This is a genomic window from Acinetobacter sp. H1(2024), from assembly GCF_046557555.1.
In the GTDB taxonomy this organism is placed as follows: domain Bacteria; phylum Pseudomonadota; class Gammaproteobacteria; order Pseudomonadales; family Moraxellaceae; genus Acinetobacter; species Acinetobacter seifertii.
Genome location: NZ_JBKGFO010000001.1, coordinates 403,700 through 461,370 on the forward strand (window position 1 = coordinate 403,700; position 57,671 = coordinate 461,370).

The window sequence follows — 57,671 nt, forward strand, 5'->3', positions numbered from 1 at the left end:
ACCACCACAACCTAAATCTAAAACAACCGCATTTGGGTATTTCTCAATTTCTTTAATAAATTTATCAAATTCAACCCCTTCAGAATGAGCGGTGCTATTCAAATAACTTAAAGATTTATTGTGGTACTGCTTTAAATTAATCTCATGTTGATTCAACATGGCTTATTCCTCTTTTTCGATAAACTAAACATAGAAGAAAAAGCTGATAAAAAATAATGATTAGTTTTTAAATAATTAATAACCTAAAGTTATCAATAAATCGTAAAATTCCCTATAAAAACAAAGAAACCACCTGCTGGTAGTTTCTTGAAGTAAAGAACAAGTTCATATTGAAAAATTTACTTAGATATAAATTTTATATTGAATTTTCTAGCTTGTTTTCGAACCTCAGGATTATTAGGTAAATTAAATGGACTTGAACGCCATATAGCTTTTTCAATACTTGATTTAAACTTTGGATCTTCTTTATCAAGAAAAATAATTTGCTCAATTTGACCTGTGTCAGTTAAAAAAACTTTAACACTAGCACTCATACCAGATGAAGATGACGGGACATCCCAAGTTCGAAAGATTTTTTTCTGATATTGTTGCTTATATTTTTCAGCTTCTAATATCGTTTTATCATCATTACTTTTTGGTGATGATAATGACTTAGTATTAATTGCGCACCCGCATAATAAAAATATAGAAGTAAAAATAATGATACTTTTCATTTATAAAACCAATTTTTTCAATGATTAAAATTTAACATTTTATCTTTTTAAAAACCACAAAACTGGTGGTTTTATACTTAGCAGCTTTTACTAAATAGTAATGCTAGTAAATTTAATATTTCAGCTAATTGACCAGTTTCTTTAGTTTAACTATTCAATTTCAAATTTTGTTCACTTATTAAAATGCTACCTCATAACGTGAATTGATATTTGAATGTTCAGGCATGTTAGCAATATCTTGCTCAGTAAAAATTCCATGCTCAGGTACTTTCGTTCCATTAAATGCGGTATTCACCGGAGTAACTGGTGACTTGCTAACATAATTTTCATCACCTTTATGGGTGAGTGATGCACAACCATTCAGCGTCAGTACCACAGCAAAAGCGAATAACAATTTTTCCATACAGCCTACCCATTGTTGTAAAAAACAAAACAATCTATCAAATTAAACAAAAATTGTCATATATTTAAAACGATCATACTTTGATCGAATTTTAACAAATCTTAATAAAATGCAAACCAATTTGCATAAAATGTTAAATTGTGTAAAATACCTAAATAATTTAACGATATGCTTTAACTTATGGCTTTTCTACTTTTTTTATTTTTATTATTTACATTCGTGCTTCTTTTAAATGCTCACTATAAATAAGTGGAGTATTTAGCTGTAAGCTATTATTTTGACGCATATTTTATTAGTTTAAAAACAAGAATATTTTCTTCTCATTCAGCCAACTTTTCAGTTTAAATTTATACAAAAAATAAAAAGCCCGCTTTGTAAGCAGGCTCTACCCTTTTGATTTTTTGCGCTGATCATTCAGGACTTTTGCTGTTTGTGACAGCGATCGGATATTACACTTATACTTAAATATTAAAAAGAATAATATTATTTAAATTGATGTTTTTACTCATCAAGTTCTATCGGATCACCATCTTCAGGGCGAATATGTCTTGTTCCGTCATCGGCAGGATCAACGCTAGATCCATCCTTAGTGATCGAGTTATACATTTCATCCTCTTTTTTATCGTCTATAAATTCTTCATCTTCAAAATCAAGAGGCTCTTCATCATCTTCAAAGTTTAAAGGCTTTTCTTCATCTATCATGTGATTCATCCTTTTTAAGTTATGTCATTTCATGCTCAATTAAATACAGGATATATTCAACAGTGAACACACATCATTTATGTAACGAACACTTAAGAAATATTAAAAGATATAAAATTAAAAAGATGTTATTCGAAGTACTTTAAAAATTCTTTAATAACAGGCAAACATTCAAAACTTTCATGAGCGTTCGCTAACCTCCCCATTCATATTTTGACTTTATACAGAAAGCTTTCTTCGACCAAAGTCCCGCATTCGCTCCTGTACCCGTTTGTTTTAGCTATAAACTGCAATGACAATAATAAATAGTTTTCATTTAAAGAAATATAGAAATTTTCTTGATTACATAAACAAGAACCGATGTTACTCATATAGCGTATTTAATTCATCACTATGAAATTTTAATAATCGTTTTAAATATTTATTATGTATATATTTTTATTATTTAATCTAAAATAAAATATAACCAATTGATTTAATTTAAATTTTAAAAAAGATATTGATATGTAAAGCTTTTTTGTATTATAAGATAAAATATGATTTTTAATAACACTTGAGTAATTAATAGTCATTGAAATATTGGGAATAAACCTTATATTGAGTACAGGTTCATACCTTAACTGAGGAAAAGCTCATGAATAAATTATTGGTTGCAGTATTCACTGGAATGGTATCTCTTGCCGGCTTCAGTGCTCAAGCTGCAACACCTGAGCAAGAATGTCAAAAATTGCAAGATGATTACAATTTGATTTATGCATCAAAAGGCTTTTGCTTTAAAGACCAAGATGCTAAAGAAAAATATGGTAATGAAAACTGTCATACGACTAAGCCAAAATTCTCTGATAAAGAGCAGCAACGTCTAGACGCAATTAAAGAACGTCAAAAAGAATTGAAGTGTAAATAGTACTTAAAGGAATAATTCATGGCATATGATGATCAAAATATCTTCGCAAAAATTTTACGTGGTGAACTTCCAGCGATAAAACTCTATGAAGATGATCAAGTTCTAGCTTTTATGGATATTATGCCCCAAGCCGATGGTCATGCATTAGTTATTCCAAAAACTCCTGCAGTAACTTTACTTGATTTACCCCCTGAGGCAGCAGCTTACACCATCCAGATTGTGCAAAAGATTGCGAAAGCAATGGAAACAGCACTAAACCTAGATGGTATTGTTCTCATGCAATTATCTGGGGCCGCTGCTGGACAAACTGTCCCTCACGTTCACTTTCACCTAATTCCAACAAATGTTCACCAGCTTGGTAAACATGCTGCGCAATTAGGAGATCAAGATAAAATCAAGGCCTTAGCCGAAAAAATTAAAGCAGCTCTTTGATGTAAAGAGTTAAAAGCGGAGCTTAGGCTCCGCTTTTTTTATTTAAAAAGTGTAATAAAATCAAAATAAAATAAAGTATTTCTAATTCTTATTTGTCATAAAACTGTCATTTCTTCTTCACTCCACTGTCACAAAGTTTACAGATACTTCTTAGCAAGTTGGTGAGCTTCTGTAACTTTTTGTACATAAGCCAACTACAAAATAAAAGTTAGCTAGGCATACGCCATTTAAAAATACCTTTTGGAGAAATCTCAATGAAGAAATTGCTTCTCGCTGCCGCAGTTGCAACTCTAAGCGTAAACGCGGTGCAAGCAGCGCCAACTTTGTACGGTAAACTCAATGTTACCATTGACCAAGTTGACAACAAAAATTTCGATGGTAAAAGTGACGTTACCGAAGTTAACTCTAACGCGTCTCGTATTGGGGTAAAAGGCGAAGAGAAATTGACTGATAACTTGTCAGCAGTTTATTTAGCCGAATGGCAAATTAATGCTGATGGTGATGGTACAGATCTTGGTCAACGTAACCGTTATATCGGTATCAAATCAAATAATGTTGGTACATTGAAAGTTGGTAAATTTGACTCTTACTTCAAAAATGCCGCTGGTAACTACCAAGACATCTATAACGACCACACTATTTTAGATATTACCAACACAATGTATGGTGAAGAACGTCTAAATAACGTTATTGGTTTTGAATCTGATCCTAAACTTCTTGCTGGTGTAACATTCAACGTAATGTTCCAACAAGGTGAAACGCCTGCTGATCCAACTCCAGGCGCATCTGGTAACGATGACAAACGTAATGGTTTTGGTGACTCAGTTTCAGGCTCTCTCGGCTACGAAAATAAAGATATTGGTTTAGCATTGGCTGCTGCTGCTAACTACAGCGTACAAGGTAAATACAATGCTTATGGCCTTAGCAATATTTTCTCTGATGCTTACCGTGTAACTGGCTCTTACGATTTTAGCAAGCTTGGTGCAACTGGTCTTGTGTTGGGTGGTTTATGGCAACATGCTGAACCAACTGATGAGTTGACTAAATATAAAGGCTTACAAGAAGATGCATGGGTTGGTGCTATAACTTACAAAATTGGTGAAACACCTTTTGTTGTAAAAGGACAATACCAATCATCTAAAGCTTCTGTAGATGGTCAACAAGATCGTAAAATTGATCAATACGGCGTAGGCTTAGACTACAAAATTAATAAACAAGCACGTTTCTACGGTATTGTTGCTCAACAAAAACGTGACTGGCTTGCTCAAGATGACAAACGTACTGTTGTAGGTGCTGGTATGGAATATAACTTCTAAGTTATTAACCATCTTGCATAAAATAAAAGGGCTTATGCCCTTTTATTTTTTAGTACATACTAAAAAAGCCGATATAAAAATGATCGGCTTTTTTAAAGTATATCTCTTATTTTAAGAAACCACTTACCAGATTCATCACATTTTGAATGTCTTGATTTGCTTCTTGATGATCTGTACTGTCACCCTGAGGTGTTAAAGAGTCAATAACCTGAGGTAACACAGACGCGATCGCACCATAAACTTGTTCTTTTGGCGCTTGAGCCTGCTGGGCAACTTGCTCAATATCTGCTGGGTTAAATAGGCTTTGTAATTGCTGGGTAGGAACCTCACTATTACTTTGATTTGGGTCAACCCAACTTTGAACTTGGCTACCTAAGCCAGCGCCTTTTAACTTTTCTAAAGCAGCTTGTAATCCACCTTGTTGTTGAACCCAACCTAAAATTAAAGGTACAACCGCAATTAATAAACTTTGTACGCCACCTCCTGCTTGAGGTGCATTGTTGTTGCCTGTCACTTGTCCCAATACCGAACCTAATACACCACCTAGACCGCCTTGAGCACCAGAAGAAGTATTACCGCCCATTTGTCCCAATACAGAACCTAAAATTCCACCCAAACCACCTTGACCTGATGCTTGCTGGTTCCCACCTAAAGCTTGTTGAGCCAAAACTTCTACAATACTGCTTAAATTTGTCATGTTTATCTCTTATGCATGATTTATACATGAGCATACGCGGATTCTTATGAACACAGCAAAAGCCAAATTGTTAAATTTTGAAAGAGATTTGCTTGCCTTTTACCAGCGAAATTTATTCCAGTTCTCTGGGTTCGCCCAAAATTTTGAATTAAACCAGTCTGGCACATGTTTATAGGTCAAAATGTTAAATTGCCATAAAGCAAAATCACTATCATGTGATGTTTTATCGATGAGTTGCGTGAAGCCTAAAGAACGTAATAGCTGTTCATCACTGCGTTTGCTTACCACAACAATCCGTTTTGCCAACAAATCTCTTAGCTTCACTAATAATTGTGACTTTTGAACATCGCCAATGTTTTGCATTTCATCTGTATCAAACAATACAAAACCCAAGTCATAACGCTGAGTAAAAGGCAGACTTAAAAGCTCATTTACGGTAAAATAGTGCCATTGAATTGCGTTATTCTGGTCAATTTTCTGGCCAATACAAAGTGCAGTATGAATGGGCTGTTCGTTTGATAAATCGTCTAGCATAGAAGTGATGACATTTTGTTCAGCCATAACTGCAACCCTTAATTGAAAGATGTGAGTTTAAACTTTATGGAACTACAAGGCATTTGCCATAAAATGCATGCAGGCCTAAAAGATGCTAGTGTAACTGATCAACAGACAACCAAGGCAAATGTTGAATACAAATTTGTATTAGACCGTTCAGAAATTGATCTTCCTTTTAATTTAGGACAAGAACTAGAAATCGAATGGACAGGTAATATCTATTGCACTTCATGTGGCACTAAAACACCGAAGTCTTATTCTCAAGGTCACTGCTTTAAATGTTTTAAAACAAAAGCTGAATGTGACCTATGCATTATGAAACCAGAAACATGCCACTACCATTTAGGTACGTGTCGTGAAGATGACTTTGCCCATAATGTTTGTTTCCAACCCCATATTGTCTATTTGGCAAATTCGAGTGCTTTAAAAGTAGGTATTACTCGTGTTAGTCATATGCCAGGTCGTTGGTTAGATCAAGGAGCAACTCAGGCTTTACCAATTATGAAAGTTGGATCACGCCGTTTATCTGGTCAGCTTGAAACGATGTTTGGTTCTTTAATTGCTGACAAAACTGATTGGCGTAAACTCCTTAAGGGTGAAGCTGAACCTCTTAAACTGACAGAACAGCGTGATCAATTAATCGAAGAGTTTGCACCAACAATTCAAACGATTCGTGAGGAATTTAGCCAAAATCTTGAATTTAACGAAACTGTTGAATTATTAGAAGATGAGTTACCACGCGAATTTGTCTACCCAGTAGAACAATATCCTGAAAAAATTAAATCTCTAAACCTAGATAAAACACCAAAAATTCGTGGTGTATTACAGGGTATTAAAGGCCAATATTTAATCTTTGATATTGGTGTGATCAACATTCGTAAATATACGGGTTACGAGCTTATTATACGTGCCTAGATAAGTTTTAAAGCCCCTGAAATGGGGCTTTTTAATTAAGATAATCTGTTTCTGAATAGCCAAGCTGCTAAAGGTAAAGTAACTACTCCCAGTATAATCATTGGGATAAAGTTGTATTTGACTTGTGCAAAGCCTGCACCTTCCAAATAAACTCGTTGTACCAAGTTAATTCCAAATCTTAATGGATTTGCGTACGTTGCTATTTGTAATACTTTCGGCATATTTTCTACTGGTGTAAGTAAGCCTGAAAGTAACATTAAAGGCATAATGAGTAAAAACGTAAATAGCATGGCTTGTTGCATATTTAAAGATAACGCTGAAATAGATAAACCCACACCAACTACAGCTATGTTAAAACTCAATAAACCAAAATAAAGTAGCCCAATAGAGCCATACATGGGAATTTTAAACCAGAACAAAATAATCAAGAGAATAATAGTTGATTGCATCAACCCTACAAAAATTGGCGGTAAGGCTTTACCAATCATAATTTGTAATGGTGTATATGGTGTCACTAGTAACTGATCGAAAGTACCTTGCTCACGTTCACGAGCAACTGATAAAGCAGATAAAAGTAATGTCTGCATCATACTTAAAGCTGCAATTAATGATGGCATTAAGCTCCAACGAGACTCTTGATTTGGGTTGTACCATGTTCTTGTTTCAAGACTAATCGGCAAAGCTGAGTTAAATTTTTGTTGATTAAACTCCCCAATTATTTTATTTAGATATGAACCGGCTACAACTGCGGTTGATGAATTCCTACCATCAACAATGACCTGTATAGGTGAACTTTGGTTATCATTTAATTTGTTCTCAAAGTCTGAAGGAATCGTAATCACGACCAGTGCCTGACGGCTATCAATTATTTGTTTGATTTGTTCGGTATATTCAAGTGTTGCAACACGTTTAAAAATACCAGAGCCATCGAGCTTTGAGATCAGTTCATGCGAAACTTGCCCATTACTCTGATCTAAAATTGCATAGTCCACACGGTTAACATCATAAGTTGCAGCATAACCGAATAAAAGTGCCTGCATGAGGGCTGGTACAAATAGAATGACTCTATTTGCAGGGTCACTAAAAATGGTTAAGAATTCTTTTTTAACTAAAAAACTTAAGTGTTTTAGCCAAGCGATTAGTTGCTGCCACATAACTTTATCTCAACCGTTTTTTTAGTGAAAAGTTCACGGCACATATCAAAACGACGATATATCCCAGTAAAAAGCCACATTCTTTAAGCCATAACTTCCAATCATCACCTCCCATAAATAAAGTTTTAATTAAAATCATAAAATGTGTAGCTGGAAGCAATTGGCTAATAATTTGCACGACTAAAGGTAAGTTACGGGTATCAAAAACAAATCCTGACAGCATAAGTGCGGGCATAAAACTTGCCAATAAAGCAATTTGACTTGCCTGAAACTGACTTTGAGCAAAACCGGATATAGTTAAACCAAGTAATAAAGAAACAACTAAATAGAGAAATGAAGCCGATAAAATTGAGAATAATGAACCGCGCATGGGCACTTCAAAAATAAAATAGGCAGCAATAATACAGATCACGATATCAATCATGCCCACAACAACATAAGGAATAAGCTTTGCTAATACAATTTCAAATGGTCTTACAGGTGTGACAAATAAGGCTTCTAGTGTTCCTCGCTCCCTTTCACGGGCGATAAGTAAACCAGTTAAAAATGCACCGATTAAAGTCAAAATAAGTACCATTAAGCCAGGGACTAAAAACCAAGTACTGTTAGCAGACTCGTTAAACCATATTCGTTGTTCAATATTAACGGCACTTGACGTTGCTAATATTTGCCCACGGTCAACTTGTATAGACGGCGCGGTAGCTAAAGCACCTGCAACATAACCTTCTAAGGCTGTTGCTATGGTGGTGGATGTACCATTTAATAGTAGTTGAACCTTTGCATTACCTTGCTGTGCCTGAGTGGCGAAATCTGAAGGAAAATGCAAAATGGCATCAATTTCGCCATCTCGAATGGCCTGCTCTGCTTCAGGCAAATTATGAAACTCTTGACTTGTTAAATATCGTGAGCCATTCAAACCCGCTAAAGCCTGATGGATTTGTGGTGAAGACTGATCAACTACAACTCCGACCCGGGCCTGATTTAAGTCAAAGGAAAGTCCATAACCAAACAGTAAAATTAAAATAACAGGCAAAACGAGTCCAATTCCAAGGCTGCTTTTATCTCGAATGAGCTGCTTAGTTTCTTTACGAACTAATGCGATCAAGCGATTCCAAAACCCTAAGCTCATTGCAGACCTCCTAAACAGCGTGCCTTAATGCACGTGCTTGTTCCACAATCGCTATAAAAGCCTCATTCATATCAGCAATATGCTTATCTTGACTGGCTAAATTGCGTACTTGTTGTGGTGAACCTAAGGCCAATAACTTTCCAGCATCCTGTATTGCAATGCGGTCACAATATTCTGCTTCTTCCATAAAATGGGTGGTAATAATGATAGTAATCCCTTGATTTGCCAGCTCACCAATGCTGTACCAAAATGAACGGCGTGCAAGTGGATCAATACCACTCGTAGGTTCATCTAAAAATAAAATTTCTGGTTCATGTAATAGTGCAGCAGCCATAGATAGGCGCTGTTTATAACCACCTGGTAAATCACCGCTTTTAATATTTGGATTTAAATCATATTGCTGTAAGGCTTTATCAATTTGTTGATTTAGTTTTTTGCCAGCTAATCCATAGGCCCCACCAAAAAACTTTAAGTTTTCCAAAACTGTTAAATTACTATAAAGCGCAAATTTTTGAGAGACATACCCTACTTTGGCTCTGGCCTCAGCACGAGCTGTACGTAAGTTTTTACCAGCAACTTCTAGATACCCACTGCTTGCTGGTAACAATCCACATAACATCCGAAATGTTGTGGTTTTACCCGCGCCATTCGGCCCAAGTAATCCAAATATTTCGCCTCGCTTTACATCAAATGATGTATTGGCAACGGCAGTAAAATCACCAAAGGTTCTAACTAAATCTTTAACAACAATGACGGGTTGTTCTGATTTCAAATGATTGCTTTGTTCTAATTGAGAATTCTGCTCAGGAACAGATATTAGTTTTCGTTGCTTTTGAGTCTGCTGCAACAACATCATAAACGCATCCTCAAGTTCTGGTGATCGCCTATGAGCGACTAGCCCCTGAGGTAAAATATCTGTTGATAATTCTTTTTGGCGACCGATAAAATTTACTTGTTCACCCTTTGGAACAGCGTCAATAATGTCAACAGAATTTCCAAGCAATTGAGCTTGTAAAGTCCGTGCCTTAATTTGCTCTGAAAGTTTTACTTGCCATGTTTGTCCATGCGCTATTTCTTTTAATTGCTCAGGTGAACCTTGCTTTAAAATTTTGCCCTCATACATGATATACACGTAGTCACATTTTTCTGCTTCATCCATATAAGCAGTACTTATGATAACGCTTAAGCTTTCCTCTTGAACAAGCTGTTCAATAATGATCCATAAATCTCTTCTTGATAAAGGGTCTACTCCAACACTAGGCTCATCAAGTAACAATAACTCTGGTGAACGAACTAGAGTACATGCCAGACCTAGTTTTTGCTTCATACCACCAGAAAGTTGCCCAGCTAGACGCTCAGTGAATTGAGTAAGATCCGTTATTTCCAATAAACGTTTAAATCTTTGACTACGTACTTCCCTTGGAACGCCGTGTAAGTCAGCATATAAATCTAAATTTTCTTGTACACTTAAGTCTTCATAGAGCCCAAAGCGTTGTGGCATATAACTAATACGGTCTTGTACAGCTTGCGAGTGTTTATCGATATCAAATCCAAGCACATGCAAAAAACCAGAAGTTGCTTTATATAGTCCAGCTATTAATCTTAATAAAGTTGTTTTTCCTGCACCATCTGGGCCAACTAAAGCAGTAAGCTCACCTTTTTTGATTTGTATATTCAAATCATTAATTGCCTTAATTTCTGCTGATTTTTTATTCTCAGCTTTAAAAGCTATAGATAAATTATGAGCTTGAACCACTACATTATTATCAGTCATGAGCTTTCTCACCTGAAACAAGTGGTACTTTTACAGTCACTGGTTGACCCATTTTCAATTGATCATTCGGGTCATTTACATAAACCCGAACTTCATAAACTAGAGTTGTTCTTATCTCATCAGTCTGTACAGTTTTAGGAGTGAACTCAGCCACAGAAGATATATAGCCAATTTTTCCATTGATAGGTTGATTTGGGTAAGAATCACGAATGACCTGTGCCGTACCACCCATATGAATGGAACTTAAATCTTTTTCATTTGCATATACACGAACCCATTTAGGGTCAGTCAAAGCCAATGTATAAACTGCTTTTTGCGCAGTGGTCATATCTCCAACTTCTTGTAGTCGAGCCCGTACTACAGCATTTACAGGAGACTTTAGTTCAGCTTGACTAAGGTTATAGTTAATTAGATCTAAATTAGCTTTGGTTGCGTCATATTGTGCTTTGGTTGCTTCACGATCTTCTTGTCTAGCACCTTTAATAATCAATTCTAAATTAGCTTGTCTTTCACGGACTGCTGCCTCAGCACTATTTTTATTACTTTTGGCATAGTCGAGCTCTTGTTGGCTTATTGCCCGACCATCGGTACTGTTCACCAATATTTGTAATCTTTGCAAGTTTTTGCTGGCTTTATCTAAATCAGCTTGTGCAGAAGCGAGTTGTGCTTTTGCTTGACTAATTTCTTCTGGCCGAGCTCCAACTTTTTGTTTGACGATTGCTTCTTGTTGAGCTTTGAGTTGTGCTTGGGCTTGCTTTGCCTGAATTTCTAAAGAATTGGTATTCAGGGTCGCCAGTACTTGACCTGCTTTAACTTTATCGCCTTCTTGAACTAACAGTTTCTCTATACGGCCAGACTGTTCAAATGCAAGTGAAACTTGGCGAATATCCACGTTTCCATATAGAGTCAAATCATTATCTTTTTGATTCTTATTATTATATTTCCATACCCAGAAGCTGATGATAACCAGAGCTAAAATAACTAGGACTATGGCAATCACTTTTTTATTCATCTTATTATCCTTCTTATTAAATTCAAATTTTCTTAGTTTAAATTCAATTTAAATTTAAATTACTCCAATCTTTGAATAAAAGATATACTTTTATGGTGAATGAAAATTAGGTTTAAACATGTCCAGATCTAGACGAAGTGATGGTGACTTAACCAAGTCTAAAATTATTGAGGCAGCAGGACCACTAATTGCCCAATATGGTTTTGCAAAAACAGCGAACAAAACAATTGCTAGCGCTGCCAATGTCGATTTAGCTGCAATTAATTATCACTTTGATGGTCGAGATGGACTATATCAAGCAGTTTTGGTAGAAGCGCATGCCCACTATCTAGATGAACAATACTTACTGGAACTTGTCGAGAGCACTTACTCTCCTGAAGAAAAATTAAGTTTACTACTTGAAACTTTATTGCATAAGTTAACTGAAAAAGATGTTTGGCATGGCAAAGTCTTTATTCGTGAGTTGTTCTCACCTTCTGAGCATTTATTAAGTTTTATTGAACTTGCAGGTATGAGAAAATTTTTTCTTATTCGTAAGCTCATTAGTCAAGTTGCAGGTTTAAATGAAAATGATCCAGCTGTTTTGCCTTGTATTTTAAGCGTGATGACACCTTGCATGATGCTCATTATCGCTGGACCAAATGCTCAAGCACCTGAGCCGCTTAAAAATATTGCTCAGATGCCATTGCATGATTTAGTTGAACATTTTAAAAAATTTTCATTGGCAGGATTAAAAGCAATTAGCCAATCAAATCTTAAAAATTAGCTATTTAAACATTGCAAAATGGCCTGTACCGGATCTTCTGTATTTCCAGAAATAAGCTGTTTATGCATAGTTAAATGTTGCATCACTTGAATTTGAGCTGTTTCAACATTCATCAGTTTTTCTATTTCAGCAGCTAAATTTTCTGGTGTTGCATCTGCCTGAATCAGCTCTTCAATGACTTTCTTACCCGCAATAATATTCGGTAAAGAATAATAAGGAATTTTCACCAAAAGCTTAGCAATTATATAGGTCAACCAATGCAACTTATAGAAAGTGACCATCGGTCTATGCATTAACATTGCTTCTAAAGTCGCCGTTCCAGAAGCTAACGCAATAATATCACTTGCATTCATGACCATACGGCCAATTTTAGATTCACTATCAGTATTTTCTAAAATATGAATAGAAGCCTTTAAATGAGGTGCTAGTTGTTGAACACCCTGCTCAATCTGTTGCTTACGGGCATCATTAATTGCCGGAATTAAAAACTGGATGTCTGGATATTTGGTATGCAAAATATTAGCAGCACCCATCAACATAGGAAGAAGCCGCTCTACTTCACCTTTACGGCTACCTGGTAACAAAGCAATATGCTTTTGATTTTCATTAAGGCCTAATTGCTGTTTGGCAATTTGAATTGGATTTTCAAGTGGTAATTGTCTAGCTAATGGATGACCCACAAATGCCGCTGGAACTTCATATTGTTCATAAAAAACTTTTTCAAACGGAAATAAGCAAAGTACTAAATCGATACTTTGTTTAATGCCGTGAACACGTCCTTGGCGCCACGCCCAAACAGATGGACTGACATAGTGAACTGTTTTTATTGGAAGATTCTTTTCTTTAATACTTTTTGAAAGTCTGAGGTTAAAATCAGGTGCATCAATACCAATAAAAATATCAACCGGATGCTGAGTCCATTGATTAATTAAACCATCTCGTACGGCGAACAATTTTTTTAAGTCTTTTAATACCTCAACAATCCCCATCACAGATAGAGTTTCCATCGGGTAATAACTGTTAAAACCTTCAGCAATCATTTGGGGTCCACCGATTCCCTCAAACTCAGCATCAATTCCTTGCTCACGGAAATTACGCATAAGTTTGACACCTAGCGTATCTCCAGAAACTTCCCCAACTACAATGCCTATTTTAAGTTTTCGATTTGCCAAGTCGGTTTACCCAAGAATTTGAAATAATGCATTCTAGCATAGAGGTTTATTAATCTTGAACTTGCTAGATACACGCTGGCGAAAGTCTACCTCCGCACGCCATAATCTAGAATTACACTCATTCACTATATTTTAATCAAAATTAACAATGCAATTTGAATTGTAGCTTACATTTACAAACAATAAAATAAATGAGAATTATTTACATTATCTTTACTATTATGACCTTCCCACCTCGACCATTTAAACTTTCTGTAATCGCTTGCGCGATTTGTTATGCAAATCTCACTTATGCTCAAGATACAGATGTACAATCTTTGCAGACGATTCAAGTTAAAGCATCCAATGCTGAGCAGTCTTCTGAACAAACAAAAGCATATAATGTTAAAAACTCTAGTAGTGCAACCAAGCTTAATATAGAAGCAAAAGAAACGCCTCAAACTATCAATGTCGTTACTCGTCAACAAATTGAGGACTTTGGCCTTACCAGCACCCGAGATGTTCTAAACAACACACCCGGAGTCACAGTTACCAATCAGGAAACCGAGCGAACTACTTATATGGCTCGTGGTTTCGAGATTTCAAATATATTGACTGACGGCGTAGGTTTTCCCCTCTCAGGTTATAACTACAACAACACCAATCCTGATACTTATTTTTATGATCGTGTAGAAGTCGTTAAAGGTGCTGACTCTTTAACGAATGCATTTGGTGACCCAAGTGCAACCATCAACAATATTCGAAAACGCCCAACTCAAGAATTTCAAGCAAGTGGCGGTGTAAGTTACGGGTCTTGGGACACTCAGCGTTATGAGGCTGACGTCTCTGGCTCAATTCTACCGAGTGGAAAAGTCCGTGGTCGCATTATGGGCTATGAACAAACTGGCGATTCTTACCTTGACCGATATTCTTCAGAAAAAAATGGTTTCGCTGGTATTGTTGAAGCTGATTTAACAGATACCACGTTACTTACCGTAGGTTATAGCCAAGAAAAAAATAAACCGAATGCAAACAATTGGGGTGCTCTACCCTTACTCGATGCCAATGGTAAACAAATTTCTTATGATCGCTCATATAACCCAAACCCTGACTGGGCACATTGGGATAATGAAACGCAAAATGCTTTTGTTGAATTAAAACAGAAAATTAATGATCAATGGGCAGCTAAGCTGACTTATAACTATCTTGATAGTAAACACAATAGTCGCCTTCTTTATTATTATGGTTATCCAAAAGCTGATGGTTCAGGAGTGTCTTTGACACCATGGGGTGGTCAAGAGCATCAAGAACAACATGCTGTAGATTTTAATCTTGAAGGAACTTATAAACTTTTTAATCGAGAGCATGAAGCAACTTTAGGCTATAACTATGTACGTAGTCGTCAGCATGATAATCAATCTACGGGAACAATTAACGACACCAATGTTATCAATTCGACCACTACAAATTGGGCAAGCTGGACACCTCAATCTATAACGTGGTCAGATTTCACTGAAGCAGCGAACTATACGCAAAATATAGATTCAATTTATGCAGCTACACGTTTACATCTCAATGAAGATTTAAAACTTTTGCTTGGCGCAAACTATGTGCGAGCCGAGAGTAAAGGCGAAAGCTATGGTTCACCCATGGAGTATAGTGAAAGTAAAGTTTCTCCCTATGCAGGCCTAACCTATAACTTTACGCCTGAATATACAGGTTATATGAGCTATACGTCTATTTTCCGCCCGCAAACTGGTATCGACCAAAATACCAATCAAGCTTTAAAACCTGTTGAGGGTAAAAGTTATGAAATGGGGGTAAAAAGCTCATGGTTAGACGACCGTTTAACAGGTACTTTTTCGGTATTTAAAACCGAGCAAAATAATTATCCGCTACGCAACTCAGACGGAAATCCATTTAACCGAAAAGTACCAACCAGTGATTTAGAATCACAAGGTGTTGAAGTTGGCTTATCAGGTCAAATCACTGATAACGTCAATCTTGCTTTTGGCTATGCTCAATTTAGTATTAAAGATATTAAAAATGGTGGTGAAGCGAGAACGTATAATCCGAACCAAACCCTTAACTTGCTGACGACCTATACACCATCTGTTTTGCCTAAGCTGAAAGTTGGTGCAGGGCTACAATGGCAAGACGCCGTGAAACTATATGACTCGACAGCAAACAGCACCATTAAACAAGATTCCTATGCCTTAGTGAATTTAATGGCGAGCTATGAGGTGAATAACCACATTACGCTTCAAGCCAACGGTAATAATATTTTCGATAAGAAATATTTGTATAGTTTCCCTAATGGTCAAGGTTTTTATGGACCCTCAGCTAACTATACAGTTGCTGTAAAATTTAAATATTAATCGCATAGCCAACTCCTATTTAGGAGTTGGCATTCATCTTATTTTTGTTTATGTGCCAGTAAGAATGTCCAAAACTTTAAATCTCCCTATGTCATATCGCATAAAAGTTTTCTATCGATTCTTAGTCGTTTTCGGTATGGGTTATGCCTGTATGGCTTATTTAAGTGTTGGTCTTACTGGCATTTTTCATTTGACCCTAGACAAACCTGAAGCCATTTATTTGGCAGCATTTATCTCTATTTTGTTTTATGTACTTTTCGTGATTATAGGTTTCTGCATTCAATCACTTTTGAAACTGACTGGGCTATCAATCGCGTTATGTCTTCTTTTCTTTTTTGTGACACGGATGGTGAGTTATGCATAAAGGTATACGCCAATCTATGGCATGGCTACATTCATGGACTGGATTAATTTTTGGATGGCTCGTATTTGCTATTTTTTTAATGGGAAGTTTGTCATATTACCGCCATGAAATTAATTTATGGATGCAACCAGCACTTGCACAGTACGAAATAAAACAAGATGTAGCAGTTAAAACAGCATATCAATATTTACAAAAACACGCTCCAGATGCCAAGTCTTGGTATTTAACTGTTGCTACCGCAGAAAGCCCCGTTAACAACATGTATTGGGAAAAACCTGACGGTGGTTATGGCAATGCCACACTCGATGCAAACACAGGTCAAGAACTAAAACTTTCGGCAACCGAAGGTGGTGACTTCTTTTATCGTTTTCACTATCAACTTTTTGGCGTTCCGATATTCATTGGACGGCTAGTTGTATCTTTAGCAGCTTTTATTATGTTGATCGCCTTAGTCTCGGGCATCATTACCCATAAAAAAATCTTTACCGATTTTTTTACCTTACGTACCTTTAAGTCTCAGCGTTCATGGCTAGATTTTCATAATGTGTCATCTGTACTTGCATTACCCTTCTTTTTGACTATTACTTTTACAGGCTTAGCTATTTTCTTTTATTTATATCTACCTTGGGGAATGCAAAAACTCTATCCAGAGAATCCATATCAATATTTTACCGAAATTCGCACAAAGGCTGTATCTGAAAACCAATCGATTCAACCTGCTCAAAACTTAGCCATTGAGAAGTTATTAAGTCAAGTTCAGCAACATTGGGGAAATCAAACTTTAGCAACTATGAGTGTTAAAAACCCAAATACGAATCAGGCTCAAATTACGTTTATTCAGCAAGAAGACCGCTCCATTACTCGTAATCAAGCGCAAATCATCCTAGATTCTACAACTGGCAAAGTCTTAAGTGATACACGTAATCATAGTGCAGTTGCCACACTTTATGCGGGAGTATATGGTTTACACATGGCAACTTTTGCTCAACCTTTACTTCGCTTAGGATTGTTTTTCTCTGGCATTTTAGGCTGTGTGATGATTGCGTCTGGCTTGTTACTTTGGAGCCTTAAACGCCAACTTCAAAATAAAAATAGCAAGTTTCATGTCGGGCACTATTTAGTTGACCGTTTAAATGTTGCCACATTTGTAGGCTGGCCTTGTGCAACCATTGCTTATTTATATGCGAATCGATTGTTTACCGTCACCATAACTACAATCAATTATGAAATTTATAGCTTCTTTTTAGTCTGGCTCATGAGCCTAATTATTGCATTAACTACTAAAAAGCAGTATTTGTGGCGAACTCAATTGAGTATTTTTATTCTGCTTTGTATTGCACTTCCAATCTTAAATCTAAGTTATTTAATCAAATATGATTATATTCAAAGCTTAGGTGATTATTGGATGTTTGCCCGTATAGACATATTTTTATGGATATTTGCAGCTTTAGCACTTTTTATATTCTGTAAAATTAGACCTATTCAGCATAAAGCTACACAAAAAATTCAAAAGAAACTGAGTAAGTTAAATATTGAGGTGAATTCATGATGATTATTGTTTTTACCCTGACTGTGCTAGGTATGTATTTACTATTCATATCGAGCGAGAAATATCGATCACCGAAATCAACTGGTTATTTCAAAACCTTAGCTCAGAAATCTCACTCATTGTTAAGAATATCCGCTTGTCTGTTGTTTGTTTTGAGCGGATTTATTCTTATCAAAAAAAATGGCTTATCTATTGGTTTTGTGAGCTGGTGGATATTTGCATCACCTTTAACTTTTGCTCTGATACTTTTAATTAATCCACTCAAGCCATCAAAGTAATCTCTTTATTAAAAATAATGATTAAAAATAAAACAAACTAAGTAATATTTGCATTGCTTAGCTTTTTTTTGCATAAGTAAATCATTATTCATGACAAAAGTTTATCTCTAAAAGGAATAAGATATCTGCGTTTCGTGATAAGTGGCGATAAAGATGTCTGGTGCTTTTGAATTTATCTTAGCGGGTATGTTAGTTGGTTTCTGTGTAGGGATTACAGGAGTTGGTGGTGGGTCATTAATGACACCAATTTTAATTGGCCTTTTTAGAATCGAACCTCATATCGCAATTGGTACCGATTTACTTTATGCCGCAATTTCAAAGTTCTGTGGATCAATGGTTCACGCAAAGAAATTGAATATCGTGTGGCCTATCGTTTTATGGCTCGCAGTCGGTAGTATTCCTGCTTCTTTCATTACCACTTGGGTACTTGAGCACTATTTAAGTCAATCTACCCACTATAAAGCCGTATTAACCATGGTGTTAGGCTTTATGCTGACTTTGACGGGTGTTTCTATTATTTTCCGCTCTCGTATTGAGAAGTTTTTTAGTAAATTCCGCAACAAAGAAACTGCTCATAGTGAAAATGAACAATTAGCTATTCAAAATAAGCGTACCTACATTGTGATTATGGGCATCATTTTAGGTGTATTCGTAACACTATCATCTGTTGGTGCTGGTGCCTTTGGAATTATGGCACTCGTGATTATGTTCCCGAACTTGCCAATGATTCGAATTATTGGATCAGATGTTGTACATGCCGTATTACTTACGCTAGTTGCTGGTCTTGGACATATGAGTGCAGGTAATGTCGACTTTATGTTGCTTACATGGTTATTGGTAGGTTCAATTCCTGCAATTATTGTAGGAACATTAATTAGCTCTCGCATGCCTGAACGTTTAATCCGTAAAATTTTAGGTATCACTCTATTTGCCCTTGGTGTTAACTTTATGGTTCATCCAGTCAAAGCAAAACCGAAAGCACCTGTGGTACAACAACAAGCTCAAGTTGCTGAAAAAACAGGCAACTCGACTGAAAGATAGTAAAATCAATAGGATTTTTCCAAACTGAAATACCATGGGATGTAGTATTTTCATAATTATTTCATGGTATATTCAGTACACAAAACAACCTTTAGTATGATCGAACCAGTGACAGCAATGACTACACATTTAAATTCCGTTTCAAAGCCAGATATCGACGACGTTAATATTAAAAGCATCCAAACTCTTGTAACACCAGCTGAACTTAAGTCAGAACTTCCTTTATCTGATGTTGCTTCACAAACTGTTCTAAAAGGCCGTGAAACTATTCGCGATATTTTGGACGGTTCTGATAAGCGTTTGTTTGTCGTTATTGGTCCTTGCTCTATTCATGATCCTAAAGCTGCTCACGAATATGCCGATCGCTTAAAAGCACTAAGCGAAAAGGTTAAAGATACCCTCTATTTGGTTATGCGTGTTTATTTTGAAAAACCACGTACGACAATTGGTTGGAAAGGTCTAATCAATGATCCAGATATGAATGACTCATTTAACATCGAAAAAGGTTTACGTATTGGTCGTAAGCTTTTGCTTGAGTTAAATGAAAAAGGTTTACCTTGTGCAACTGAAGCACTTGATCCTAACTCGCCACAATACTACCAAGACTTAATTTCATGGTCTGCTATTGGTGCGCGTACAACTGAAAGCCAAACTCACCGTGAAATGTCTTCTGGTCTATCATCTCCAGTAGGTTTTAAAAATGGTACAGATGGTGGTTTAACTGTTGCAACCAATGCCATGCAGTCTGTTAAATATGGTCATAGCTTCTTAGGCTTGAACGAAGACGGTCAGGTTTCAATTATTAATACAAATGGTAACCCTTATGCGCACGTTGTATTACGTGGTGGTAATGGTAAGCCAAACTACGATGCTGGCTCTGTTGCAGAAGCAGAAACTGCTTTAGCGAAAGCAAAAGTTAGCAATAAGATCATGATTGATGCAAGTCATGCCAACTCAAATAAAGATCCGTACTTACAACCACTTGTTCTTAAAAACATTACTGAACAAATTTTAGATGGTAATAAGTCAATCGTAGGTATTATGGTTGAAAGCCATTTAAAAGGTGGTCGTCAAGATATTCCTGAAAACCTTTGTGACCTTGAATATGGTAAATCGGTAACTGATGGCTGTATCGATTGGGAAACTACGGAAAAGACATTGCTTGAAATGCATGAAGCTTTAAAAGATGTTTTACCAAACCGTTAATCCATCTTTTTAAGATTGAAAATTAAGCCCTCATTTTTGAGGGCTTTTTTATTTTGCTTGGACAAAAGTTAATATCAAAATAAGTAAAAATAACTCACCACAAAAGTAAAAAGCAGTACAGTTTCACTAATCTCAATTGCTGCGCCGACAGTATCGCCTGTAATACCACCTATTCGTTTTATAAATAAATGTCTTAAATAAACAAGACTGCTTAAAAAGCCAATAATCGCGATAAGCCCTTGCAATTCCCAATACAATGGCAATAGCAGAACAAAGCCAGTTATTATCCATGAAGCAATTTTAGGTAAATGATCTGTCAAAGAACGACCTAAACCTTTTTCACGAACATATGATGTAGTTAAAAACAAAATAGACGGTACAACGCGTCCAACTATAGGTACGAGTATTAAAAATAGTGTTTGATGTTGTTCAATCAACACATAGATCAGTACAAATTTGAGTAAACAAATGATAACTAAACTCAGTACTCCAATTGGACCGCAACTTGGGTCCTTCATGATTTGTAAAGTACGTTGTTTATCACCAAAACCACCTACCCACGCATCGGCAGTATCAGCTAACCCATCTAGATGCAATCCACCAGTCAACCAAATCCATAAAGTGAGTATGATTGAGGCAAGTAGAACAATTGGGAGTTTAGCCAAAAGACAGGTGAAAATAAAAAGTATGCCACCGATAATCAGCCCAACCAGTGGATAAAACAAAATAGCTCGACCATTTTGTTGCGCCGTTGGCATTGTTTTTAGCTCAATAGGCAGAACAGTTAAAAATTGCAATGCAATCCAAAAAGGTGTCATATCCAAGTCTCTAACTGATCTATATTTAAAAACAAATTGAATTATGAAGAAATAAAAATGGGAATAGCAATCCCTATTCCCATTAAAGACTTCAAAAACTGAAAATCTATTGCATTTGATAGCATTGTTTCAGTTTGATGTAGTCGTAATAAAAACTAGTTGGTGTATAACGTGCATAGTTACATGCAGATTTGAACAAAGTTTCTTTTTCGTTATAAAGCATTTTTACCAAAGTCGAGCCTTGGCTATTTTGGTAAACGTCCCACTGTACATTGGCTGCCATAGGTGAAACCACTTCACCACGCCATGTGCTTGTTGAATAGTTATAAGTCTGGCGTAGTGGTAAAGACTGCATCATATTATGCAAATCTAAGCTAGTTGCCAAAGGAATAATAATTTCAGCATGGGCAAAGCGTAAAACTGCCTTATATGGTTGGGCTTTATTTACAACCGCATCAACTTGTTGAAATAAATCTTGTTTAAGCCCTTGCGCAATTTCACTTGTAACTTGGTTTGACTCTGCGAAACTTGGGCCTTTTTCATAAAAATCATTGGCATCATTAAATTCAGCATAAAATTTTGCAGCATCTAAAGGCATATATTTATCAAAATCAACACCTTTCAACTCATCTTTCATACCACCAGAAATTGAATAAAGCTCATAAATATAAGCTGCTGCATCTACTGCACTAGCAATCGTATTTTTGCCTTTACCTTTTTCTGTAATTTGCTCACCTTTCGGCGAAGTTACTGTAAAAGATCCATTATTGCTAAAGCTATAACCTGTTGTACCGAGTTTTTTAATAAAGTCTGCTTTAAAAATCGGAGTGATTACAATCTGGGCAATTTTTTCTGCCTGACTATTTTTTGATAACTCGCTCAACTTTTGGGCTAAATCTTTATTATTTGCTTCGAAATCTTGATAAGCCTGACTCGCATCATAAATTTTTTGTTGGCTAGCACTCAATGGCTGAGTCAAATCTTCAGTCGCATTTAGGCTATGAAAATAAAGTTTAAAACGATCAACGCCACCATCGACAAGACTAGGAACGCTTGAACTCGATAAATTGGTATAAGTCACAGGAACAATTTTATCTTTAAGCTGGGGTTGTTGTTTAATGAGCTCAGCAGTGAAGAATTTTGCACTATCTACCGCACGATCCACTCCAGAACTTTGTACCAATATAGATGCTTGCGAGTTTAAAAGAGTTGGTAAGCGTTGTAATAAACGATCGGCAATGCCGCGGTGTTCTAAAATACCAGTCATGGTTTCATTCCCATAACCATACTGGCGGATCCCTTCCACGCCATAACCTAATAAGATATTAGCCTTCATCATGGCTTCTAAATCAGCACCTAATTGCTCACCTAATGGTGTTAAGGCATTTTCTGCTTTTGCCTGTTTCCATAAATTATAAAGTGCCAAATCATATTTCAGACTTGATAAACCTCTCGAACCGTGACGTGCCACTAACTCAGTAAAAACTGGCTGGAACCCAGTCGGCACTTGTTCATAGCTTTTTAAGTTTTGTTGAGGTTGGTAAGGTGTTTTTGTTTGATAATATTTCGATGAGTTTGTAGGTGTAGTCTGAACTTCTTGCTCATCATTATTATTACAGGCTACAAGCAATATGGTTGTGGCAAGCAACGTCATTTTAAATAAAATATTCATAAGTCAAATAGGCTATTAATAAGGAATAGTAATAGCTTAATTTTTAGCAATGACAGTAAGATTACATGATTTTAAATATCTTTATAAAAATAATAACTTACAAGTGTATAAAAATATAAAACTACTCTCTCAACATGAAAGTTAATTGACCATCTGTTTGAGAAAACTCTAAAGAATATAACTTCCCAAGTTCTGCCGGCATTTTGAGTAAGTCATCTAAAGGTTGTCGCCCAGCCAAACAAGCCAATAGCTTAATCACACCACCATGTGTAACAACCAATGCATGTTGCCAATTTTGGTTTTGCATATCTACGAGTAAATCTTGAAAACCACTTAAAACCCTCTCTTGAAACTGCATTAATGTTTCTGCGCGAGGTGGACAATATTGACTTGGTTTTTGCCAAAAGTTTGCCAGTAATTCAGGTGAAGTTTCATAAATTTGCTGAGTTGATACACCTTCCCACTCACCAAAATACATTTCCTTTAAGTCATGATTTAGAAGTAAAGGCAGCTGAGTTGTCTTTGCAAGTTGCTCAGCAAAACAAGCACATCGTTTTAAGGATGAACTTACAATGACATCCCATGTCTGGTCTGTAACTTGCTCAATGGTTGACTGCATTTGCTGCCAACCTTTTGCGGTTAACTCATCATCCAAATGCCCACGTAGAGTATGGCTATACTGACTTTCGCCATGTCTGAGTAAATCGATTCTAAATTTACCCAATTTTATCCCCGCTTACAGCAGCTTGGGCAAAGGTAGCCATTTGATTATGTAATACACATGCCATTTTAACTAATGCCAATGCAGCACCAGCACCACTACCTTCACCTAAACGCAAGTTCATCTTTAAAATCGGGTCAGCATTGAGTTCCTGTAAAATACGTTGGTGGCCGTATTCAGCCGATTGATGACCGAACAACATCCAGTCACGTACTTTAGGGTTCATCCGCACAGCGCATAAAGCGGCTACAGAACTAATAAAACCATCCACAATAATAGGTAAACCTACTTGTGCGCATCGAATATAAGCACCGGTAATTGCGGCAATTTCCAAACCACCGACGGCGCATAATGTTTTGAAGACATCACCAACGACATGTTTATGATGAAGTTCTATAGCTTTCTCAATGACTTCAATTTTATGTCTTAACTGATCGGCACCTATTCCTGTACCCACCCCAGTCAATTGCTCGGCAGTATCATTTAATAAAAGACAAGCTAAGGCAGAAGCAGAACAGGTATTCCCGATCCCCATTTCACCTGCAATATAAATATCTGCGCCGTCGGCTTTTGCAGTATCTACACTATTTTTTCCTAACTCTAGCGCAGCACGGCATTCATCAGCATTCATTGCGGCTTGTTTAGCAAAATTTGCAGTCCCAGCACGAATACAGTGACGTTCAACACCTGAGTATTCATATGCTTCGCCCACTGTGCCACAGTCAATCACTTGTAAATGAGCTTCATGATATTTAGCAAGTACACTAATTGCTGCGCCACCCGTCGTGAAGTTTTGCAACATTTGACGGGTAACAGCTTGAGGATATGCAGAGATATTTTCTTCAACCACGCCATGATCGCCTGCAAAAATTGTGATCCATGGATGGTTAACATGAGGATGTGCATTTGATTGTAAACTAGCAAGTGTAATTGCAATCTGCTCTAAATCACCTAAAGCACCTGTAGGTTTAGTGAGCTGGAGTTGATGTTGTTCAGCTTGTTGCTTTGCGTCCAGATTAGGTTGCTTTACAGATTCTAACCACCAGTTCATTTTACTTCTCACCTTTTAAAATCATTGGAAAACCAGCCACACAAAACACAACTTTATCTGCAATTTGCCCTAACGCTTGATGTAATCTTCCTGATTCATCGACAAAACGGCGACTAATCTCGCCGAGTGGCACAACACCAAGCCCTGTTTCATTACTTACTAAAATAATTTCCGACTCAAGTGTAGGTAAAACTTTTAATAGTTGCTCACACTCAAATTGTTGAACACTTTGATCTTCTAAAAGTAACAAATTGGTTAACCAAAGAGTTAAACAATCTACCAAAATAATTTGATTAGGTTGATCAATTTTTTTCAGAGCATTTGCTAAAAATAATGGTTCTTCAATTAAGGACCAATGTGCAGGACGCTGATTTTGATGATGTGCAATTCGACTTTGCATTTCTGGATCAAGCGCTTGCGCTGTCGCCACATAAGTCACAGGTAATTGTGTAGATATTGCCGTTTGTTCAGCGAGTCGACTTTTGCCAGAGCGGGCACCCCCCAAAATCAGTTGCAACATGAATCACCTAAAAACAAATGCTGATACGAAAACAGCTTACCTTGTAAAGTTTGAGCTTCATAAAAACCAAACGTTAAATGCTCAACTTTCAGTTCAAATTCAGCGTTTTTGTATTGTACAGGGAATTGAGAAATTTTTTGTAAAATCAAATCACTACTATAGATGTTTTTATATAAGCCTAACGTGATATGAGGATAGTAATCTAAAGCAGCAATTTCATTAGAAACTATGCCTAATTTTTGACGTATGTGAGATAAAACATTATCGGTATCTTGGATTTCTACAAATAAAGCACTACTAAAACTATCAACTGAACCAATTTTTAATCGAAATGGTGAAATATTTTCTTTTTTTAAAATTTCTCTTTGTTTTGAGAAATTATGGAAACTAAAGTCATCACTATAAACACGAGGTTCATGGGTTAAAAATCCACATATAAATAATGTGACATGATATTGACGGTTATTCGATTCTAATAAAAATTCTGAAAAATGTGTACGTAAGACATATAGATAATCAACTAATTTCTGATCATTAATCTCTAGATACCATAAAGCATAATTTTGACGTCCTAGGTGCCATTCCGGATAATCCCGTATAGTCGTTGGCACCATGAACGTCGTAGGTTTTAGCAGCACAGTTTTAATTCAAAGTCACTTAAGTTTTGTATTAAAACATGTTTGCCTTTCAATTGTAGAGTGTTAAATAATCAAATGCCTTCAAACATATTGGGTAGCTGTCGTTCTGGCTTTGTTAGTTTTCATATCCACAAGCTGTTGGTCTTGTTCAGAAAACAAATATTGAATGTGTTGGACCAAATCAACTTCAAGCTGTCTTTTCTGAGTCATATTCAGATCTAATTTTAGAATTTGTTGCTGTAGATGCTGAATAGCAGCATTATCATCAATTTCTAAAAATTGAATCGCATACGCATAACCTAGAGCAGTACCTTTTAATAAATTTTTATAAGGTAAATCATGACCTATGTTCATTTCAATTGATGCCATGACACGTTCATTATGGTTGAGTTTGCGTAATGGATCTCGAGCTACTCGTTGACACGGATCTTTAAATGCGTATTCACAAGAGTCTAGAAAACTTTGAGCCATTCGGTTCAGATCTTTTGCATAGTTAGGCAATACAATTGCAAGCCCCTGTTTTACTTCTGTAATTAAGTTTTCCGCAAATGCTTTTACTGAATGATCCCCCATAGCAATCCCAATAGATTCATAACCCATTAAAGATGCATACCAAGCAAGCATCGCATGCACGCCGTTCCATAGGCGGTTTTTAATCAGTTGAATATCTGTAATTTGTTCAACCAATACAACCTGACGTAGCTTTTCGAGTAAAGGACTGCCTTTTTCAACATAAATTGGCATATCCGTTTCACTGTGGAATAAGATTAAATCCATACTTTGTAAGATATGACCAGGTTGGAAATTACGACGCATATTTTCAACATAAACCGAGGCATTGTTTTGCTGATCTGTAGTCAGTTTATTGCAGTCTTCAATTTCAATTTGATCTTCTTGTTCAACATCTTCTAAATGCTGTTCAAGGAAATTATGCTTAATACGAAGTTGACGATATAAATTCTGATTAGAAAGTTTTGAAACCATTCGGTTTACTACAGTGTCACAAAAGTAATGCTCTTTTAAAATATGCTCAGTCACATCCTCATCATTCGTTAACTCTAATAGAGCTTCACGAAGATACTTCATCACTAAATATTTAGCACCCACTTTATTTAAAATAATTAAAAAAGTTAGCGGTTCTATACATGTTTCAAGTGGCGAGTTAAAACGGGCGTATAGTCCTTTGGCTATCATTTTTGATTCAGCTTCAATGGCTTGCTCTGGCAAACAAAGTGCAATCAAACTTGAATGAGTATACATCTCTAACATTTGTTGCTCATTGTCCGAGTCAACAATCGTCATATTCTCAATACGTTCATCATAAGAAAATTGTCCATAGCGAATACTATAGGTTCCAAACGCATTTACGGCCTCGCGAAAAAGACTGTTACGAGTTGAAGCAATTATTTTTCTTGGTTTTGTATATCCATCCCAATGTGACAATATTTGAGCTATATACCCCCCACCAATAGCACCGAAGCCATGTATACCAACCGTAAGTTGATTCAGGCTCTGTGGAAAAGGTTCTTGTATTTCCGGCATATCCATAATAGGAATAAACTGGTCAAGATCGCTTAAAAAGTCATACATCTGATCGTAATAAAAATCTGCTTTTTCGAGCATTTCATCATTTGGCTCTTTAATATCCTTTAATAAAATCGTTAGACCCTCAGATGTGTAAGCTGAGGTTAAACCATTTTCAGAATCTTCAAACATTAAACATTGCTTAGTGTTTAAATTAAGTTGGCTTGCTGCTTTTAAAAATATTTCGGGATGAGGTTTTCCCTGTTCCACTTCATCACCACAAGTAATCACATCAAAGAACTTATAAACGTTGGCATTTATTAAATATTCTTCGGCAATTGCTCTACGACTTGAAGTGGCTACGGCCATTCTTAAACCAGATTTTCTTAAACGTTCAAGAACTTGAACTAATCCCTTTTTAATAGGCACGCCATGTTTACGAATATGCTCAAGCTCCATCTCATCAGCTCTTTTTCTTATTTCTTTATACGGAACATCTACCCCATATAAACGTTGTGCTAGTTTTTCTGCTGTTGTCGCACTTAAACCCAAACATTGCATTAAATATTCGTGTGAAAACTCCTGCCCAATCAGCTCTTGAGATGCTTGTTGCAATGTTTGAAACCGTAAGCGCTCAGTGTCAAACATTGTCCCATCCATATCAAAGATAGCTCCATGAACAGGTTTTCCATGAAAAATAAGCACGTTTTTACCTCTTTTTTTGATCATGTTTTATTCAGGTTATACAAAAAATTGATTAAAAAGGCAGGATGATAATAAATGAAACATTACTGGTTATTTTTTAATCAAAAATATAAGTAATCTGTTACTGAGAGAACTTAAAAACTCTAAAAGGTTGAATAATGAAAATAATTCTGAAACCGAGTTCTAATGCAAAGATAGCAAGCTATCCTTACTTGCTATCTTTACTTGTTCTTTTTATTGCGCTGATCATGTTTATTTTTCTTAGGTCCATTTACTGCTAAACAAACCTGCATTGTTTTTATTATGTCTTGCAGGTCTACCAATACCAGAAATTTATCTAACTCTTGTTATTTTCTGGTAGAACCAAACTCCATACAATAATGATAATCATTTTCATTTAATAAGTCAATTTGATATTGCCCTTATTTTAATCAATCAAGAATATCTACAAATTGCGCCGTCAATATTTGCGCCAGATCATTCGGATTTAGACCAATATCTAATCCTCTTTTTCCCCCACTTACATAAATTTTGCCAAGCTCTTGTGCAGAAGCATCTATCACAGTTTTTAAACGTTTCTTTTGTCCTAATGGACTAATTCCACCCACTAAGTACCCTGTTAAACGTTCTGCATCTTTTGGATTTGCCATTTGTAGTTTTTTACAGCCAACCGCCGTAGCCACCTTTTTTAAATTGAGTTGATGATTAACAGGTATAATTGCGACAAAATAATTTTTTTCATCAGTTACCAGTAGCGTTTTAAAAACTTCATTTACATCAAGATTTAATTTTTCGGCAGCTTCTAAACCGAAACTTTTAGCATTTGCATCATGCTCATATTCATGAATTGAAAATTCGATTTTATTACTTTTTAACAGTTTACATGCAGGTGTCATAGGATTTTAGATTTTAATGAAATGGTATTGATTATATTTATTTTAGTGAAAAGTTTAAAATTTACTTAGGCTATTTACATCATTTACATGAAAAATCAAACAGACACTGAACAAAAAACAATCTGAACTTGATATTGAGTGGATGACTCCAATATATTTAATTGAGATTTAAAGTCTGAACTGGCAAATTTATGAGTTACAAACACAATAATCTGATGGCAATGCGTCACCGTTTTTGGGATGAATCTTCAGATCATGTATTAAATGAAAAGCAATTTTTACAGCAGACCTTAATCGAACAAGGCATTTTTAATAATGCCACTTTTGAGGATGTTAAGTATTTTTTCTATACACTACCGAGCATCATTATTGTAAAGGCCCATGCACTTGGTTTTATGCATGATTCTGTCAAGCAAATGGTTATTCAACATATTCAAGCTAATCGTGTCCACTTAATGCAAAAAGCTGAATTAAAAATTCAGTTTAAAATGTAAGTTAATGATTAATATTTAATGACTTTTTAATCTAGTACCTTTTTCTGAAGAGATTGTATTTTAATTTTTATTATGTTGCTTAGGCTATTTTAGAAAATTAAGATATAAAATGATACTTTCAACTCACCATTCAGTCTGAGGGAACTATTTTAATACGTTCAAAACATGTAATATTCGTTACAATTTTAGATCACCAGCGTTTGGCTGCATGATGCGCATAGGATTCTATTTTCATGTCAAATCAGAACGATAAGCTTAAGAGTTTAAAAACTTCTTCCATGGATCGACGCTTATCAATCGCGAAAGCTTCTTTACTGGCAGGAACACGTTGGGCTACTGCAAGTGCCTCTACCCTCTTTTCTAGTGAAGAAGAAAAAGAGAAGAAGCGTAAAAAAGCAATGAGCGAACAAGCTAATTATCTTGTTTCTGAAATTGGCAAACTTAAAGGTTCTATTGTTAAGATTGGCCAAATGATGGCTCTTTATGGTGAACATTTTTTACCAGAAGAAATTACTCAGGCGTTAAATACCTTAAACAACCAAACGGTTGCTTTAGACTGGCCTGCGATTAAGCCACATTTACAAGAACAACTTGGTTCTAAGTTAAACGATTTAACCATTGATCATGAACCTATTGGTACAGCGTCTCTTGCACAAGTTCATCGCGCAATCCGTAAATCAGATGGCTTAGAGTTAGTTTTAAAAATTCAATACCCTGGCGTGGCAAGTGCAATTGACTCAGACATGAGTTTATTTAAAAACATGCTTAAGCTTACACGTATGGTTCCTCAGACACGTGAGTTTGATCAGTGGTTTGATGAAGTACGTGAAATGATGCATCGTGAAGTCAATTATGATGTAGAAGCAGCAACCACTCGCCGCTTTGGTGAGCGCTTAAAAGATGATGAACGCTATATTGTCCCTACAATTGTAGATGACTACTGCACAGATCAAGTCCTGTGTATGACATTCGAACGCGGCGTACCTATTAATAGTCCTGTTATGCTTTCTCTTCCACAAGAACGTCGTAATCAACTTGGTGAAGCATCATTAGAGATTGCTGTTCGTGAGATTTTTGAATGGGGCGAAATGCAAACTGACCCTAATTTTGGTAACTACCTAGTTCGTTTAGGTAATGGCCAAGATGTTCAGGACAAAATCGTACTATTAGACTTCGGCGCGATTCGTCAGTTCGATGAACACTTACTCTCAGTTGCACGTAATCTCATACAAGCGGGTTATCAGCATGATAAACATGCAATGGTCCAAGCAATGACTGGATATGAGTTTTTCGATGCAATGCCTGAAAGTATTAAACCCGGCATGGCAGATGTCTTTTTACTTGCGACCGAAGCATTCAGCACCCCTGCAAATAATCCAGATATGCCAACCGGCCTGATGGATGAACATGAACGTTATGACTGGAAAAAAAGCCAGTTACATAGCCGTGTTATGCAACAAGCAAGTAAATCAATGGCATCCCGATATTTCTCAGTCCCTCCAAAAGAGTTTATGTTTATTAGCCGTAAGTTTATTGGCGCATATACATTTATGACTGTTATTGATGCCAAGACAAATGTACGTCGTATGATTCGTAACTTTGCATAATTTGATCAAGACTAGAATGGCTCAATGTCATTCTAGTCAATGCAAACAAAATTATTATTTTTAAGAACTAATTTTTATTTATAAAATCAAAAGCATAAAATCAAGTCTATTTTATTTTTACCATTTATCTACTCTTTTTTTGAATGTCAGTAACGACATAGTTTTTTCTTATACTGCGTGTCAGCATAAAACAATAACTATGTGTTAGGACACCATAATCATGACAAATATGATCAATAAAGCCCAAGGGTTGGGTTTATCGCTGATCACAAAATTGGCTGGAAGCGATGTACTTGATCAACTCAAACTACGTAAATTTCTTGAAAAGTCTCTTTATCAAGGTTCAAAAGCTGGCTTCAGAGCATTAAGCCAAACTCAAAAAGCATTTAAGCCTAAACAAATTCCACAACAACGCCTACCTCAGCAAAAGAAAAACCTATTTGATTTAAGCCTAACTGAAGAACAACAAATGACTTCTGAAGCAATGTCTCAATTTGCTAAAGAAGTTTTACTAGGATTAGCTCATGATGCTGATCAGGCAGCTCAATTTCCAGAAAGCCTTTGGCAATATGTTGAAGATTTAGGGCTAAATTATTACGCCCTACCAGAAGCACTAGGTGGCGTTGCTGCTGAACAAAATATTGTAAGTAACTTACTGATTGCTGAAAAACTAGCTGAAGGTGATTTTAGTCTTACAGCGGGATTACTCAGTACCTTTAGCGTTATTAATGCAATCACACGTTGGGGATCTGCCGAGGTTCAGTCAATGTATCTGCCATGTTTTGCTGAAGACTCAGACATTACAGCAACCTTTGCAGTACAAGAAGCAACTCCAGCATTTAACCCTTATGTTTTAAAAACAAAAGCTTTTCTTGAAAATGATCAATTTTACATTGATGGTGAAAAAACCTTAGTCATTTTAGGTGATTTGGCTGATGTGTTATTGGTGAGTGCTGACTTTAATGGCAAGCCAGATGTATTTATAGTGCAAGTGGGTGACACTATTTCCATTAAGAACACTCCGGCAATGGGCCTCAAAGCAACAGAAACAGCTACTTTAAAGTTCAGCCACACACCTGCTCTACGACTAGGTGCAACAGATTTTGATTACACCGCCTTTTTAGATTTAGGCAATCTTATGTGGTGTGCAATGGCTGTAGGAACCTGTGAAGCTATTAAAGCCTATTGTATTAAATATGCCAATGGGCGAACTGCTTTTGGAGAACCAATTTCACATCGTCAAAGTGTCGCATTCATGATTGCAGACATGGCAATTGAGATTGATGCTATGCGTATGCTGATTTTAAATGCAGCAAGTCTTGCCGAAGCAGGTAAATCGTTCCATCGTGAAGCATATTTAGCTCGTCTTCTTTGCGCAGAAAAATCCATGAAAATAGGAACAGATGGCGTACAAATTTTGGGTGGTCATGGCTTCACAAAAGAACACCCAGTTGAACGCTGGTATCGTGATTTACGTGCGACCGCAATTTTACATTCTGGCTTACATGCTTAAGATCAATCAGAGGACATTTCCATGAATTTACAAAATCCAAAAAAATTCAAAATGATGATTGATCAAGCACATGATGTTGCGATCAATGTATTACGCCCTATTTCCCGTAAATATGATAAAGCAGAACATGCTTATCCCAAAGAGCTTGATATGCTTGCCTCACTCATCGACGGTATGAACGAAGGTGGCGAAGGAATTAATGCAGGTGCTGCTGGTGCAAGCAAACGAGGTGAAACAGATAATGAAGGTGTCCGTAACGGCACCAACATGTCGACGGCACTAGGTATCATTGAAATGTGTTATGGCGATACTGGGCTATTACTCAGTATGCCACGCCAAGGTTTAGGAAATTCTGCCATCGCAGCAGTTGCAAATGATGAGCAACTAGAACGTTTTAAAGGTACTTGGGCTGCAATGGCGATTACTGAACCCGGCTGTGGTTCAGACTCTGCTGCTATCCGTACTATAGCAACTAAAGATGGTAATGACTACATTTTAAATGGTGAAAAGATTTTCGTAACCTCAGGTGAACGTGCAGACTCTGTGGTTGTCTGGGCTACCCTCGACCGAAAACTTGGACGTGCAGCCATCAAATCATTTGTAGTGCCTAAAGGCACGCCTGGAATGAAGGTGGAGCGCCTTGAACACAAATTGGGAATTAAAGCTTCTGATACAGCAGTTATTAGTTTTACTGACTGCCGCGTACCAGCAGAAAATCTTTTAGGTAATGCTGAAGTCGATGTGGCTAAAGGTTTCGCAGGTGTAATGGAAACTTTTGATAATACACGCCCGTTAGTCGCTGCTATGGCCATTGGCTGTGCTAAAGCTTCATTAGAACGTATTAAAGAAATTTTTAAAGATCAGTTGGATCCAAGTTACTCAACGCCATATTTGCAAACATCTAATCTTGCGGCACAAATTTACCGTATGGAGGCCGAATGGGAAGCAGCACGGTTACTCATGTTGAAAGCAACATGGATGGCTGACAACAAGAAACCAAACTCAAAAGAAGCTTCCATCGCCAAGGCAAAAGCAGGCCGTGTAGGTAATGAAATTACTTTGAAGTGTGTCGAGTTAGCAGCAAGTGTTGGCTATAACGAAGATGAATTACTTGAGAAATGGGCACGTGATTCAAAAATTCTTGATATTTTTGAAGGAACTCAACAAATTCAGCAGCTTATTATTGCTCGACGTGAGCTTGGTAAATCGTCAAGCGAATTAAAATAAGAGCGTTGCAAGGAAGTTAAAACTTCCTTACTGCTTAGTACTACTCTATCTACAAAATAAAAACCCTCTAATCATATGATTAGAGGGTTAGGTATTTCAGGTATATATTTTTTATTTATTTAACTGGCGTAACTTCTAATGACTTATCAACTACACCGAATTTTTTAAAGATTTTTGCACGACGTTTTGGTGAAATATTTGCTTTATTTAAATCACCTTTGTAGTGATCAAATACACGCTTGTCCATCATTTTAAACCACAGTGAAGGAATTAATGCTGGTAGCAACATACTTGCATAACCACTTGGTAACTCAGGTGCTTCATCAAAATGACGCAGTGCTTGGAATGGACGAGTTGGATAAGCATGGTGATCTGAGTGACGCTGTAACTGATATAAGAACAAGTTTGTCACTACGTTGTTATTATTCCAGCTATGCTCTGGCATTGTACGCTCATATTGGCCGTTTTCTTTTTTCTGGCGTAGCAAACCATAATGCTCAATATAGTTAATAATTTCAAAAAGACTAATACCGTAAAATGCTTGCGTCGCTAAATACGGAATCGTACCTTTACCAAAAAGTCCAATCATCGAACTATGAAAAGCAGCAGTCATACCCCAGCCTTGCAGTAATTCATTATCGAGTGACCAAAACTCTTTACCTTTACGTTTTAATCGGTTTTTCTCAATTTCAATTGCTGACTTGAAAGAACCAATAACTGTACGCGGCCAGAATTCATAGAATGTTTCCCCCATACGTGAAGAAGCAGGGTCTTCAGGCGTTGCCGCACGCTTATGATGGCCATATGGATGCTCAATACGGAAATGGTTGTAACCTGTAGGCACCAAAGCAAGATGAGATAAAATATGGTCAATACGATCATGCTTATGGCTTAGTTCATGAGCAGTATTAATCGCAATACCATTAATTGCACCCATAGAAATACCAAGTAAAATTTTATCTATAAAAGAAGTAGTTTTACGGCTTGTTAAATAACATGCATAAACGTTTGCTGCATATTGTAATGGGATAAAGCTTTTCACCAAACGCGAATAATACGGATCTTTTTCTAGAAGCTTAATTTCTTCGTCAGTTGGATTACGTGCATCTTTACCAATAATCGTATCAATTGCAGGAATCACAACATGTAATAAAAGTGGGCCACCCAAAGCAAATACTTTCTTTAATGGGCGTGGACCAAAATGGTAACCAGCTAAAATACCTAAACCAATTACAGGTAGAGCCGGACTAATCATCCATAAATAGCGCTTACGATCTATTTCACGCATAGACGCTGGCACTGGCATAAGTTCTTGCTGAACATTTACTGGTGCATTCATAGTCATATTTCCTTTTTCTATATATCTATATAGTTAAAGAAATACCATTTGCTTAACAGTTGTAACCGTCCAAAAAACCTATTTCAAAGTCTTTGGCATTTTCTTCCACTTTTTTGTCCTAAAAACACATGTTGATCTATTCTTACAGCTCACTATAATTTTATTAAAATAATGATTGATCACGTAAACATGGATGCACTAAGTAAATTTTTTGATGATATCCACTTAAATAAGTCAGAATATATCTATATCAAAGCACAAAATGAATGGGCTTTTAAAACACAAGATCAATCTGCTTTACTTGCTTATATTGTTTTAACCGGTTCTGTATATATTCAAATAAATCCTTCAGAAAAAATAACAGCCAAGGCTGGAGATATTATTTTAATTCCCTCTGGAAAAGCTCACCATGCTACAGACTCAAAAGCGACTGCAAGTAAACTTGTAGATCCTATCGATATTACTCCGTTATTTAACGGACATCGACAAGACCCGATTGAGCTCGGTTCAGCAGGATCTGAAAATACATTACTGCTCTGTTTACGCTGTCAAGTTGATACGCATATGGCAGGACCACTTATTAATGCATTACCACCTATCATGCATATTCAACGAGAGAACCAAACCACTCCTCCTGAATGGTTACAAATAGGACTTTATTTTTTAGCAGTCGAAACACAAAAAATTCAACCTGGGCATGACAAGATTATCGATCATTTAGTGAGTATTCTTTTAATTGAATGTATTCGTGATCATATTCAACAAATGTCAGATCAGCAAAACTGGTTAGGTGCCTTGACTCACCCTGAGTTGAGTAATGCTCTATCAGCAATTCATAGTCAACCTGAAGCAAGCTGGACTGTCGAATCATTAGCTGAACAATGCTGCATGTCACGTTCTAAGTTTGCCAATCTTTTTAATAGTATTATTGGGGAACCTCCCCTTACTTATTTACAGCATTATCGCTTTCGTTTAGCAAGCCAATATCTGCGTACAAGTAATTTATCAATTCAACAAATTTCAAATAAAGTGGGCTATTCGTCAGAAACAGCATTTAGTCAGGCATTTAAAAGAGTATTTGATTTGTCGCCTAAACAATATAGACAAAATTATATTGGCAGTAGTCTTGATCAGTAATAAAAAAAAGCGCCGAAGCGCTTTTTTTATTACATAAGTTTTATTTGATTTTAGCGTGTGACTTTAAGTATTCACTGTAATCTTCGAGTATTTGCTGACCGCGAGATTGACGATAAAGCTGTTGTAATTGCTTTAACTGGTCGGCTGGCATAGCGTTTACGGCAGCTGAATTTACATTAGATACAGCAACAACGACTAACTCATTTGGTAAGTTCGCTGTTGTAACAGACCACATACCAGGTTTTGGCGTAGGAACACTAAATGCTGCACGCTCAATTGCACGTTTCAAACCTTGTGAGCGAGTAAATACACCTGCAGATTCAAAAGGTACCTTATTTTTTGCAACAACCTGTTCAGCTGGCTGAGTTTTGAATTCAGTCAACATTGTAGCAATTTTTGCTTGAGCCGCTTTACGTGCTTTTTCATCGATTACTTTAGCTTTCGCTTCATTCATCGCTTGAGCAATTGGTTTAACACCAGCTGCATGATAGTCACGTACTTTAATCCAAACTGTATCGCCATTCGCTAATTGAATATTTGATGAAGCATTACGATCACCATTTTTCACATCATCGTTAAACAATTTAATTTTTACATTTGGATCACTTAACTGCGGGTTTTGAGTAGTTAAAGTTACACCATTTAAAGATTCAATTTTTGTACCTTTAACTTGTTGTACAACAGCATCTAAAGAATCATTACCAACAATTGTTTCATTCAAACTATTAACGGTATCTGAATAAACAGTAGCAACTTTATTCTTTTCAACTTCTGCAGTTAAGCGTGCCTTCTCAGCATCAAATGAAGGAATTTGAGTCGCTGGGGTTTCTGCTTCAATAATATGGTAACCATATTGTGTTTTTACTGGCTGTGAAACTTGACCATTTTTCAAACTTAAAACAGTTTTATCAAATGCATCAGAGAAAATACCAGGTGCATATGCCTCAACTAAGCCGCCTTTCGCTTTCGAAGTTGGATCTTCTGAAAACTGGGCTGCTGCTTGAGCAAATGAAAGACCACCTTGGATTTTTGCGTATACATCTTTAGCAAGCTTTTGGGCTGCTGCATCATCACGACCATCAGTCGTAATAAGAATATGTTTAACAACACGTTTAGCATCTTTTTGCTGAGTTTCTACAAACTTCGCATAGGCTTGCTTAAGCTCAGCATCTGTTGCTGGTGCAGGCTTCGCCATTAAAGATGGAGATAAAACAACATAATCCACATCAACTGAAGCAGGCTGTTTAAACTCATTCTGATGTTTGTTGTAATAGTCAGTAGCTTCTTGATTCGATGCAGTTAAGCCAGTTTTATAACTATCTAACTTGATACTAGCCAAATGTAATGTACGTTGTTCTGTTTGCAAATTCGCAATTTGCATTAAATCAACTTTACTTACTAAAGAATAATCTGAAAAAGTTGAAGTCAACATTTTTAAAGCGTGATCTTGACGCAAGCTCGCAATTAAAGCTTGGCTTGTCATACCAATCGAACGCAAATAATTTTCATATAATTTTTGTGAAAACTGGCCATTTTCTTGCAAACTTGGCTGTTGAGCCAACATTTGCTCGATTTGAGCATCACTTAAAGAGATACCGAGTTTTTCAGCTTGCTGAATGAGTAAATTACGAGATACCAATATATCAAGTGCTTTCGCTTGAATTACCGGTAAATTAAGTAAACTTTCATCACCCTTTACAGCAGCTAAATATTGTTCTTTATACCTTTGCGTTAAAGTTTCAAGGTCTTTTTTTGATATGTCCTGTCCATTGACAGTTTTTGCGACATCTGCCTTGTTTCCCCTATTAAAATATCCATTAATACCTACAAGCGCTAAAGGGGTCAAAAACAAAATTAAAAGGACTTTGCCTAGCCAACCCTTAATGACTGTACGAAAAGATTCCATAAGTATTCCAATATTTTATTTCGAGGAGAATTTTAACTGAAAAACCACAATGAATGAATGAGCAATATTGGTCAATTCAGATTTTTAATAAAAAACGCGCCTATATTGGCGCGTTTAATCATCTTAAAAGATTAAGCAACTGAATCTTTAAGACCTTTACCAGCTTTAAAGCTAGGTACTTTTGTTGCTTTAATTTGAAGCTCTTCACCAGTTTTAGGGTTACGGCCAGTACGTGCAGCACGTTCTTTAACACTGAAAGTACCGAAACCAACTAAAGTTACTGTGTCACCTTTTTTTAGTGCTTCAGTAATTGACGCAATTGTCGCATCGAGTGCCTTGCCTGCATCAGTCTTAGATACTCCCCCTTTTTCAGCAATTGCATCGATTAATTCTGATTTATTCATGAATAAAACATCCTCTTAATATCGTTTGTTTAAGGTCCAAGGCTATAGTTTAAAAGGCCATGACGCCTTTATAGCAATGCTTTGGGGGAAAACGCAATACTAGAGCAGAGCTTTTAGCAAAAATAAATGCTAAAAAACTGTTATATATTTGCTAAATCCCTACATTTTTTTACTTTTCATTCAATTTTGCCTTCAATTTTTGATTTTCTTCAATTAAAGCATCAACCTTTATATGCAGTTGAACCAGGAGTTGTTCTATGTGCTGTAAGTCCTTAGGAGTAACTAAGCCAATTCTATTTAAAGAATGATTCACACTGGTATCTAAGATTTTTTCAACTTTATCTTTGGTGTCAGAAACAGACTCTTTGGCTTTTTCGGTTACTTTACCAACAGTTGTATCTGCTAAATCACCTGTTTTGGACTCAAGCTCTTCACCTACTTTGACTAGCGAGTCAAATAGTTTATTGCCTTCTTCTTCAGCACGAGAAAAAGCACCTAGACCTGCTAACCAGATCTGTTTAGTATACTTTCTAAAATCTAATGCAGACTTCCTAGAACTTTTTGATTTTAATTTATTTTTTTCTCCTTGCTCTTCTACTTGTGTTTCTATATTTGCATTATCCATTGATCTAAGCTCCTGATCGGATGAGACAGACGAAGTCTTATTTAACCACAAAATATTCTTATAATATCAAAGTCAAGACTTGATACATTTATGAAACTGTTCTACAAAACAATCATGTCATGTAAATATATTTAACAGGACATTATGCTAAGTTTGAGATAGGATGTCTCATTCCCTCAATTAATCTCTAATATTTAAGGATAAACTTTTATGAGTGAAACGCAACAAAGACAAAAACATCCACGTCTGTTGCTGAATATTGTTCTAATTATTTTAGAAACTTTTTTCTCATTTATTCTCACCCACGATGGTGTTCTTCGCTTGCAAGCGAAAAAGTTTATCGCTAATAAAATCACAATCCGCATTAATAGCTATTTGCCATTTTTCGACTTCTATGTGCAATTTACTGAAAAAGGCTTGCTATTCGATATTCACTCATATGACCGTCGTATTGACTTAGAAATAAATAGTACACTTATTGATCTTATCAAGATTTTCGCTTTCTCAAATCAACGCAGTTTAAACAACATGCGAATTGATGGAGATTCAGAAACTAAAAAAGAACTCATCGATTTAATTTCACATCTCACATTACCTAAACTTCTAGCAGACTGGAAACAATGGTTCAACACGCCAGATGACGAAGCTGAGACACTTGCTTCACGTAAAAGAATTGCCCCATTACTTGAAAAAATCGATCAACAACGTTCAGAGATCAATTCATTAAATGTAGAAATTAAACAATATCAGAATCGAATTGCACGTTTACAGCAACGCCAACGCAATATTAACTTGTGCTTTGGTATAATTAGCCTAATATTTTTTGCTTATTTGATATATAATTTATGGGCAGCATAACTCATTTTTTCTATCTTGATCCTACACTTGAATTAAAAATAAAAAAACTTGACTATTTTAGTCGGGATTCATAAAATCCTATTATCTAGTCTTAACATGTGTATCGAATCATGCGCCTTACAACTCGCGGTCGCTACGCAGTGACTGCTCTACTTGATTTAGCTTTGCAGCCAACTGAACAAACGATCACGCTCGCCGAAATTGCCGCACGTCAATCTATTTCAGTTGCTTACTTAGAGCAGTTGTTCGCTAAACTTAAGCGTCATGGGTTAGTTTCTAGTGTTCGCGGTGCAAATGGTGGTTACCATTTGGCTCGAAACGCTGATGAAATTACTGTGTTAGAAATCATTGAAGCCGTAAATGAAACTGTCGATGCAACGCGTTGCGACCATAAAGGTAACTGCCAAAATGGTGCAATGTGTTTGACTCACGATTTATGGCAAGAACTCTCTCATCATATTGCCGACTATTTAGCCAAAATCACTCTTGCCGACCTCATTAGCCGAGACAACGTTCAAACTGTTGCACTACGCCAAAATGTGACTGGCATAGATTCAGCTCTTTTATCGGGTACAGGTATTTGATATGAAACGTCCAATTTATCTTGATTACGCAGCAACCACTCCAGTAGATCCGCAAGTTGCAGAACGTATGATGGAGTGTTTAACTTTCGACGGTACCTTTGGTAATGCTGCATCTCGTTCCCACGCTTATGGCTGGCAAGCAGAAGAAAAAGTTGAATATGCACGTGAGCAAGTCGCAAATTTAATTAAAGCTGACCCACGTGAAATCGTTTGGACTTCTGGTGCAACCGAATCAGATAACCTTGCTCTTAAAGGTGTAGCTCAATTCTACGCTTCTAAAGGCAAACATATCATTACAAGTAAAATTGAACACAAAGCTGTTCTAGATCCTTGTCGTGAATTAGAAGAACAAGGTTTTGAAATTACTTATCTAGAGCCACAGCCACAAACAGGTTTAATTACTCCTGATATGGTTAAGGCTGCCCTTCGCCCAGATACTATTCTTGTTTCTCTTATGATGGTAAACAATGAAATTGGTACAGTTACAGATGTAGCGGCGATTGGTGAATTAACACGTGCCAACAAAACATTTTTCCATGTAGATGCAGCACAAGCAGCTGGTAAAGTTGATATCGACTTATCTACTATGAAAATTGACCTTATGAGCTTCTCCGCTCATAAAATTTATGGTCCAAAAGGCATTGGCGCATTATATGTACGTCGTAGCCCACGTGTTCGCTTAAAAGCACAAATTCATGGTGGTGGTCATGAGCGCGGTATGCGTTCTGGTACTTTGGCTACTCACCAAATCGTAGGTATGGGTGAGGCTTTTGAAATCGCAGGCAAAACCATGCATGCAGAACAAGAGCGTCTTCGTAAACTTCGTGACAAACTTTGGAACGGTTTACAAGATCTTGAACAAGTGTTCTTAAATGGCCACCCGACTCAAAACGTTGCAAACTATTTAAATGTCAGCTTTAACTTTGTTGAAGGTGAATCTTTAATGATGTCGCTTAAAGATGCTGCTGTATCAAGTGGTTCAGCTTGTACTTCTGCAACTTTAGAGCCTTCATATGTTCTTCGCGCATTAGGTTTATCTGATGAGCTTGCACACAGCTCAATTCGCTTTAGTTTTGGTAAATACACGACTGAAGAAGACATTGACCACGTGCTTACAATTACCAAAGCCGCTGTTGAGAAATTACGTGAACTTTCTCCGCTTTGGGATATGTACAAAGAAGGTATCGATCTTTCTACAGTTGAATGGGCAGAACACTAATTATTGAAATTAGTGTTTTAACCCTCATATTAATATTAGGCTGACCCCGAGGTTTGGAGAAGCGAAATGGCTTATAGCGAAAAGGTAATTGATCATTACGAAAATCCACGTAATGTTGGTGTTTTAGACAAAAACTCTGAAAATGTTGGTACAGGTATGGTGGGTGCACCTGCATGTGGCGACGTGATGCGTTTACAGATCCAAGTAAATGACAGTGGCGTAATCGAAGAAGCACGCTTTAAAACTTACGGTTGTGGTTCTGCAATCGCATCAAGTTCTCTTGTAACTGAATGGTTAAAAGGCAAAACTCTTGATGAAGCTCAAGCAATCAAAAATATTGATATTGCGACTGAGTTAGCTCTTCCGCCAGTAAAAGTTCACTGTTCTGTTTTAGCTGAAGATGCGATTAAAGCTGCGATTGAAGATTATCGTAGTAAAAAGTCAAAAGCTTAATTTGTTACCATTATAAACGTTGGAGTTTTCATGATTCATTTAACTGAAAATGCTGCGACTCATATTAGCAATTACCTTAAAAACCGAGGTAAGGGTGAAGGCATTCGCGTTGGTGTGAAAACTTCTGGTTGTTCTGGGTTGGCTTATGTTCTCGAGTTTGTAGATGAAATCGATGAACATGATCAAACTTTCGAACAGTTCGGCGTTAAGGTTTTTGTAGATCCGAAAAGCCTAGTTTATTTAGAAGGCTTAGAAATGGACTATGTTAAAAATGGCCTTAATGAAGGGTTCGAATTTAACAATCCTAATAAAAAGGGTGAATGTGGTTGTGGTGAATCTTTCACTGTTTAATCCTCTCCTTTCCTTTTCTCATTAAAACAGTGTCTATCAAGCACTGTTTTAATGTATTTAATTAACGCGGATCCCATTTCTAATGAATCATTTTGAGTTGTTCAATTTACCTGTGGCACTCGATATCGATTTGGCAAGCTTAAAATCAAATTTCTTGAGTTTGCAGCAACAATATCATCCAGATAAAGCCTCAGATAAAGATCAAGCATTGATCAAATCAAGTGAAATCAATCAAGCTTTTAAAACACTATCACAAGTAGATAGTCGTGCTGCTTACCTTTTAGCTCTTAAGAAGCAAGATCATCATCTTGATCAATCTATTAGTGATTTTGAATTTCTACAATCTGCTTTAGAACTTCGTGAACAACTTGACGAAGCGACAACAACTGAACATTTACGTACTTTAAAGCTAGAAGTACAACAATGGATTGATGGCCTGGTTCGTGAATTCAAAATTGATTATAGCGAAGAAGATTGGGCTGAAGCACGTGATACCGTACGTAAGTTACGTTTCTTTCAACGTGTTTTGAACGATATTGATAAAGCAGAAGATCAACTGTTAGATGAAGAAGACAGCTTTGATTTAGACGATGATTTTTAATTTTGCTTTTTCTACTTTATTTTCAAGGGATTTAACTCATGGCACTTTTGCAAATTGCTGAACCGGGTCAATCCAGTGCCCCACACCAACATCGCATTGCGATTGGTATTGACCTAGGAACAACACACTCACTAGTTGCGACAGTGTTATCAGGCAAACCTAAAGTACTCAATGATGTTCAAAATAGAAGATTACTTCCTTCTATCGTTCATTATGGGGACAGTACAACTCATTATGGCGAAGAAGCCAAACCATTTATCATTACAGATCCAAAAAATACGATTGTATCTGTTAAACGATTTATGGGTCGCTCAAAAGCAGATATTAAGTTTCAGCATCCATATGAATTAGTAGGCTCAGAAAACGAGATGCCTGCTTTTGAAACTCGTGCTGGACGTAAAACACCTGTAGAAATTTCAGCTGAAATTTTAAAACAATTAAAAGATCGTGCTGAAGACAGTCTACAAAATCCTGTTAATGGTGCTGTAATTACAGTTCCTGCTTACTTTGATGAAGCTCAACGTCAAGCAACTCGTGACGCCGCTCAACTTGCTGGTTTAAATGTATTACGTTTATTAAATGAACCTACAGCTGCCGCAGTTGCTTATGGATTGGATCAAGAAAGTAACTTAGAGACCGACCGTAACTATGTAATTTACGATTTGGGCGGTGGTACTTTTGATGTATCAATCTTGCGTTTTTCACAAGGCGTATTTGAAGTCTTAGCGACTGGTGGTCATACAGCTTTAGGTGGTGATGACTTAGACCGTCTAATTGTGAAATGGGCAAAAAAACAGCTTAGTATTGATGTATTAAGTAATGAAGACTATGCCGTATTTATAGTTGCAGCGCGTCAAGCTAAAGAACAATTATCTACTCAAGATTCAGTTGAATTAAAGCTGATTGATACAACTCTTACACTAGATCGCCCTACATTTGAAAGCATTATTCAAGTGGCTCTAGATAAAACCATTAGTGTTTGTAAGCGTGTATTACGCGATGCCAAGCTTGAGTTAACTGACATTCAAAATGTTGTTTTGGTAGGTGGTTCTACCCGTTCTTATGCGGTTCAGAAAGCAGTCCGTGACGTTTTTAATCAAGAGCCTCTCTGCACAATCAACCCGGATGAAGTTGTGGCTATTGGTGCCTCGATTACGGCAAATCAGTTAATCGGCAATAGTCAAGATGGTTCACTTCTTTTAGATGTGACTCCTCTTTCTCTTGGATTAGAAACAATGGGTGGTTTAGTTGAACGCCTAATTTCTCGTAATACAGCTATTCCTGTAGCCCGTCGTCAAGAGTTTACAACTTATCAAGACGGTCAAACTGCCATGTTAATTCATGTAGTTCAGGGTGAACGTGATTTAGTTGAACATTGCCGCTCATTAGGCAGATTTGTGCTTCATGGTATTCCACCAATGACAGCAGGCCAAGCTCGTATTGAGGTCACTTTCCAAGTTGATGCAGATGGCTTACTCACTGTTTCTGCTCGTGAAACAACTTCTGGTGTACAAGCCTATATTGATATTAAACCATCTTATGGTTTATCTGAAGCAGATACGGAACGCTTATTAATTGAAGGTTTTCAACATGCCGAAGAAGACAAAAATCTTCGTCACTTAAAGGAAACCAAAGTTGAAGCAGAACGTGAACTTGAGGCTCTAGAGCAAGCATTAAAAGTAGATGCAGATTTACTTGATGAAAACCAGCGTGAAGCTCTTAACTCTGCAAAAGAATCCTTGAAAGCTCAGCTTGAAGGCAGCGATATCCAAGCGATTGAGCAAGCAGTTCAACAACTTAAAGTACATAGTGATGCGTTTGCAGCACTACGAATGAATCGACATATTGACCATGCCTTAAAAGGCACAAAACTCGACGATTGGTCAAAATCAAACTAAAAGGTATAGGTGATCAATATGCCACGTATTAAAGTACTTCCTCATGCTCAGATTTGTCCCGAAGGCGCGGAATTTGAGGTTGAACAAAATGCAAATCTTTGCCAGAGCCTGCTCAATAAAGGTATCAAAATCGAACATGCTTGTGACATGTCATGCGCATGTACAACTTGCCATGTAATTGTTCGCAAAGGTTTTGATAGCTTAGAAGAAATGAATGATGTTGAAGCCGATCTTTTAGACCGTGCTTGGGGCTTAGAGCCAGACTCTCGTCTTTCATGCCAAGTTAAAATCGTAGATGAAGATCTTGAAATCGAGATTCCGAAATATACAATTAACCATGCATCAGAAAATCATTAAAATATAATAGTGAAAAAGCTGCTTCGGCAGCTTTTTTATTGTTGTAATTTATATTTGGTTTTGCTTTTGATCGATATTTATCTGCTTAACTTCGTCTTCAAGTTTAAGCTGAGCAACACCTTGAGTATTAATCAAAGTTTGTTGAACTTTAATGCGTTGAATCATTTTTTCAAGCACTTCAACTAATTCTGGATATTCATAGTTCTGTACTTCTTCTAAGTTCAGGACTAAATGGAAACCTTTATATTCATAATCAAACCATTGCTGATGATCTGACTTGTTCCCTGTATATTTTTCCATGACTTGCCATGTTTTTACTGCACCTTGAATACCTTTTAAATAAATAGGTGTTTTAGGTGCACATAGAAAATCACTTTTAATAAGTTGATAAGTATCATCAGAAATAAGTATCTCATCGATTTCAGCAGCATATTGTAAACGTGCCGCCAAATTTACATCACGACCTACAATTGTGTATGCCATACGGTGTGTTGCCCCGTAGTTGCCAACGTGGCAATAACCCGTACTAATCCCCATACGGATATGCAAGGCTGAATATCCCATTTTCTTCCAGCGTTCCCGCAACAACTTCATTTGCTGACGCATAGCAATTGCCATTTCTACACATGATTTGGCATCTTGCTCAACACCTTGTGAATTCGGATCTCCAAAAAATATGAGAATCGCATCTCCCATAAATTTATCAACAGTCGCCTCGTATTGCTTCGCAATTTCAGTCATATGACTTAAATAGTCATTAAGCAAGAAAGCCAAATCATCTGGAATTAAGGTTTCGGATAACTCAGTAAAACCCTGAATATCAGAAAAGAATACTGTCATTTTCTTACGTTTATATTCAATTTTTGCCTCAGCCTCACCGCGCATAATAGATTGCCATAGCTGTAATGGCGCATAGCGGCTTAACTGATTAGCAAAAGCTATATAACGTGTCATTTGATCATAATAATGCTGACGTTGCTGACTAATTTTTTTGACCCAGCGATGTTGGTAGTAATTTCCAATGGTTATAAACATAACCAGACCAAGCAAAGTAATTACTGTAAGTTCTTGGCTAGTAGCTTCAAAATATGGATGGAAACCGAATAGGAAAAAAGTACTTAAATAAAAAATAATCGCACCAAGTAAGCTCGTTAAACAAATCACTGCAAACGAAATACGACTATTAATAGCTGAGTAAAATAAAGCAAAAACTGCAATAAATGTTGGAACAAGATTAAGGTGTACTCCCGCAAGAGTAACTGCCACCACAATCGTGTCTATCGCAAAAAAAACACTTTTTTGTGTTTTCTTATCAAATTGATACTGTAACCAATGTTCTAATTTAGAACTGATAAAAAGTAAAAAAAGAAAAAAAGGAGGAATATAGATTTGATAATTAGTATTTGGTGAGGTAAAAGCATAGATCACTAAAATCAATGACAGAATTGAATACCCCATCAAACGATGAAAATATGCAAACTGTTTAGGTTCTCGATCTATAAACCTCTCTAATTGCACCCTATCCTCCACATTTCAATGTAGCCACACTGAGATGTGGCATTACATTGATTTAATCCATGCGCCAATCAAAAGGCATATCACCTTGACCACGTAAAGCAAGCATAAGGGTCTGACGCATGTGAGCTAAAACATCACTTGTGTATGGCACTGCTGGTGTACCCCACACTGGTTTAGGCCAAGCTACGTCATTTTGATAGCGGACAACATGGTGGAAATGTAATTGAGGTACCATATTACCTAGAGCTGCAACATTCATTTTGTCAGCACGAAAAACACGAGCTAACTGGCTAGATAACCAGCTTGATTCACGTAAAAACTGTTCTTGGTCAGCTTGGCTCAATTCGTATAATTCCGTGATTCCTGGTACACGTGGTACTAAAATCAACCAAGGAAATTGCATATCATTCATTAAACGACATGTTGAAAGCGGAAAATCGCCTACAAAAAAAGTATCTTGAGCAAGTTGTGGATGCAAACTAAACATATCTTTTATAAATGACAATAAACAATAATGGCTAATACTATCACATCAGTTTTGATGTGAATATTATTAGTAGCCTGTTTGCTTACAAATAATAATGATTTTATGCACTTATTCATATCTCAAGGTATAAATAGTGCATAAATTTCAATTGTAGCAATACAAATGTCTTAATCAGTTATCGTTTATAAAAAAACATATCTCAGACATGTAGTTCACTCATCAATTTTTGTAGTAGATCATTGATAAATTGAATCCGTTTTTCATACTCTTCGAGCTGAACCATTACCTTTAAACGTTGACCACCTTCCATACGATAATAGGTCGGATTCTTTTGCATCAATTGAATAATACTAATGGCTTGAACTGGGGTATCTGGTGAGAATTCAACATGTCCACCCTGAGTATTAATATCAATTTTTGTAATACCTAAATGTTCTGCTTTTAAGCGAATCTGATGCACACTAAACAAGTGTTTAACCGACTGTGGAGGAACACCAAAACGGTCTATCAGTTCCATTCGAATATTATCTAATTTTTCCTGAGTATCGGTACTACTAATACGCTTATAGAATAATAATCTTTGATGAACATCGCCTAAGTAATCATCCGGGATAAGCGCAGGAATATGTAAATTAATTTCAGCAGTTAACGACAATGGTGCATCAAAATTCGGCGTTTTACCTTGTTGAATTGCTTTGGTCGCTTTCTCAAGCATTTCCATATACAAGCTATATCCTATCGCTTGCATTGAACCACTTTGTTGCTCACCCAATAACTCACCAGCACCACGAATTTCTAAATCTTCAGTAGCAAGCATGAAACCTGCACCCAATGTAGAAGCTCGTTGAATTGCATCAAGGCGTTTTTCAGCATCACCTTTCAAGTGTTTGATTGAAGGTACCAATAAATAAGCATAAGCCTGATGATGTGAACGACCTACGCGGCCACGTAGTTGGTGTAATTGCGCTAAACCAAGCTTATCTGCACGTTCAATTATGATTGTATTGGCATTGGGAACATCAATACCCGTTTCAATAATGGTTGAACATACCAGTACATTATATTCTTTGTGATAGAACTGCTGCATGACTTGCTCAAGCTCACGTTCACGCATTTGTCCATGTGCTACAGCTACACGTGCTTCTGGTACAAGAACACGGATATTTTCAGCAGCTCTTTCAATGGTATCTACTTCATTATGCAAGAAGTAAACTTGTCCACCACGTAATAACTCACGTAAAACTGCTTCTTTAATCGAAGCATCTGTATGCTCTTGCACAAAAGTTTTCACTGCTAAACGACGTGCAGGCGGAGTTGCAATAATTGACAAATCACGCATACCAGAGAAAGCCATATTAAGCGTACGAGGAATTGGTGTTGCTGTAAGTGTCAACATATCAACATCGGCACGCAAAGCTTTAATTCGCTCTTTATCGCGTACACCAAAGCGATGTTCTTCGTCTACAACCATTAGGCCTAAATCTTTAAACTGAACATTTTCTTGTAATAGCTTATGTGTACCTACCACAATATCGACTTTACCTTCAGCCAAGTCTTCAATATTTTTCACATGAGTTTTGTTTGAGCCAAATCGTGATAATACTTCAATACGAACAGGCCAATCAGCAAAACGGTCTTTAAAAGACTCATAGTGCTGTTGAGCGAGCAATGTAGTAGGAACTAAAACTGCAACTTGTTTACCATTTTGTACTGCAACAAATGCTGCTCGCATGGCCACTTCGGTTTTACCAAAACCTACATCACCACATACCAATCTATCCATTGGTTTTGCTTGCTGCATATCATGCAGCGTAGCTTCAATTGCATTGGCCTGATCAAGCGTTTCTTCGTACGCAAAGCCGCTTGCAAATTGCATATAAAGCGACTGATCTAATTCAAAAGCAAAGCCAGGTTTTGATTGACGACGTGCCTGTATATGTAAAAGTTCGGCTGCAACATCATGAATTTGTTCTAAAGCCTTACGTTTTGCCTTACTCCAAGCATCTGTACCAATTTTATGTAGTGGTGCTAAATCTGGGTCGCCACCACTATAACGGCTAATCAGATGCAAGTTGGTTACTGGGACATAAACTTTAGCATCTTCAGCATAATCAAGTTGGAGGAACTCATAGTCTTGCCCTTCGATAGCAAGTGTAATTAAGCCAGCATAACGACCCACGCCATGATCAATATGCACAACAGGAGCACCAATACTAAGCTCAGTTAAGCTTCGAATCAGAAATTCTTCAGAAACTTCCTGTTGTCGCTTACGACGACGCTGTACAACTCGGTGTTCGTAAAGCTGATTTTCTGAAATAACTGTTAATTGATCAGTTATAAGTAAGCCACGGTCTAAAGGTGCATTGGTAATCGCAATTGCAAATTGGCTAGTTTTGAATTGCTCAAAATTTTCTACATTGGGAATTTCACCTAAACTTGAACGCAATGCATCTTTTAAACTTTCTCGGCGTCCTGCACTTTCCGCAACCAATAGAACAGGATGGTTTGCTTCATCAATATATTTTTTTACAGCTGTAAATGGTTTTTCTTTTTTTGGGTCGACCGGTAATTTAGGTGGTTTCTCAGTTTCAAGGTTAAGTGCACCAGCTTTTTCTTCAATCGTTTCCGCACTCACAAGCATGCGCGGAAACTGATTTAAAGCACTCAGCAAATTATTTGGAAAAATAAATAACTCTTCAGGAGCAAGAATAGGTTGATCAATATTATGGCGTCGATCTTCATAACGACGCATAACTTCTTTCCAGAAGTTAGTTAAATCAGTATCAACATCACTGGTTGTAATTACAATGCAATTCTTTGGTAAGTACGTTGTAAACATACTTTGTGATTGTATTTGTTCTTTATCAAAAAATAACGGTAAATAAAACTCAATTCCTGGAGATGCGATGCCATCTAAGACATCTTGATAAATTGGATTTTTCTTAGGGTTTGCTGTCGGAAAAAACTCAGAATAACGATCTCTAAAAACTGACCGAGCTTCTTTTAATGGAAATTCCTTAGCAGGTAAAACTGTAAAACTTTTTAGCGTTGTAGTTGTTCTTTGCGTTTCGGGGTCAAAGAATTTTAAAGAATCAATTTCATCATCAAATAGGTCTATGCGGATAGGAGCTTCTTGCCCAGATGCAAAAATATCCATAATACTGCCGCGTACCGCAAATTCGCCATGATCATATACTGTATCTACCAAGTGGTAGCCAGCCTGAACCAATCTTAATTTTTGCTGTTCTAAATCAAATTTTTGTCCCACTCTTATGTCAAAGTGCTTACCTAAAACCCATGAATAAGGTGCAACCCGTTGAGCCAAAGTACTTGCTGAGATGAGTAATACGCCTTGCTGCGGCATATTCGATAAAATCGCAAGACGCTCCGAGACAATATCCTGATGCGGTGATAAACGATCATAAGGCAAAATTTCCCAATCAGGGAAAATTGTCGGTTTTATCCCATAAAACTCAAGTTCACTTTCTAATTGCGCAACATGCTGGTTATTTCGAGCGACTAAAACTAATAAAGAAGAATGGTGAGTCGCAATTTCTTTAAGCAATAAAGCGGCTGATGAACCTAATAATGACCCCACCCAACGCTTTTCACCGGCCTTGAGCTGTTGCAAATTCAATTGAGAGATTTCTTGTTGAAACATGTATATGGCTTTTATGAGCTAAAAAGATATGAGGTTAATAGTAGCATGATGTTTTTATTGAATTGAGTTATTTTTCTGAAATCAAGCTACTACTTTACGATACTTTTTTATAGTTCTTAAACAAATGCTTGAACTTATTTATCACGTAGAAACATCACATAATATTGGTTCAATATTTGTATGATTGCTTTAAGTTCAAGTAACTTTTCTTCAGTATTACCTAACCTTTCGACATAGCGTTGATTTGCAATCTCTAAGTCAATTTTTTCATTAATTTGTGGCGTAATTTGAAATAACTTACGTAAATCATCAAAGTTCTGTAATTTACGATTTGAAAAATATTCAAGATGCTCTGACCATTTCTCGTTAATTACAAAATTTTTAATTACGGGTCCACGCTCAGAATCAAAACTAAGTTGATTCTCTTGTAAATACATTTGCTCTGGTGACTCTTTCGAGCCTTGAAAAAGCTGGCCTAACTTTTTAAACATTTCATCACATCATATTAGTTTCAATGTAAATAATGGAGGCAACCTATTCACCTCCATTACTTATGCTTAATTAATTTCTAGCGACTACTCGTCACCCAAATCATCTAGGAAATCTACAGTCGGTACAAAAAATAAAGTACCTGTTTGCGCAGTACTAAAGTCAAGTAAACGGTCAAGATGACCTTGTTCATTTCCTAGGAACATATTTTCAAGCATTTGGCGTGTTGTACTAAATTTACGCGAATAACCAATAAAAAAAGTACCGTATTCATTTTTTGAAGGATTCGAGAAAGGCATATTGGCACGCATAATTTTTAGTTCATTGCCCTCTGCATCATGCGCTTTACTTACCACATTATGAGCTGTTAAAGGCTTTTCATCATCACCAAGTTCAACATCATTAAACTTCTTGCGTCCAATCACTTTTTCTTGTTCTGCATCGCTTAAAGCACGCCATTTTTCCATGTCATGCGTGTATTTTTGAATAAATGCATAACTTCCCCCAATAAATTCAGGATCTTCACTACCCACTAGCGCCCACTGCGCTGCAATTACAGGTTCAGGGTTTTCTGTTCCATCTACAAAGCCAATAATAGCTCGACCATCGAAATAACGGAAACCATGTACTTCATCAATTGGATAAGTCACTTTACCCAACTGTTCATTGATTATGCTTCCCAACTCATAGCAAAGAGCTTGTCGATCAGCACGAATATGAAAGAATAAATCACCAGGTGTTGAAACAGCTGTGTACTTTGGGCCTTTAATTTCTTGAAATGTTTCTAATTCCTGCGGCTTTGCTTGTTCGGGAAATAAAATGCTCCATGCATTTGAGCTAAATCCCACAGTAGCATTAAATTTACTATCCGGATAACGGTTAGATAAACTTCTGGTTAATGCTGAAAAATTAGCAGCAAAATCTTTTACTTTTTCTACAACAGAATCACCTTGAGCTAACCCCAATACAATAAATAATGCATTTTCTCCAGGATGACTTGTTACTGGCTGAATTCTCATACATTCCATAAAAACAGGCCTTATTTTTACAATTTACGGTAGTAATTTAGCATACTCATTTTTTTATCGTACGATTTCTTATCTTTTTTATGTCTTGAAAGAGACTGAATTTCCCCAATCTCTTTTAAGTTTTTTTAATTTATCTTAACTAGCATATTGTTGTTTTAAATATTTTACAATTTGAGCAGATTCAAACATTTTAACCCCTGTATTTGGGTCAACTAGATAAGGTACTTGCATTTTACCTTGCATAAGGGGCAGTAAATTTTCTCTTTTCCCATCTTTTAAAGGTATATATTTACCCGGTTTTAAGCGAAGAATAGCAGGCCCCATATCTTGCCATCTTTCTTTTGCAACATTATGCAAAATATAAGGAATTTCAAGTTCACATAACAAACCTCTTACTACTCTCGAATATGGGCTTGCTTCAAAACTCCATAGTTCAAGTTTTTGCACAGGTGCAGCTCTATTTACTATTTTTTTATTAATCCAGACTCCACGTGCACCATTCAACAACGTTCCTGCAAATGCCAGATATGGCATTTTTGGATAATTTGAAAATTTCTGAGGTGTTTCTCCTGTCTTTCCATAATGTTTAAATAAGTGATGAATAATATCTTGTGATTCGTATAGCTTATCGCCTGTATTTTCATCAATAAAAAAAGGAAACTGTAATTTACCGCCTATTTGTTTTACAACTGAACGATACTTTGTTCCCCCTTTAGGGCACGGATAAATTTCGACATCCAAATTCAAAAGTGTAATCACTTCACGAACACGTCGACAAAATGGTGAACCCTCAAATTCATAGAGTTTTAACGCTTTAACAGGTTGATTAGGAAATGCTGTACCTGTAACCCCTCTACCACCCTCAGCAATTGCAGATGCTACTGCTTGCAGCACTTTAATTTGATGATTCACCATGTCATGTTCCTTTATATTGTGGAGCTAAACTAATTTTTCCTTAGCAATCACAATTCCATTGTTATCTGCATAAATGAAATCTCCAGATTGAATTGTGACTCCACCAAAATACAAAGGAATATCTACTTCACCAATGCCCTTACGATTACTTTTTTGTGGAATTGCTGCCAATGCATGTACACCTAAATCTAGAGTTGCAAGTGCATCAACATCACGTACACAGCCATAAATAACCACACCATTCCAGTTATTTTTAACTGCCGATTCAGCAATCATATCTCCCATCAGTGCACAGCGCATTGAAGCACCACCATCCACAACCAACACCTTCCCTGTACCATCTGTTGCTAATAACTCTTTTACACGTGAGTTATCTTCAAAGCACTTTACAGTGACAACCTGTCCACCAAAGGTTTGACACGCACCATAACTTTTAAAGAACTTACCATCCATTGAGGGTATGACCACTTGTAAATCTTTTTCTGGGTTATCATCCAATAAATCACATGTCACAAATGGTACTGTAGACACTTTTATTCTCCCTTATCGAGTTTGTTGTATGCTGAGATTATCATATCGCTTAAATGCTTCAATTTGCGCTAGCGCCGCTACGACCATGGTATGAGCCAATTGCTCAGCTGTAACAGGTTTATATTTGAATGGTTTATGCCATTTATTTTCAATGAATTTAAATAGGCTTTGTCCTAAATCTTCAATAAAACGCACATCGCTACGTTTACCAATTAATAAAGATGGTTGGAAAATCGATAATTTTTCAATATCTAAACTTTGAATATAGTCTTCGAGTTGTCCTTTTACTTTATTGTAAAAAACTGGTGACTTCGCATTTGCTCCAAGTGCACTCACAATTAAAAAATGAATATGTTTATCTTGGATCAAATCGGCAAAATGAGCATTTATTTCATAGTCAACAGCATAAAAGGCTTTCTTTGAACCTGCTATTTTTAGAGTTGTACCTAAGCAGCTAAATGCATGAGTATGATCATTTACGTCTTCGTCATTAAGTAATAAAAAATCCTCTATGACTAGTTGAGTAACTTTTTTATATGTATTAAGTAGTTGCGATTCTTTTCTTACTACTACCGTAATTGCTTCAAATTCTGGTGTTTGCTCAAGCTGCTCTACAAGAGCTAAACCAACAAGTCCTGTAGCACCTACTACAATTGCTTTTTTCTTGCTTATAGTCATTTTTTATCCAACCTTCTTTAAGTTTGTTTCAAATTTAACCTTTTCTTACGCTTTTAGCAGCCCCTAAAACGGCTTAAAATGCTCGCAAGGCTTGACTTCACGATGTTGATTCATCACAATATGGCACTTGTTTACGGGCTGGTGATGGTTACACCAGTTTACTGGATTAACCACAGCCCGCCCAGACCAACTTATTTTCAAGGAGTGCAAGAGTGGCAAACTCTGCTCAAGCTAAAAAACGTGCGCGCCAAAACGTTACAGCGCGTAAACACAACGCAAGCTTGCGTTCTATGGTTCGTACTTACATCAAGCGTACTTTAAGTGCAATCGCTGGTGGTGATTATGCAGTTGCTACAGAAGCTTATAAAAAAGCTGTTCCTGTAATCGACCGCATGGCTGATAAAGGCATCATCCACAAAAATAAAGCTGCTCGTCATAAGAGCCGTTTAAATGCTCAAGTTAAAGCGTTAGCTAACTAATTTGAAGTATGTAAAAAAAGCCCAACAGGGCTTTTTTTATTATCTATATTTTTTGCTTTTACTGTTCATTATGAAATTTTGATACGTCCAACTCGTAAGCATTACCTCTCCAAATCCACTTTAATTTACAGTTGGGAAATTCATCCCCTTCAAACCATACAAATAAACCTTCCATCATTGCAGGCCAATCTGCCTTTTGTATCTGATTATTACCCGAAATTACAGCAACTATAGCTGCAATAATCGTGTCGTGGCTTACAGCTAAACTTAGCCCACTTTTTGTTTTAGGATGAGTCTGATAAATCAGCTCCAACACGTCTAAAACACCCGTAATGGGATGTTTCATACCAGGTAATGCGTTATTCACAAAACTATTAATAAAACCTAAAGCCCCTTGTTTACGAAAATAGGGGGCGGCCTGTTGAATATCGAGTACAAAGCTTCCCGGTTCTACCAATAGGCCTTGTTCAACAATTTCAATTGTATGCGTATTAGGTTCAGGGCTTACACCATCTGCACCTTCAATCATAAGTGCAGCAGTATCTACACAACGTTGGATTGGACTAGATATACAGTGTTGAATCACACGGTCCGTATTTTTAATTAAATAGCTTCCCCATGCCTGCGCTAGCTCACGCCCTTGAGGAGTAAGTTGCAAATCGTATCCTGCCAAGCCTTGCCCATCGACCAACTCTCTCAGCGAGTGCCGTGTAAAAAGGGTTACAGGGGTTGAAGCATCTGGCAATAAATCAATTGCTTCAAACATGCTTTTAGGCAATAAATCGAGTGCCATTTTATCGTGTCATCTTTTTTCAATACTTTGTCACTATAACATGTCTGGCATAACTCTCAATCCAAAACACCCGATTGAGCCAAAGCTTCAAATGCTATTTTTTTGCTTTGTTGATCACGAAATGCGATAAAGCCCCCGTTTAATACAGTATCACGCTGGTTATATTCAAAGGGTTTACCTTTTAAGGTGAGTAACCCCCCACCTATACTCTCTAATAATCCCTGACCTGAGCTGGTATCCCATTCAGAGGTAGGATGAAATCTAGGGTAAATATCAATCTCACCTTCTAACATCATGCAAAACTTATAAGCACTGCCCGCTTCACGTCGAATCACGGTCCGTTTTTTTTCAATCGGTTCAATAAATTTATGATATTTCGGATTTTTACTACTATGGCTTAAACCAATTTGTACAGGTGCTTGTGTTGAATACGACTCTTTTTGATATTGGTACCATTGTTGTTGGCTAAAGCTATATTTAAAAGGCAACTCTTTTAAATAACCCAAATAAACAACCTGTTCACAAGGTACAACGATTACAGAGAAGATAGTTTCGCGCCCTTCAATCAAACTCAAGTTTATCGTGAACTCATCCCGCTCATGTATGAACTCTTTGGTACCATCAAGCGGATCAAGCATCCAGCAAGAAGACCAGTCATGGCGAGCGCTATAGTCACTTTCTTCTGATAAGACAGGTAACTCTGGTGTAATTTCTGCAAGATGTTTTAATAAAAATTGATTTACTTTTAAATCTGCTTGAGTCACGGGTGAATCATCATGTTTTTCTTGAATATTAAACTCATATCCTGCTGAATAGTTTTGATATTCTTGTAATAAAATCTGACTAGCCTCTTCCAAGATTGGTAGCAGCTGTTCAATTAAGGCATCATTGGGGCGTGTTGTTGTTATAAACATAAATAAACTCTATTTTCTTTCCTTTTTATTATAAGTGAATTATGACAAATTCAGTATTCAACAAGAGTCTAGTATCCTTAAAAATACATTCTTTTTAATTGAATCATTACAATTTTTTCATAAGCTTTGCTTCAAATTTTGAATCAGTAAAGTACTTATATACAAAAGAAAACAACATTAATTTTTGTATATAAATACTATTGTAACTTATGAAAAATAAACAACTTAACATAAATTCAAACATTTCATTTTCAAGCATTTCTTGTTATGTTCAATAGCACAATAACAAAACGGAAGACTAAAATATGATGCTATATGGATATCATTTCTCAACAATTGAAAATAACTGGGAAGACTTAACCCCATTAAACGAGTTTTTACAAACATTTGCAGATGATGATGGTGATGTGTCTCAAAGAGACAAAGAATCACTTAAAGAAATTATTGCTAAATCAGATACGGCTTTAGCGTTAGCAAAAGAAATGGGTTGGGACGGTAGCTATACAGGTTGCCCTTATTTATTTTGGTTACCAAGTAAAAATACGCAATCATTTGAATATGGCTTTGTTTTTAAACAAACCTCAGATAACTCAACTTTTGTAATTTCACCAATTGAATTGG

59 protein-coding genes (2 of these 59 running past the window's edge) are annotated in these 57,671 nt (G+C 36.6%); 26 read left to right on the plus strand and 33 right to left on the minus strand.

Annotated elements, in window-relative coordinates:
• From ACLCEG_RS01880 to ACLCEG_RS01895, 4 genes are all read right to left on the minus strand, one after another.
• On the minus strand, positions 1 to 159 hold the beginning of the coding sequence (locus ACLCEG_RS01880; RefSeq protein WP_410565344.1) for a class I SAM-dependent methyltransferase. Its footprint begins 609 nt before the window's first position; only the first 159 of its 768 coding nucleotides appear in the window; the start codon lies at positions 157 to 159; its stop codon lies off the left edge, out of view.
• A gap of 179 nt (positions 160 to 338) precedes the next feature.
• On the minus strand, positions 339 to 713 hold the full coding sequence (locus tag ACLCEG_RS01885; RefSeq protein WP_004701833.1) for a cell envelope integrity protein TolA: 375 nt from the start codon (positions 711 to 713) through the stop codon (positions 339 to 341).
• A gap of 178 nt (positions 714 to 891) precedes the next feature.
• Positions 892 to 1,116 (minus strand): hypothetical protein, encoded by a 225-nt coding sequence (locus ACLCEG_RS01890; protein WP_410565346.1) that lies wholly within the window; start codon positions 1,114 to 1,116, stop codon positions 892 to 894.
• A 501-nt stretch (positions 1,117 to 1,617) separates the two neighbouring features.
• Entirely contained in the window at positions 1,618 to 1,818 is a 201-nt protein-coding gene (locus ACLCEG_RS01895) for a hypothetical protein (RefSeq protein WP_019459061.1), read from the minus strand.
• A gap of 634 nt (positions 1,819 to 2,452) precedes the next feature.
• Here ACLCEG_RS01895 and ACLCEG_RS01900 point away from each other — a divergent pair.
• From ACLCEG_RS01900 to ACLCEG_RS01910, 3 genes are all read left to right on the plus strand, one after another.
• Positions 2,453 to 2,722 (plus strand): YARHG domain-containing protein, encoded by a 270-nt coding sequence (locus tag ACLCEG_RS01900; RefSeq protein ID WP_004701840.1) that lies wholly within the window; start codon positions 2,453 to 2,455, stop codon positions 2,720 to 2,722.
• 18 nt (positions 2,723 to 2,740) lie between these two features.
• Positions 2,741 to 3,154, plus strand: coding sequence for an HIT family protein (locus ACLCEG_RS01905; RefSeq protein WP_000312749.1), 414 nt, complete (start codon positions 2,741 to 2,743; stop codon positions 3,152 to 3,154).
• 254 nt (positions 3,155 to 3,408) lie between these two features.
• Positions 3,409 to 4,470, plus strand: coding sequence for a porin (locus ACLCEG_RS01910; RefSeq protein ID WP_004701846.1), 1,062 nt, complete (start codon positions 3,409 to 3,411; stop codon positions 4,468 to 4,470).
• A 106-nt stretch (positions 4,471 to 4,576) separates the two neighbouring features.
• Here the strand turns inward: ACLCEG_RS01910 and ACLCEG_RS01915 are convergent, their stop codons facing one another.
• Both ACLCEG_RS01915 and ACLCEG_RS01920 read right to left on the minus strand, forming a co-directional pair.
• The gene (locus tag ACLCEG_RS01915) at positions 4,577 to 5,167 is read right to left on the minus strand and encodes a YidB family protein (RefSeq protein ID WP_410565349.1); all 591 of its coding nucleotides are present in this window, start codon (positions 5,165 to 5,167) and stop codon (positions 4,577 to 4,579) included.
• A 99-nt stretch (positions 5,168 to 5,266) separates the two neighbouring features.
• A complete protein-coding gene (locus ACLCEG_RS01920) occupies positions 5,267 to 5,728 on the minus strand; it encodes a DUF6231 family protein (protein ID WP_410565352.1) in 462 nt (153 codons plus the stop codon).
• Between the two features lie 39 nt (positions 5,729 to 5,767).
• Here ACLCEG_RS01920 and ACLCEG_RS01925 point away from each other — a divergent pair, with 39 nt between their 5' ends.
• The gene (locus ACLCEG_RS01925) at positions 5,768 to 6,637 is read left to right on the plus strand and encodes a DUF2797 domain-containing protein (RefSeq protein WP_410565355.1); all 870 of its coding nucleotides are present in this window, start codon (positions 5,768 to 5,770) and stop codon (positions 6,635 to 6,637) included.
• A gap of 35 nt (positions 6,638 to 6,672) precedes the next feature.
• On the opposite strand, the gene ACLCEG_RS01930 is transcribed toward ACLCEG_RS01925, so the two are convergent.
• From ACLCEG_RS01930 to ACLCEG_RS01945, 4 genes are read right to left on the minus strand one after another with little or no spacing between them, the layout of a single operon-like run.
• Complete coding sequence (locus ACLCEG_RS01930) at positions 6,673 to 7,791, minus strand: ABC transporter permease (protein ID WP_304392687.1); 1,119 nt, start codon at positions 7,789 to 7,791, stop codon at positions 6,673 to 6,675.
• 4 nt (positions 7,792 to 7,795) lie between these two features.
• Positions 7,796 to 8,920: an ABC transporter permease gene (locus ACLCEG_RS01935; protein WP_304392688.1), complete on the minus strand. Its 1,125-nt coding sequence runs from the start codon at positions 8,918 to 8,920 to the stop codon at positions 7,796 to 7,798.
• Between the two features lie 10 nt (positions 8,921 to 8,930).
• The gene (locus ACLCEG_RS01940) at positions 8,931 to 10,694 is read right to left on the minus strand and encodes an ATP-binding cassette domain-containing protein (RefSeq protein ID WP_410565360.1); all 1,764 of its coding nucleotides are present in this window, start codon (positions 10,692 to 10,694) and stop codon (positions 8,931 to 8,933) included.
• A complete protein-coding gene (locus ACLCEG_RS01945) occupies positions 10,687 to 11,706 on the minus strand; it encodes an HlyD family efflux transporter periplasmic adaptor subunit (RefSeq protein ID WP_410565363.1) in 1,020 nt (339 codons plus the stop codon). The genes ACLCEG_RS01940 and ACLCEG_RS01945 overlap by 8 nt, the downstream gene beginning before the upstream one ends.
• A gap of 118 nt (positions 11,707 to 11,824) precedes the next feature.
• Here ACLCEG_RS01945 and ACLCEG_RS01950 point away from each other — a divergent pair, with 118 nt between their 5' ends.
• On the plus strand, positions 11,825 to 12,472 hold the full coding sequence (locus ACLCEG_RS01950; RefSeq protein WP_410565366.1) for a CerR family C-terminal domain-containing protein: 648 nt from the start codon (positions 11,825 to 11,827) through the stop codon (positions 12,470 to 12,472).
• Here the strand turns inward: ACLCEG_RS01950 and lpxB are convergent.
• A complete protein-coding gene (lpxB, locus tag ACLCEG_RS01955) occupies positions 12,469 to 13,644 on the minus strand; it encodes a lipid-A-disaccharide synthase (RefSeq protein WP_410565369.1) in 1,176 nt (391 codons plus the stop codon). The genes ACLCEG_RS01950 and lpxB overlap by 4 nt on opposite strands.
• A gap of 221 nt (positions 13,645 to 13,865) precedes the next feature.
• On the opposite strand from lpxB, the gene ACLCEG_RS01960 reads away from it, so the two are divergent.
• From ACLCEG_RS01960 to ACLCEG_RS01985, 6 genes are all read left to right on the plus strand, one after another.
• A complete protein-coding gene (locus tag ACLCEG_RS01960) occupies positions 13,866 to 16,001 on the plus strand; it encodes a TonB-dependent siderophore receptor (RefSeq protein ID WP_410566534.1) in 2,136 nt (711 codons plus the stop codon).
• A 64-nt stretch (positions 16,002 to 16,065) separates the two neighbouring features.
• Positions 16,066 to 16,365, plus strand: coding sequence for a hypothetical protein (locus ACLCEG_RS01965; RefSeq protein WP_410565372.1), 300 nt, complete (start codon positions 16,066 to 16,068; stop codon positions 16,363 to 16,365).
• Positions 16,358 to 17,914, plus strand: coding sequence for a PepSY-associated TM helix domain-containing protein (locus ACLCEG_RS01970; RefSeq protein ID WP_410565375.1), 1,557 nt, complete (start codon positions 16,358 to 16,360; stop codon positions 17,912 to 17,914). The genes ACLCEG_RS01965 and ACLCEG_RS01970 overlap by 8 nt, the downstream gene beginning before the upstream one ends.
• Complete coding sequence (locus ACLCEG_RS01975) at positions 17,911 to 18,192, plus strand: DUF1634 domain-containing protein (RefSeq protein WP_410565378.1); 282 nt, start codon at positions 17,911 to 17,913, stop codon at positions 18,190 to 18,192. The genes ACLCEG_RS01970 and ACLCEG_RS01975 overlap by 4 nt, the downstream gene beginning before the upstream one ends.
• Before the next feature lie 153 nt (positions 18,193 to 18,345).
• The gene (locus tag ACLCEG_RS01980) at positions 18,346 to 19,233 is read left to right on the plus strand and encodes a sulfite exporter TauE/SafE family protein (RefSeq protein ID WP_019459046.1); all 888 of its coding nucleotides are present in this window, start codon (positions 18,346 to 18,348) and stop codon (positions 19,231 to 19,233) included.
• A gap of 96 nt (positions 19,234 to 19,329) precedes the next feature.
• Complete coding sequence (locus ACLCEG_RS01985) at positions 19,330 to 20,439, plus strand: 3-deoxy-7-phosphoheptulonate synthase (RefSeq protein ID WP_019459045.1); 1,110 nt, start codon at positions 19,330 to 19,332, stop codon at positions 20,437 to 20,439.
• Positions 20,440 to 20,513: 74 nt separating this feature from the next.
• Here the strand turns inward: ACLCEG_RS01985 and ACLCEG_RS01990 are convergent, their stop codons facing one another.
• The 8 genes from ACLCEG_RS01990 to ybaK all read right to left on the minus strand — a co-directional run bounded on the left by ACLCEG_RS01990 (position 20,514) and on the right by ybaK (position 28,984).
• A complete protein-coding gene (locus ACLCEG_RS01990) occupies positions 20,514 to 21,257 on the minus strand; it encodes an adenosylcobinamide-GDP ribazoletransferase (protein ID WP_410565381.1) in 744 nt (247 codons plus the stop codon).
• A 106-nt stretch (positions 21,258 to 21,363) separates the two neighbouring features.
• Entirely contained in the window at positions 21,364 to 22,929 is a 1,566-nt protein-coding gene (locus tag ACLCEG_RS01995) for a histidine-type phosphatase (protein WP_410565384.1), read from the minus strand.
• Positions 22,930 to 23,050: 121 nt separating this feature from the next.
• On the minus strand, positions 23,051 to 23,653 hold the full coding sequence (locus ACLCEG_RS02000) for a histidine phosphatase family protein (RefSeq protein WP_410565387.1): 603 nt from the start codon (positions 23,651 to 23,653) through the stop codon (positions 23,051 to 23,053).
• Positions 23,646 to 24,701, minus strand: a complete 1,056-nt coding sequence (cobT, locus tag ACLCEG_RS02005; RefSeq protein WP_410565390.1) for a nicotinate-nucleotide--dimethylbenzimidazole phosphoribosyltransferase — start codon at positions 24,699 to 24,701, stop codon at positions 23,646 to 23,648. The genes ACLCEG_RS02000 and cobT overlap by 8 nt, the downstream gene beginning before the upstream one ends.
• Position 24,702: 1 nt before the next feature.
• Positions 24,703 to 25,221, minus strand: coding sequence for a bifunctional adenosylcobinamide kinase/adenosylcobinamide-phosphate guanylyltransferase (cobU, locus tag ACLCEG_RS02010; RefSeq protein ID WP_174724928.1), 519 nt, complete (start codon positions 25,219 to 25,221; stop codon positions 24,703 to 24,705).
• Positions 25,209 to 25,835, minus strand: a complete 627-nt coding sequence (locus ACLCEG_RS02015; RefSeq protein ID WP_410565394.1) for a 2'-5' RNA ligase family protein — start codon at positions 25,833 to 25,835, stop codon at positions 25,209 to 25,211. Before ACLCEG_RS02015 ends, cobU begins: the two co-directional genes overlap by 13 nt.
• Positions 25,836 to 25,940: 105 nt before the next feature.
• A complete protein-coding gene (gene mtlD, locus ACLCEG_RS02020) occupies positions 25,941 to 28,088 on the minus strand; it encodes a bifunctional mannitol-1-phosphate dehydrogenase/phosphatase (RefSeq protein ID WP_410565397.1) in 2,148 nt (715 codons plus the stop codon).
• Between the two features lie 431 nt (positions 28,089 to 28,519).
• On the minus strand, positions 28,520 to 28,984 hold the full coding sequence (ybaK, locus tag ACLCEG_RS02025) for a Cys-tRNA(Pro) deacylase (protein WP_410565400.1): 465 nt from the start codon (positions 28,982 to 28,984) through the stop codon (positions 28,520 to 28,522).
• Positions 28,985 to 29,175: 191 nt separating this feature from the next.
• On the opposite strand from ybaK, the gene ACLCEG_RS02030 reads away from it, so the two are divergent.
• From ACLCEG_RS02030 to ACLCEG_RS02045, 4 genes are all read left to right on the plus strand, one after another.
• Positions 29,176 to 29,478: a hypothetical protein gene (locus tag ACLCEG_RS02030; protein WP_348901254.1), complete on the plus strand. Its 303-nt coding sequence runs from the start codon at positions 29,176 to 29,178 to the stop codon at positions 29,476 to 29,478.
• A 233-nt stretch (positions 29,479 to 29,711) separates the two neighbouring features.
• Positions 29,712 to 31,085, plus strand: a complete 1,374-nt coding sequence (locus ACLCEG_RS02035; protein WP_410565404.1) for an ABC1 kinase family protein — start codon at positions 29,712 to 29,714, stop codon at positions 31,083 to 31,085.
• 229 nt (positions 31,086 to 31,314) lie between these two features.
• Positions 31,315 to 32,598, plus strand: coding sequence for an acyl-CoA dehydrogenase family protein (locus ACLCEG_RS02040; RefSeq protein ID WP_410566536.1), 1,284 nt, complete (start codon positions 31,315 to 31,317; stop codon positions 32,596 to 32,598).
• A 21-nt stretch (positions 32,599 to 32,619) separates the two neighbouring features.
• Positions 32,620 to 33,825 (plus strand): acyl-CoA dehydrogenase family protein, encoded by a 1,206-nt coding sequence (locus ACLCEG_RS02045; protein WP_410565407.1) that lies wholly within the window; start codon positions 32,620 to 32,622, stop codon positions 33,823 to 33,825.
• 115 nt (positions 33,826 to 33,940) lie between these two features.
• Here the strand turns inward: ACLCEG_RS02045 and ACLCEG_RS02050 are convergent, their stop codons facing one another.
• Positions 33,941 to 35,164 carry an alkane 1-monooxygenase gene (locus ACLCEG_RS02050; RefSeq protein ID WP_019459032.1) on the minus strand — a complete coding sequence of 408 codons (1,224 nt, stop codon included), beginning with the start codon at positions 35,162 to 35,164 and terminating at the stop codon, positions 33,941 to 33,943.
• A 171-nt stretch (positions 35,165 to 35,335) separates the two neighbouring features.
• Here ACLCEG_RS02050 and ACLCEG_RS02055 point away from each other — a divergent pair, with 171 nt between their 5' ends.
• Positions 35,336 to 36,301 (plus strand): AraC family transcriptional regulator, encoded by a 966-nt coding sequence (locus ACLCEG_RS02055; RefSeq protein ID WP_410565410.1) that lies wholly within the window; start codon positions 35,336 to 35,338, stop codon positions 36,299 to 36,301.
• 40 nt (positions 36,302 to 36,341) lie between these two features.
• Here the strand turns inward: ACLCEG_RS02055 and ACLCEG_RS02060 are convergent, their stop codons facing one another.
• The 3 genes from ACLCEG_RS02060 to ACLCEG_RS02070 all read right to left on the minus strand — a co-directional run bounded on the left by ACLCEG_RS02060 (position 36,342) and on the right by ACLCEG_RS02070 (position 39,236).
• Positions 36,342 to 38,207, minus strand: a complete 1,866-nt coding sequence (locus tag ACLCEG_RS02060; protein WP_240061064.1) for a SurA N-terminal domain-containing protein — start codon at positions 38,205 to 38,207, stop codon at positions 36,342 to 36,344.
• 131 nt (positions 38,208 to 38,338) lie between these two features.
• Positions 38,339 to 38,611 carry an HU family DNA-binding protein gene (locus ACLCEG_RS02065; protein WP_001043034.1) on the minus strand — a complete coding sequence of 91 codons (273 nt, stop codon included), beginning with the start codon at positions 38,609 to 38,611 and terminating at the stop codon, positions 38,339 to 38,341.
• Between the two features lie 169 nt (positions 38,612 to 38,780).
• The gene (locus ACLCEG_RS02070; RefSeq protein WP_004701909.1) at positions 38,781 to 39,236 is read right to left on the minus strand and encodes a phasin family protein; all 456 of its coding nucleotides are present in this window, start codon (positions 39,234 to 39,236) and stop codon (positions 38,781 to 38,783) included.
• 210 nt (positions 39,237 to 39,446) lie between these two features.
• Between ACLCEG_RS02070 and ACLCEG_RS02075 the strand changes: the two genes are divergently transcribed.
• The 8 genes from ACLCEG_RS02075 to fdx all read left to right on the plus strand — a co-directional run bounded on the left by ACLCEG_RS02075 (position 39,447) and on the right by fdx (position 45,557).
• The gene (locus ACLCEG_RS02075; protein WP_004701910.1) at positions 39,447 to 40,094 is read left to right on the plus strand and encodes a hypothetical protein; all 648 of its coding nucleotides are present in this window, start codon (positions 39,447 to 39,449) and stop codon (positions 40,092 to 40,094) included.
• Between the two features lie 110 nt (positions 40,095 to 40,204).
• Positions 40,205 to 40,678 carry an Rrf2 family transcriptional regulator gene (locus ACLCEG_RS02080; protein WP_004701912.1) on the plus strand — a complete coding sequence of 158 codons (474 nt, stop codon included), beginning with the start codon at positions 40,205 to 40,207 and terminating at the stop codon, positions 40,676 to 40,678.
• A 1-nt stretch (position 40,679) separates the two neighbouring features.
• Complete coding sequence (locus ACLCEG_RS02085; protein ID WP_077168537.1) at positions 40,680 to 41,897, plus strand: IscS subfamily cysteine desulfurase; 1,218 nt, start codon at positions 40,680 to 40,682, stop codon at positions 41,895 to 41,897.
• A 66-nt stretch (positions 41,898 to 41,963) separates the two neighbouring features.
• Complete coding sequence (iscU, locus tag ACLCEG_RS02090; protein WP_002049835.1) at positions 41,964 to 42,350, plus strand: Fe-S cluster assembly scaffold IscU; 387 nt, start codon at positions 41,964 to 41,966, stop codon at positions 42,348 to 42,350.
• Between the two features lie 30 nt (positions 42,351 to 42,380).
• Positions 42,381 to 42,701 carry an iron-sulfur cluster assembly protein IscA gene (gene iscA, locus ACLCEG_RS02095; RefSeq protein ID WP_004701917.1) on the plus strand — a complete coding sequence of 107 codons (321 nt, stop codon included), beginning with the start codon at positions 42,381 to 42,383 and terminating at the stop codon, positions 42,699 to 42,701.
• An 82-nt stretch (positions 42,702 to 42,783) separates the two neighbouring features.
• Positions 42,784 to 43,302 (plus strand): Fe-S protein assembly co-chaperone HscB, encoded by a 519-nt coding sequence (hscB, locus tag ACLCEG_RS02100; RefSeq protein ID WP_004701919.1) that lies wholly within the window; start codon positions 42,784 to 42,786, stop codon positions 43,300 to 43,302.
• Between the two features lie 38 nt (positions 43,303 to 43,340).
• Positions 43,341 to 45,200 carry a Fe-S protein assembly chaperone HscA gene (gene hscA / locus ACLCEG_RS02105; RefSeq protein WP_410565414.1) on the plus strand — a complete coding sequence of 620 codons (1,860 nt, stop codon included), beginning with the start codon at positions 43,341 to 43,343 and terminating at the stop codon, positions 45,198 to 45,200.
• Between the two features lie 18 nt (positions 45,201 to 45,218).
• Entirely contained in the window at positions 45,219 to 45,557 is a 339-nt protein-coding gene (fdx, locus tag ACLCEG_RS02110; RefSeq protein WP_002049779.1) for an ISC system 2Fe-2S type ferredoxin, read from the plus strand.
• Between the two features lie 48 nt (positions 45,558 to 45,605).
• Here fdx and ACLCEG_RS02115 read toward each other — a convergent pair whose 3' ends face one another.
• The 8 genes from ACLCEG_RS02115 to ACLCEG_RS02150 all read right to left on the minus strand — a co-directional run bounded on the left by ACLCEG_RS02115 (position 45,606) and on the right by ACLCEG_RS02150 (position 54,864).
• Positions 45,606 to 47,075: an adenylate/guanylate cyclase domain-containing protein gene (locus ACLCEG_RS02115; RefSeq protein ID WP_019459027.1), complete on the minus strand. Its 1,470-nt coding sequence runs from the start codon at positions 47,073 to 47,075 to the stop codon at positions 45,606 to 45,608.
• A gap of 52 nt (positions 47,076 to 47,127) precedes the next feature.
• On the minus strand, positions 47,128 to 47,562 hold the full coding sequence (locus ACLCEG_RS02120) for an HIT domain-containing protein (RefSeq protein ID WP_004701924.1): 435 nt from the start codon (positions 47,560 to 47,562) through the stop codon (positions 47,128 to 47,130).
• Positions 47,563 to 47,761: 199 nt separating this feature from the next.
• Complete coding sequence (gene mfd, locus ACLCEG_RS02125) at positions 47,762 to 51,223, minus strand: transcription-repair coupling factor (RefSeq protein WP_410565417.1); 3,462 nt, start codon at positions 51,221 to 51,223, stop codon at positions 47,762 to 47,764.
• Between the two features lie 134 nt (positions 51,224 to 51,357).
• On the minus strand, positions 51,358 to 51,714 hold the full coding sequence (locus tag ACLCEG_RS02130; protein ID WP_410565420.1) for a hypothetical protein: 357 nt from the start codon (positions 51,712 to 51,714) through the stop codon (positions 51,358 to 51,360).
• Between the two features lie 84 nt (positions 51,715 to 51,798).
• On the minus strand, positions 51,799 to 52,731 hold the full coding sequence (locus ACLCEG_RS02135; protein ID WP_410565423.1) for a Dyp-type peroxidase: 933 nt from the start codon (positions 52,729 to 52,731) through the stop codon (positions 51,799 to 51,801).
• 144 nt (positions 52,732 to 52,875) lie between these two features.
• Positions 52,876 to 53,655: a glutathione S-transferase N-terminal domain-containing protein gene (locus tag ACLCEG_RS02140; protein WP_410565426.1), complete on the minus strand. Its 780-nt coding sequence runs from the start codon at positions 53,653 to 53,655 to the stop codon at positions 52,876 to 52,878.
• A gap of 24 nt (positions 53,656 to 53,679) precedes the next feature.
• The gene (rraA, locus tag ACLCEG_RS02145) at positions 53,680 to 54,186 is read right to left on the minus strand and encodes a ribonuclease E activity regulator RraA (RefSeq protein ID WP_410565429.1); all 507 of its coding nucleotides are present in this window, start codon (positions 54,184 to 54,186) and stop codon (positions 53,680 to 53,682) included.
• A 12-nt stretch (positions 54,187 to 54,198) separates the two neighbouring features.
• Positions 54,199 to 54,864 carry an NAD(P)H-binding protein gene (locus ACLCEG_RS02150; protein WP_077163999.1) on the minus strand — a complete coding sequence of 222 codons (666 nt, stop codon included), beginning with the start codon at positions 54,862 to 54,864 and terminating at the stop codon, positions 54,199 to 54,201.
• A gap of 212 nt (positions 54,865 to 55,076) precedes the next feature.
• Here ACLCEG_RS02150 and rpsT point away from each other — a divergent pair, with 212 nt between their 5' ends.
• Complete coding sequence (rpsT, locus tag ACLCEG_RS02155; protein ID WP_002117906.1) at positions 55,077 to 55,343, plus strand: 30S ribosomal protein S20; 267 nt, start codon at positions 55,077 to 55,079, stop codon at positions 55,341 to 55,343.
• A 58-nt stretch (positions 55,344 to 55,401) separates the two neighbouring features.
• Here the strand turns inward: rpsT and ACLCEG_RS02160 are convergent, their stop codons facing one another.
• Positions 55,402 to 56,136, minus strand: coding sequence for a histidine phosphatase family protein (locus ACLCEG_RS02160; RefSeq protein WP_068934573.1), 735 nt, complete (start codon positions 56,134 to 56,136; stop codon positions 55,402 to 55,404).
• 56 nt (positions 56,137 to 56,192) lie between these two features.
• The gene (locus ACLCEG_RS02165) at positions 56,193 to 57,050 is read right to left on the minus strand and encodes a 3'(2'),5'-bisphosphate nucleotidase CysQ (protein ID WP_191013132.1); all 858 of its coding nucleotides are present in this window, start codon (positions 57,048 to 57,050) and stop codon (positions 56,193 to 56,195) included.
• Positions 57,051 to 57,355: 305 nt separating this feature from the next.
• Here ACLCEG_RS02165 and ACLCEG_RS02170 point away from each other — a divergent pair, with 305 nt between their 5' ends.
• Positions 57,356 to 57,671, plus strand: partial view of a hypothetical protein gene (locus ACLCEG_RS02170; RefSeq protein WP_019459019.1) — the 5' portion only. Its footprint extends 53 nt past the window's final position; only the first 316 of its 369 coding nucleotides appear in the window; its start codon is at positions 57,356 to 57,358; its stop codon lies beyond the right edge, outside the window.

Coding starts and splice junctions, on each gene's coding strand:
- ACLCEG_RS01885 (WP_004701833.1), bottom strand. CDS start 713: ATGAAAAGTATCATTATTTTTACTTCTATATTTTTATTATGCGGGTGC.
- ACLCEG_RS01890 (WP_410565346.1), bottom strand. CDS start 1,116: ATGGAAAAATTGTTATTCGCTTTTGCTGTGGTACTGACGCTGAATGGT.
- ACLCEG_RS01895 (WP_019459061.1), bottom strand. CDS start 1,818: ATGATAGATGAAGAAAAGCCTTTAAACTTTGAAGATGATGAAGAGCCT.
- ACLCEG_RS01900 (WP_004701840.1), top strand. CDS start 2,453: ATGAATAAATTATTGGTTGCAGTATTCACTGGAATGGTATCTCTTGCC.
- ACLCEG_RS01905 (WP_000312749.1), top strand. CDS start 2,741: ATGGCATATGATGATCAAAATATCTTCGCAAAAATTTTACGTGGTGAA.
- ACLCEG_RS01910 (WP_004701846.1), top strand. CDS start 3,409: ATGAAGAAATTGCTTCTCGCTGCCGCAGTTGCAACTCTAAGCGTAAAC.
- ACLCEG_RS01915 (WP_410565349.1), bottom strand. CDS start 5,167: ATGACAAATTTAAGCAGTATTGTAGAAGTTTTGGCTCAACAAGCTTTA.
- ACLCEG_RS01920 (WP_410565352.1), bottom strand. CDS start 5,728: ATGGCTGAACAAAATGTCATCACTTCTATGCTAGACGATTTATCAAAC.
- ACLCEG_RS01925 (WP_410565355.1), top strand. CDS start 5,768: ATGGAACTACAAGGCATTTGCCATAAAATGCATGCAGGCCTAAAAGAT.
- ACLCEG_RS01930 (WP_304392687.1), bottom strand. CDS start 7,791: ATGTGGCAGCAACTAATCGCTTGGCTAAAACACTTAAGTTTTTTAGTT.
- ACLCEG_RS01935 (WP_304392688.1), bottom strand. CDS start 8,920: ATGAGCTTAGGGTTTTGGAATCGCTTGATCGCATTAGTTCGTAAAGAA.
- ACLCEG_RS01940 (WP_410565360.1), bottom strand. CDS start 10,694: ATGACTGATAATAATGTAGTGGTTCAAGCTCATAATTTATCTATAGCT.
- ACLCEG_RS01945 (WP_410565363.1), bottom strand. CDS start 11,706: ATGAATAAAAAAGTGATTGCCATAGTCCTAGTTATTTTAGCTCTGGTT.
- ACLCEG_RS01950 (WP_410565366.1), top strand. CDS start 11,825: ATGTCCAGATCTAGACGAAGTGATGGTGACTTAACCAAGTCTAAAATT.
- ACLCEG_RS01960 (WP_410566534.1), top strand. CDS start 13,866: ATGACCTTCCCACCTCGACCATTTAAACTTTCTGTAATCGCTTGCGCG.
- ACLCEG_RS01965 (WP_410565372.1), top strand. CDS start 16,066: ATGTCCAAAACTTTAAATCTCCCTATGTCATATCGCATAAAAGTTTTC.
- ACLCEG_RS01970 (WP_410565375.1), top strand. CDS start 16,358: ATGCATAAAGGTATACGCCAATCTATGGCATGGCTACATTCATGGACT.
- ACLCEG_RS01975 (WP_410565378.1), top strand. CDS start 17,911: ATGATGATTATTGTTTTTACCCTGACTGTGCTAGGTATGTATTTACTA.
- ACLCEG_RS01980 (WP_019459046.1), top strand. CDS start 18,346: ATGTCTGGTGCTTTTGAATTTATCTTAGCGGGTATGTTAGTTGGTTTC.
- ACLCEG_RS01985 (WP_019459045.1), top strand. CDS start 19,330: ATGATCGAACCAGTGACAGCAATGACTACACATTTAAATTCCGTTTCA.
- ACLCEG_RS01990 (WP_410565381.1), bottom strand. CDS start 21,257: ATGACACCTTTTTGGATTGCATTGCAATTTTTAACTGTTCTGCCTATT.
- ACLCEG_RS01995 (WP_410565384.1), bottom strand. CDS start 22,929: ATGAATATTTTATTTAAAATGACGTTGCTTGCCACAACCATATTGCTT.
- cobT (WP_410565390.1), bottom strand. CDS start 24,701: ATGAACTGGTGGTTAGAATCTGTAAAGCAACCTAATCTGGACGCAAAG.
- cobU (WP_174724928.1), bottom strand. CDS start 25,221: ATGTTGCAACTGATTTTGGGGGGTGCCCGCTCTGGCAAAAGTCGACTC.
- ACLCEG_RS02015 (WP_410565394.1), bottom strand. CDS start 25,835: ATGGTGCCAACGACTATACGGGATTATCCGGAATGGCACCTAGGACGT.
- ybaK (WP_410565400.1), bottom strand. CDS start 28,984: ATGACACCTGCATGTAAACTGTTAAAAAGTAATAAAATCGAATTTTCA.
- ACLCEG_RS02030 (WP_348901254.1), top strand. CDS start 29,176: ATGAGTTACAAACACAATAATCTGATGGCAATGCGTCACCGTTTTTGG.
- ACLCEG_RS02035 (WP_410565404.1), top strand. CDS start 29,712: ATGTCAAATCAGAACGATAAGCTTAAGAGTTTAAAAACTTCTTCCATG.
- ACLCEG_RS02040 (WP_410566536.1), top strand. CDS start 31,315: ATGATCAATAAAGCCCAAGGGTTGGGTTTATCGCTGATCACAAAATTG.
- ACLCEG_RS02045 (WP_410565407.1), top strand. CDS start 32,620: ATGAATTTACAAAATCCAAAAAAATTCAAAATGATGATTGATCAAGCA.
- ACLCEG_RS02050 (WP_019459032.1), bottom strand. CDS start 35,164: ATGAATGCACCAGTAAATGTTCAGCAAGAACTTATGCCAGTGCCAGCG.
- ACLCEG_RS02055 (WP_410565410.1), top strand. CDS start 35,336: ATGATTGATCACGTAAACATGGATGCACTAAGTAAATTTTTTGATGAT.
- ACLCEG_RS02060 (WP_240061064.1), bottom strand. CDS start 38,207: ATGGAATCTTTTCGTACAGTCATTAAGGGTTGGCTAGGCAAAGTCCTT.
- ACLCEG_RS02065 (WP_001043034.1), bottom strand. CDS start 38,611: ATGAATAAATCAGAATTAATCGATGCAATTGCTGAAAAAGGGGGAGTA.
- ACLCEG_RS02070 (WP_004701909.1), bottom strand. CDS start 39,236: ATGGATAATGCAAATATAGAAACACAAGTAGAAGAGCAAGGAGAAAAA.
- ACLCEG_RS02075 (WP_004701910.1), top strand. CDS start 39,447: ATGAGTGAAACGCAACAAAGACAAAAACATCCACGTCTGTTGCTGAAT.
- ACLCEG_RS02080 (WP_004701912.1), top strand. CDS start 40,205: ATGCGCCTTACAACTCGCGGTCGCTACGCAGTGACTGCTCTACTTGAT.
- ACLCEG_RS02085 (WP_077168537.1), top strand. CDS start 40,680: ATGAAACGTCCAATTTATCTTGATTACGCAGCAACCACTCCAGTAGAT.
- iscU (WP_002049835.1), top strand. CDS start 41,964: ATGGCTTATAGCGAAAAGGTAATTGATCATTACGAAAATCCACGTAAT.
- iscA (WP_004701917.1), top strand. CDS start 42,381: ATGATTCATTTAACTGAAAATGCTGCGACTCATATTAGCAATTACCTT.
- hscB (WP_004701919.1), top strand. CDS start 42,784: ATGAATCATTTTGAGTTGTTCAATTTACCTGTGGCACTCGATATCGAT.
- hscA (WP_410565414.1), top strand. CDS start 43,341: ATGGCACTTTTGCAAATTGCTGAACCGGGTCAATCCAGTGCCCCACAC.
- fdx (WP_002049779.1), top strand. CDS start 45,219: ATGCCACGTATTAAAGTACTTCCTCATGCTCAGATTTGTCCCGAAGGC.
- ACLCEG_RS02120 (WP_004701924.1), bottom strand. CDS start 47,562: ATGTTTAGTTTGCATCCACAACTTGCTCAAGATACTTTTTTTGTAGGC.
- mfd (WP_410565417.1), bottom strand. CDS start 51,223: ATGTTTCAACAAGAAATCTCTCAATTGAATTTGCAACAGCTCAAGGCC.
- ACLCEG_RS02130 (WP_410565420.1), bottom strand. CDS start 51,714: ATGTTTAAAAAGTTAGGCCAGCTTTTTCAAGGCTCGAAAGAGTCACCA.
- ACLCEG_RS02135 (WP_410565423.1), bottom strand. CDS start 52,731: ATGAGAATTCAGCCAGTAACAAGTCATCCTGGAGAAAATGCATTATTT.
- ACLCEG_RS02140 (WP_410565426.1), bottom strand. CDS start 53,655: ATGGTGAATCATCAAATTAAAGTGCTGCAAGCAGTAGCATCTGCAATT.
- ACLCEG_RS02150 (WP_077163999.1), bottom strand. CDS start 54,864: ATGACTATAAGCAAGAAAAAAGCAATTGTAGTAGGTGCTACAGGACTT.
- ACLCEG_RS02160 (WP_068934573.1), bottom strand. CDS start 56,136: ATGGCACTCGATTTATTGCCTAAAAGCATGTTTGAAGCAATTGATTTA.
- ACLCEG_RS02165 (WP_191013132.1), bottom strand. CDS start 57,050: ATGTTTATAACAACAACACGCCCCAATGATGCCTTAATTGAACAGCTG.